The organism is Globicatella sp. HMSC072A10 (genome assembly GCF_001811625.1).
In the GTDB taxonomy this organism is placed as follows: Bacteria; Bacillota; Bacilli; order Lactobacillales; family Aerococcaceae; genus Globicatella; species Globicatella sanguinis.
Genome location: NZ_KV805627.1, coordinates 1 through 57,671 on the forward strand (window position 1 = coordinate 1; position 57,671 = coordinate 57,671).

The 57,671-nt window shown below is 34.1% G+C and carries 43 protein-coding genes (1 of these 43 running past the window's edge); 33 read left to right on the forward strand and 10 right to left on the reverse strand.

The window, feature by feature from the left end:
• Positions 1-427: 427 nt before the first annotated feature.
• From HMPREF2811_RS00990 to HMPREF2811_RS01000, 3 genes are all read right to left on the reverse strand, one after another.
• Positions 428-1,006: a YdcF family protein gene (locus HMPREF2811_RS00990; RefSeq protein WP_071407714.1), complete on the reverse strand. Its 579-nt coding sequence runs from the start codon at positions 1,004-1,006 to the stop codon at positions 428-430.
• 268 nt (positions 1,007-1,274) lie between these two features.
• Complete coding sequence (locus HMPREF2811_RS00995; RefSeq protein ID WP_071407715.1) at positions 1,275-2,027, reverse strand: copper homeostasis protein CutC; 753 nt, start codon at positions 2,025-2,027, stop codon at positions 1,275-1,277.
• Between the two features lie 2 nt (positions 2,028-2,029).
• On the reverse strand, positions 2,030-2,914 hold the full coding sequence (locus HMPREF2811_RS01000) for an ROK family protein (protein WP_071407716.1): 885 nt from the start codon (positions 2,912-2,914) through the stop codon (positions 2,030-2,032).
• 198 nt (positions 2,915-3,112) lie between these two features.
• Here HMPREF2811_RS01000 and HMPREF2811_RS01005 point away from each other — a divergent pair, with 198 nt between their 5' ends.
• On the forward strand, positions 3,113-4,093 hold the full coding sequence (locus tag HMPREF2811_RS01005; RefSeq protein WP_071407717.1) for a glycosylasparaginase: 981 nt from the start codon (positions 3,113-3,115) through the stop codon (positions 4,091-4,093).
• Positions 4,080-5,216 (forward strand): M20/M25/M40 family metallo-hydrolase, encoded by a 1,137-nt coding sequence (locus HMPREF2811_RS01010; RefSeq protein ID WP_210386529.1) that lies wholly within the window; start codon positions 4,080-4,082, stop codon positions 5,214-5,216. The genes HMPREF2811_RS01005 and HMPREF2811_RS01010 overlap by 14 nt, the downstream gene beginning before the upstream one ends.
• Before the next feature lie 53 nt (positions 5,217-5,269).
• Here the strand turns inward: HMPREF2811_RS01010 and HMPREF2811_RS01015 are convergent, their stop codons facing one another.
• Genes HMPREF2811_RS01015 through HMPREF2811_RS01025 form a run of 3 tightly spaced genes read right to left on the reverse strand, consistent with a single transcriptional unit; the run spans position 5,270 to position 8,574 of the window.
• Positions 5,270-7,468 (reverse strand): AraC family transcriptional regulator, encoded by a 2,199-nt coding sequence (locus tag HMPREF2811_RS01015; RefSeq protein WP_071407718.1) that lies wholly within the window; start codon positions 7,466-7,468, stop codon positions 5,270-5,272.
• The gene (locus HMPREF2811_RS01020; protein ID WP_071407719.1) at positions 7,468-8,085 is read right to left on the reverse strand and encodes a DUF624 domain-containing protein; all 618 of its coding nucleotides are present in this window, start codon (positions 8,083-8,085) and stop codon (positions 7,468-7,470) included. Before HMPREF2811_RS01020 ends, HMPREF2811_RS01015 begins: the two co-directional genes overlap by 1 nt.
• 3 nt (positions 8,086-8,088) lie before the next feature.
• Positions 8,089-8,574 carry a hypothetical protein gene (locus HMPREF2811_RS01025; protein ID WP_071407720.1) on the reverse strand — a complete coding sequence of 162 codons (486 nt, stop codon included), beginning with the start codon at positions 8,572-8,574 and terminating at the stop codon, positions 8,089-8,091.
• 151 nt (positions 8,575-8,725) lie between these two features.
• Between HMPREF2811_RS01025 and HMPREF2811_RS01030 the strand changes: the two genes are divergently transcribed.
• From HMPREF2811_RS01030 to anmK, 18 genes are all read left to right on the forward strand, one after another.
• Complete coding sequence (locus HMPREF2811_RS01030; RefSeq protein WP_071407721.1) at positions 8,726-9,667, forward strand: ABC transporter permease; 942 nt, start codon at positions 8,726-8,728, stop codon at positions 9,665-9,667.
• Between the two features lie 30 nt (positions 9,668-9,697).
• Entirely contained in the window at positions 9,698-10,597 is a 900-nt protein-coding gene (locus HMPREF2811_RS01035) for a carbohydrate ABC transporter permease (protein ID WP_066124245.1), read from the forward strand.
• Positions 10,598-10,600: 3 nt separating this feature from the next.
• Positions 10,601-11,605, forward strand: a complete 1,005-nt coding sequence (locus HMPREF2811_RS01040) for a family 20 glycosylhydrolase (RefSeq protein WP_084801801.1) — start codon at positions 10,601-10,603, stop codon at positions 11,603-11,605.
• Positions 11,606-11,691: 86 nt separating this feature from the next.
• The gene (locus HMPREF2811_RS01045; protein WP_071407723.1) at positions 11,692-13,035 is read left to right on the forward strand and encodes an alpha-L-fucosidase; all 1,344 of its coding nucleotides are present in this window, start codon (positions 11,692-11,694) and stop codon (positions 13,033-13,035) included.
• Positions 13,036-13,048: 13 nt separating this feature from the next.
• Positions 13,049-14,650 (forward strand): extracellular solute-binding protein, encoded by a 1,602-nt coding sequence (locus tag HMPREF2811_RS01050; RefSeq protein ID WP_066124225.1) that lies wholly within the window; start codon positions 13,049-13,051, stop codon positions 14,648-14,650.
• Positions 14,651-14,725: 75 nt separating this feature from the next.
• Entirely contained in the window at positions 14,726-17,770 is a 3,045-nt protein-coding gene (locus HMPREF2811_RS01055; protein WP_084801803.1) for an alpha-mannosidase, read from the forward strand.
• 9 nt (positions 17,771-17,779) lie between these two features.
• Complete coding sequence (locus HMPREF2811_RS01060; RefSeq protein WP_071407725.1) at positions 17,780-20,011, forward strand: glycoside hydrolase family 3 N-terminal domain-containing protein; 2,232 nt, start codon at positions 17,780-17,782, stop codon at positions 20,009-20,011.
• A 30-nt stretch (positions 20,012-20,041) separates the two neighbouring features.
• Entirely contained in the window at positions 20,042-21,313 is a 1,272-nt protein-coding gene (locus HMPREF2811_RS01065; RefSeq protein ID WP_071407726.1) for an alpha-L-fucosidase, read from the forward strand.
• A gap of 575 nt (positions 21,314-21,888) precedes the next feature.
• On the forward strand, positions 21,889-23,340 hold the full coding sequence (locus tag HMPREF2811_RS01070; protein ID WP_168164923.1) for a glycoside hydrolase family 1 protein: 1,452 nt from the start codon (positions 21,889-21,891) through the stop codon (positions 23,338-23,340).
• The gene (gene murQ, locus HMPREF2811_RS01075) at positions 23,337-24,245 is read left to right on the forward strand and encodes an N-acetylmuramic acid 6-phosphate etherase (RefSeq protein WP_071407727.1); all 909 of its coding nucleotides are present in this window, start codon (positions 23,337-23,339) and stop codon (positions 24,243-24,245) included. The genes HMPREF2811_RS01070 and murQ overlap by 4 nt, the downstream gene beginning before the upstream one ends.
• 10 nt (positions 24,246-24,255) lie before the next feature.
• Positions 24,256-24,582: a PTS lactose/cellobiose transporter subunit IIA gene (locus tag HMPREF2811_RS01080; RefSeq protein WP_071407728.1), complete on the forward strand. Its 327-nt coding sequence runs from the start codon at positions 24,256-24,258 to the stop codon at positions 24,580-24,582.
• A 4-nt stretch (positions 24,583-24,586) separates the two neighbouring features.
• Positions 24,587-24,937 (forward strand): hypothetical protein, encoded by a 351-nt coding sequence (locus HMPREF2811_RS01085; RefSeq protein ID WP_071407729.1) that lies wholly within the window; start codon positions 24,587-24,589, stop codon positions 24,935-24,937.
• Between the two features lie 18 nt (positions 24,938-24,955).
• Positions 24,956-25,264, forward strand: a complete 309-nt coding sequence (locus HMPREF2811_RS01090; RefSeq protein WP_071407730.1) for a PTS sugar transporter subunit IIB — start codon at positions 24,956-24,958, stop codon at positions 25,262-25,264.
• A 21-nt stretch (positions 25,265-25,285) separates the two neighbouring features.
• Positions 25,286-26,638: a PTS sugar transporter subunit IIC gene (locus tag HMPREF2811_RS01095; protein WP_071407731.1), complete on the forward strand. Its 1,353-nt coding sequence runs from the start codon at positions 25,286-25,288 to the stop codon at positions 26,636-26,638.
• An 18-nt stretch (positions 26,639-26,656) separates the two neighbouring features.
• Positions 26,657-27,754: a DUF871 domain-containing protein gene (locus HMPREF2811_RS01100; protein ID WP_071407732.1), complete on the forward strand. Its 1,098-nt coding sequence runs from the start codon at positions 26,657-26,659 to the stop codon at positions 27,752-27,754.
• Positions 27,751-28,665, forward strand: coding sequence for an N-acetylglucosamine kinase (locus HMPREF2811_RS01105; protein ID WP_071407733.1), 915 nt, complete (start codon positions 27,751-27,753; stop codon positions 28,663-28,665). Before HMPREF2811_RS01100 ends, HMPREF2811_RS01105 begins: the two co-directional genes overlap by 4 nt.
• Before the next feature lie 12 nt (positions 28,666-28,677).
• On the forward strand, positions 28,678-29,520 hold the full coding sequence (locus HMPREF2811_RS01110; protein ID WP_071407734.1) for a MurR/RpiR family transcriptional regulator: 843 nt from the start codon (positions 28,678-28,680) through the stop codon (positions 29,518-29,520).
• A gap of 115 nt (positions 29,521-29,635) precedes the next feature.
• Positions 29,636-30,778, forward strand: coding sequence for an anhydro-N-acetylmuramic acid kinase AnmK (anmK, locus tag HMPREF2811_RS01115; RefSeq protein ID WP_071407735.1), 1,143 nt, complete (start codon positions 29,636-29,638; stop codon positions 30,776-30,778).
• Positions 30,779-31,011: 233 nt separating this feature from the next.
• Here anmK and HMPREF2811_RS01120 read toward each other — a convergent pair whose 3' ends face one another.
• A complete protein-coding gene (locus tag HMPREF2811_RS01120; RefSeq protein WP_071407736.1) occupies positions 31,012-32,481 on the reverse strand; it encodes a nucleotide sugar dehydrogenase in 1,470 nt (489 codons plus the stop codon).
• A 187-nt stretch (positions 32,482-32,668) separates the two neighbouring features.
• Between HMPREF2811_RS01120 and galU the strand changes: the two genes are divergently transcribed.
• Positions 32,669-33,541 carry a UTP--glucose-1-phosphate uridylyltransferase GalU gene (galU, locus tag HMPREF2811_RS01125; RefSeq protein WP_071407737.1) on the forward strand — a complete coding sequence of 291 codons (873 nt, stop codon included), beginning with the start codon at positions 32,669-32,671 and terminating at the stop codon, positions 33,539-33,541.
• A gap of 289 nt (positions 33,542-33,830) precedes the next feature.
• On the opposite strand, the gene HMPREF2811_RS01130 is transcribed toward galU, so the two are convergent.
• Positions 33,831-35,990, reverse strand: coding sequence for a helix-turn-helix transcriptional regulator (locus HMPREF2811_RS01130; RefSeq protein WP_071407738.1), 2,160 nt, complete (start codon positions 35,988-35,990; stop codon positions 33,831-33,833).
• A gap of 164 nt (positions 35,991-36,154) precedes the next feature.
• Here HMPREF2811_RS01130 and HMPREF2811_RS01135 point away from each other — a divergent pair, with 164 nt between their 5' ends.
• From HMPREF2811_RS01135 to HMPREF2811_RS01150, 4 genes are all read left to right on the forward strand, one after another.
• A complete protein-coding gene (locus HMPREF2811_RS01135) occupies positions 36,155-37,495 on the forward strand; it encodes an extracellular solute-binding protein (protein WP_071407739.1) in 1,341 nt (446 codons plus the stop codon).
• A 331-nt stretch (positions 37,496-37,826) separates the two neighbouring features.
• Positions 37,827-38,441, forward strand: a complete 615-nt coding sequence (locus HMPREF2811_RS01140) for a carbohydrate ABC transporter permease (protein WP_246829783.1) — start codon at positions 37,827-37,829, stop codon at positions 38,439-38,441.
• Positions 38,442-38,454: 13 nt separating this feature from the next.
• Positions 38,455-39,279, forward strand: a complete 825-nt coding sequence (locus HMPREF2811_RS01145) for a carbohydrate ABC transporter permease (RefSeq protein ID WP_071407740.1) — start codon at positions 38,455-38,457, stop codon at positions 39,277-39,279.
• Positions 39,280-39,286: 7 nt separating this feature from the next.
• Entirely contained in the window at positions 39,287-42,373 is a 3,087-nt protein-coding gene (locus HMPREF2811_RS01150) for an alpha-mannosidase (protein ID WP_071407741.1), read from the forward strand.
• A gap of 88 nt (positions 42,374-42,461) precedes the next feature.
• Here the strand turns inward: HMPREF2811_RS01150 and HMPREF2811_RS01155 are convergent, their stop codons facing one another.
• Entirely contained in the window at positions 42,462-43,316 is an 855-nt protein-coding gene (locus HMPREF2811_RS01155; protein WP_071407742.1) for an AraC family transcriptional regulator, read from the reverse strand.
• Positions 43,317-43,692: 376 nt separating this feature from the next.
• On the opposite strand from HMPREF2811_RS01155, the gene HMPREF2811_RS01160 reads away from it, so the two are divergent.
• From HMPREF2811_RS01160 to HMPREF2811_RS01190, 7 genes are all read left to right on the forward strand, one after another.
• Complete coding sequence (locus HMPREF2811_RS01160) at positions 43,693-49,443, forward strand: endo-alpha-N-acetylgalactosaminidase family protein (protein ID WP_071407743.1); 5,751 nt, start codon at positions 43,693-43,695, stop codon at positions 49,441-49,443.
• A 237-nt stretch (positions 49,444-49,680) separates the two neighbouring features.
• Positions 49,681-50,994, forward strand: coding sequence for a carbohydrate ABC transporter substrate-binding protein (locus tag HMPREF2811_RS01165; protein ID WP_071407744.1), 1,314 nt, complete (start codon positions 49,681-49,683; stop codon positions 50,992-50,994).
• 73 nt (positions 50,995-51,067) lie between these two features.
• The gene (locus HMPREF2811_RS01170; protein WP_071407745.1) at positions 51,068-51,958 is read left to right on the forward strand and encodes a carbohydrate ABC transporter permease; all 891 of its coding nucleotides are present in this window, start codon (positions 51,068-51,070) and stop codon (positions 51,956-51,958) included.
• A gap of 15 nt (positions 51,959-51,973) precedes the next feature.
• A complete protein-coding gene (locus tag HMPREF2811_RS01175) occupies positions 51,974-52,834 on the forward strand; it encodes a carbohydrate ABC transporter permease (protein WP_246829784.1) in 861 nt (286 codons plus the stop codon).
• A 16-nt stretch (positions 52,835-52,850) separates the two neighbouring features.
• Positions 52,851-55,088, forward strand: a complete 2,238-nt coding sequence (gene gnpA / locus HMPREF2811_RS01180) for a 1,3-beta-galactosyl-N-acetylhexosamine phosphorylase (protein ID WP_071407747.1) — start codon at positions 52,851-52,853, stop codon at positions 55,086-55,088.
• The gene (locus HMPREF2811_RS01185) at positions 55,085-55,267 is read left to right on the forward strand and encodes a DUF6903 family protein (protein WP_071407748.1); all 183 of its coding nucleotides are present in this window, start codon (positions 55,085-55,087) and stop codon (positions 55,265-55,267) included. Before gnpA ends, HMPREF2811_RS01185 begins: the two co-directional genes overlap by 4 nt.
• A gap of 17 nt (positions 55,268-55,284) precedes the next feature.
• Entirely contained in the window at positions 55,285-56,175 is an 891-nt protein-coding gene (locus HMPREF2811_RS01190) for an ROK family protein (protein ID WP_071407749.1), read from the forward strand.
• 282 nt (positions 56,176-56,457) lie between these two features.
• Here the strand turns inward: HMPREF2811_RS01190 and HMPREF2811_RS01195 are convergent, their stop codons facing one another.
• Entirely contained in the window at positions 56,458-57,228 is a 771-nt protein-coding gene (locus HMPREF2811_RS01195) for a DeoR/GlpR family DNA-binding transcription regulator (protein ID WP_071407750.1), read from the reverse strand.
• Positions 57,229-57,391: 163 nt separating this feature from the next.
• Between HMPREF2811_RS01195 and lacD the strand changes: the two genes are divergently transcribed.
• Positions 57,392-57,671 carry the 5' end (the start) of a tagatose-bisphosphate aldolase gene (lacD, locus tag HMPREF2811_RS01200; RefSeq protein WP_071407751.1) on the forward strand. 716 nt of this gene lie beyond the right edge of the window, so the window shows 280 of its 996 coding nt (coding positions 1-280); it begins with the start codon at positions 57,392-57,394; its stop codon lies off the right edge, out of view.

Below are 57,671 nucleotides of genomic sequence, written 5' to 3' on the forward strand. Positions count from 1 at the left end.
TAAGGCGGAAATTCTTTGAAGCCCTGCCAGCTGATTATTCTATGCTTTCAAGACAAGCTGTAGCCAATTCAAAGCACCCCCAGTTTTGACCCCGAATCCGCACATCAAGCCAATTAATCCACGTTTGGAGTCCACCTCGGTCTTTCTTTTAAGTATAGTGATGTTGTTTCATCCATCGCACCGACTTCACTAATACCTTCATAAAAAAATTTAGTAGTTGCGACAGAATATATTTAATGTTATCGATTTTTTCCATAATAATAACCTCCTACTGATAATACGAACATTCGATCATTATCAGTTTAGGAGGTTATTGAACCATATTCTATTCAAACCACAATATTTGGTGGATGATTTTACTTTCCACTAGAAGTTATTAAGACCCAAATCCTCTGGAGAAGTTGTTATTTTACTTAATCCTCTCGTGTTATAAATCAATATAATAATACAACCCAAACCAATAGCCCCAATATTTGTATATTTCGTGTAATGCCCATTTTCTATTATTTTTATTTGTTAAATATGAATTTTTATGATCTGATTGTTTTGGATAGGCAGATATATAAATGAATTTCAAGTCTTTGTTGCCTTTTGCTCTTTCAAAGGCCATTTTGGTTCTTCTGGTATGAAAATCACTGGTTACCACGATAGCAGTTTTCCAACCGTGTTGCTCCATTATTTTGATTGATTCTGTGGCATTGGTCCAAGTAGACGTTGCTAATGGTTCCGCAATTATATTATCAGGATTGACGATATCATCATTGATAGGAGGACGAGCATTTTTTTGATTTTGAGTGATAGGCGAAACAATCACTTTATTAGAGGTACTATAACCTTGTTCTAAAAGTTCTTTTGCCTTGGCCTCACGGTATAATTGTCCACCAGCAACAATAATAACATCTGATTTCTCAGGTGTTTCACCAATATCTAAGGTGAAAAATAAAATAATTGAGGAAATAATCATGGTGATTAAGAACGCTATAAAACTTGCTTTAATTAATTTCATATTGCCTCCATATTTACTTTTCATTTATCTTATAATATTTGATGGATGATTACAAATTTATTATATTTTCATTGATTAGGAGGTTGTTTTTAACCAGTGAACGATATGTTTTTGCACGACTTATTAGTACTAGTAGTTATTTTACAGCTCAGTGGTAGAGTGGTCTCAAACTGTTTGTCTCAATGATTAGTTTGAGGCCCACTGAAGAGTTTGGATCAAGAAGCCGAAGTGACAATCATTCGATTTTCTAGTTCTAATTCATTTCTAACTAGAGTATATTTCCTTCTTTTGTAACAACTCGCACCAATTCTCGTACTTTATCCATTGAGACGACATCATAAGCCAATGCTGAAGGACTTTCGGTATAAGCATAACTCACACCGTGATTTACAGTTGTAGGGTCTAGGCGCCAATCTTTACAAGACGAGTGGATATTGGTAATTCCGGTTGTTTGCATTAACTCTACGGAATTCTTTTCATTGACACCACTGCCCATTAAGAAAGTGACTTGTGCTCCATATTGTGCTTGAATCGAAGCGAGTCGTTCAACTGCTTGTGGCGCTTTTTCTTTTTGCCCACTCGTTAAGATGCGGTCGATATTAAGTTTAATTAAGCCTTCTATACTGGCTTCATACTCATTGACCACATCAATCGCCCGGTGAAAGACCGCTTCTTTTTTATACTGATGAATGAGGCCAATCATCTTTTGAGTGCGCTTTTTATCAATAGTGAGGTCCGAATTTAGAAACCCAAAGGCAATACCGTCAGCGCCATTTTCAAGCAATAATTGACAATCAGCCATCATCACTTCAAATTCTTTCTCGCTGTAACAAAAGCCACCACCACGAGGACGAACCATACAAATTACTTTTAAATCAGTATGACGTTTGGTTAGAGTTAAGCTAGCTAAACTTGGGGTCAGACCACCGAGTGCCAGAGCAGCATTTAACTCAATTTGATTGGCCCCACCTTTATAGGCTGCTAAAGCATCTTCATAACTTCCACAACAGATTTCGAGCATGATTATTCTCCTTTATTCTTTCCATAGATATTTAACCAATGTTTACTGGCACCAATCAAATTAGCATTGTTTCCAAAGTGACAACGCGCTATTTTGGGGATTATGACATTTGAAGGGATTTTATCAATGATTTCTTTTATTTTATTTTCTACTAAAGGAATGAGTGCTGGTTCTTCACTAACGCCACCACCAATTAAAATAACATCGGGATCTAATATATATTGCAAGTTATAACATTGAACGGCTAGTTTTTCAAAAAAGTCTTCGACTACTTTAATGGCTTCTGGATTTCGTTGATGGTATTGTTGGAAGATTTCGATTCCGCTCGTATGGTGATTGAATTGATTGACCATTCCTTGTGTAGAGCCGACAATGCTCCATATTTCCCATTGTTGATTGGACTGTTTAAATAAAGAATAACCAAATTCTCCTGCTAACAAGTGATTTCCTTTATATAATTGATCATTGATTATAACGGCGCCACCGATCGAAGTCCCAATAACAATTGATATGACATTTTGATATCCTTTGGCGGCGCCTACCCAATGTTCAGCTAATATTGAACAATTGCCATCATTTTCTACACTAACTGGTAATTTATATTGATTCATTAATAATTGGGGCATGGTTCTACCGAAAGCTTCTAAAATCGGATTTCCTTCGCCAATGGTTAAGTTTTCTTGACTTGCCAATCCAGTACAGCTAATTGCAATTCCTCTGATAGAATCCTTAGCATATATTTCAAGATGATTGAGTAATCTTGATTCAAAGGTTTCAAGTTCATGCATTAATGTTGGAAAGTGAGTTTGGTGTGACACTTGACCTTGTTCATCGACTAATCCTAATTTTACATTGGTTCCCCCAATATCAATTGCTAGTAATTGCATATTCCCTCTCCTTATAAGTCATTATCTTCATTGTATCAAATCATGATTACAGATAAAATGTTTTATTTCAGATATGATAAGGGAATTATTATGAGCGTGTTTTCCATATTTTTTATAAATCACATATACACACAAAGTGGGTAGTCTGTTAAGATAAAATTGAGAGCATTGAAATTATTTCCAAGGAGGTTATATTAAATGTGGGGAATGATTGGTACATGGCGGATGTCACTTGAAGGAATTGCCAAGGCTAGCTTAGAACTAAATCAAGGAATCTCAAGTGCAGATGCTGTGGAAATCGCAATTAAAAAGGTTGAGGATTTTCCTTTCTTTAAATCAGTAGGTTATGGAGGTTTACCGAATGAATTAATGGAAGTTGAATTGGATGCCGCTTTTATGGATGGTGATAATTTTGATATTGGGGCAGTGGGGGGCATTATGGATTTTGCTAACCCAATCGCGATTGCACGTTCGTTAAGTCAGTACCCTGTAAATAATTTTTTGATTGGTGATGGTGCTGAACGATACGCTAGTCAGATGGGATTCGAAAGAAAAACAATGTTGACTGAAAGAGCTAAAATTCATTATCATAATCGTTTATTTGAGGATAAGCAACAAGAATTAAAGCCTTATATCGGTCATGATACGGTTGGCATTGTCGGTCTTGATCAAGCTGGAAAATTAGTAGCAGGAACGAGCTCAAGTGGTTTATTTATGAAGAAAAAAGGTCGTTTGGGCGATTCACCGATTATTGGTTCGGGGCTTTATGCAGATAGTGAAATTGGTGCTGCAACCGCAACGGGATTAGGAGAAGATTTGATGAAAGGCGTTATTTCATATGAGATTGTAAGGCTTATGGAGTCTGGACTTTCCCCACAAGCAGCCTGCGAAACAGCGGTGAACAATACGATGCAAAAGTTGACTAAAAAACGTCACAAAGTGGGCGATCTATCAGTAGTAGCAATGGATAAATCAGGTAATTGGGGAGCAGCGACTAATATTGACAATTTTTCAATAGTGGTTGCTACGTCAAATTTATCTCCAACAGTTTATTTAGTGAATAAAATAAATGGTGGACATTGTCAAATAGAGCCGGCAAGTGCAGAGTGGTTAGATGAATATATGAAATCACGTACCGCTCCTCTGGAAAGAAAAGGGAAGTTAAATGAATTTAATTGAAGAAAAAATCATTGCGAAATGTAAAGAAATCAGACAAGAGTTAATCACTGCAATTCAACAAATCGTGCAAATACCGAGTATTAAATCCGTACCTTTAGCGGATGCTCCGTATGGTAAATCGATTAAACAAGCGCTAGAACATACACTTTCCTTAGCCGATTCCTTTGGTTTTGAAACTTATAATCTTGAAAATCAAGTGGGATTTGCCCAATGGGGGAATAAGCATGACTATGTTGGAGTGATGGGGCATCTTGATGTAGTAGAAGTAGGGGATGGTTGGTCAGTTCCTCCTTTTAGTGGTGAAATAGTAGAAGATAAAATAATAAGTCGTGGTGTTTTAGATAATAAAGGCCCCCTATACACCAACTTATTCGCTTTGAAAGTAGTCAAAGAAATATGTGAAGAGGAAAATATTGACCTCCCTCTATCGATTCGTATTATTTTCGGCTGTGATGAAGAAAGCGGGTTTCATGATGTTCCCTATTATTTAAAAAATGAACGCCCCCCTAAGTATGGTTATACCCCTGATTGTAAGTACCCACCTGTTTACAGTGAACGCGGTCGATTGAGAGTCAAATTAAGTTCATCAATGAGTGATATGGATGTTTTCTCGAAAGTATTGACAGATTATTTCTTAGCAGCTAATGATTCAGGAGATCGTTTAGGTATCGCAACGGAGCATAAAGATTATGGAAAATTAGAGATAAGGGGATTTCAACTAGCTTCTGAGGATGAACAAGTAAGTTTTACCTTTTCAATTAGTTATCCTCCGACCATTACGTTCGATCAATTGATAAAGAACATTCAACATAAATTATCCAATTACCCGATAATAATCGAAGTCATTACGAATTGGCAACCCGTCGTCTTTGATAAAACTCATCCTCAGATAAAAATAATGTCAGAAAGCTATCAAGAGATCATCGGTATGGATGGAACACCGGTTACAACCACTGGAGGTACCTATGCTAAATTAATCCCGAATATCGTGCCCTTTGGACCTAGTTTTCCTGAACAAAAAGGGATTGCTCATCAACCAAATGAATATTGGGATTTAGAAGATATATTTCTTAACCTTGAAATATATGCGCTAACTATGTATCGTCTCGCACAATTAGGATAAAAATAAACTTTCGACAGGATGGAGTGAATATCATTCTGCCGAAAGTTCTATTTTTATACTTTATTTTTATATTGAGTTCTATATTGTCCAGGTGTGCAACCAAAAAAAGTTCTAAATTGTCTAGTAAAGTTTGAAGCATCTAAGTAACCTGAGTTACGAATGATATCTTTAATAGTTAATTCAGTTGACACCAGCTGTTCTTTCACATAATTGAAACGCAATTGTTGAACATACTTACTGAAAGTAATTCCAACTTTTTCCTTTAATACTTGGTTAATCGCATTAACGGAAACATCTAAATCGTCTGCTAGTTGTTCGATGCTAAAGTCAATATTACGATAATTGGCTAAAATATGAGTAATAACTTCGTTATTTTGATCTTGTTCCTTTTTCTCAAGGATAGCTTGCATTTGCTCACAAATATAATTAGCAAAATATAATAATGGTTGTTTTGCGTTATAGGGATTAAAATTAGCGCCTAATTGATCATAAATCGATTGGGGAATTTTAATCTGGTGTTCTGTGGCATATTTCATTAAGCAATTGACAATTTCGTATAAGAGTGTTTTTGACATTATTTGATTGGTAGTAGGATGCTTGGCGATTTCAATGATTTCTTCTACTGATGTCTGACAAGTACTACTATTTCCATTTTCGATTGAATTTCTTAGTTTAATAAAATTAGTTGAGAAAATGTAATTAGCATCAGTTTCCTCTGTCTGCTCACTGATATTAAAAAATAAAATGGATTCAGATTCGCCAAATTTTGTCGAATCCTTTTCAAGTAAATACAAAGTATCTAAATAGGAAGAGTAGAAATCCTGTATTTGATAACCCGGTCTACCTACTAGTAAAGAAAAGTTTTCTAATTCTTCTTGTAACATATAGTGATATATCGTTTCACTAATGACAGTTGGATTGATATACTTGGCATCATAATGACAAAAGATTAGTTGATATTGCTTGATAAAGCGTTCATTAACGAGAAAAGCTTCAAAGTTTTCTGTTTCAAAAGGAAATATATCATCTAATTGTTCCATTAATTCATTTGAATTGATGATGATAGTAAAATATTTTGATTGATCAAACGTTTTAAGATTCGTCATCATAAATTGTTGATCAGTTTCATTCAAGGTATTCCCTTCTAAAACACTTTTATATAAAGAATTAATATACTGAATTTTTTGTCTTTCTAATTGTAGTGATAATTCATTTTGATTTTCAATCATTAAATCAATATTACTCTGTAAGTGGCGATAGATATTCGTATCATCTGCATGAACATTTACTTCATTGGGTAAGATTGATCGTAGACTATCGGCAATGTTTTTTACTGGACGATATTGTCGGTTAGTAAAGAACCAAGAAATCCATAAACCAACAGAACTCAAAGCAACGATTCCAAAATAAAATAGGAATTTTAAACGATTGAGAGGGGCTTTAAATTTGTTTTTATTGATTAAAGTCACGATTTTAAAAGGAACCCCTATAGTGTCGTAGCTAATAATGTAATCTTTTTCTGCGGTTAGTGTTTTATAATTTTCGTTAGCTTGATGTTGTTTCGCAAGTTGTAAGGTTTCTTCTGTTATATCTTTAGAACTATATAGAAAGTCATTTTTATGATTAAGTAGGACGATATCGTGTTCATATTCTGCCGAAAAATGTTTTACAAAACGTGGTGTATTAATAAAATAGATTACTTTCCCACTTTTATAATTACTCGTTTTTAAATTGGATATAAAAACTAATTGCGGTGTGTTTACTTTTTTGATTAAAAATAAACCATAAGCATCTGAGTTAAGTAAGTGATTAAATTCTTCAAAAGAATCTTGATCAATTCTTAGCTTTTGATTCATTATCGCGTCCGAATCATAGAACCCTTGGGAAGAATAATAATAGTCATCTCCTAAAGGATAGTAGAGTATCATTTCATCGATATTAGAGTTAATATTAGCATATTGCTTTAATAATTCAGAAGTTTCATTTAGTATTGCTCGATTGGTTACATAATAACGAGTGAGCTTTGGATGATTGCTAATATTATTTGTCATGTGATTTAAGCTGATAATGGTATCATAAATATTATTCTCAGTTTTGAGTATGCTGTTTTTTTCATATTGTTCTAATTGTTCTTGTGTATTGACAATAAAGTAATGATGTAAAAGGAGCGATAAACAAAAGAAAGGAATAAAGAAGACAAGAATGTATGGCAATAAAAAATAAAATTTTGATTTAAAATTGCGTTTTAACATTAAGAACCTCCATTCATTTGATTTCGCTCGAGTTTTGTCACAGCTTGGTAACTAAACCAAGCAAATGGAAAAATAATTAGCGGAATCGATGCAAAAAAAGCTAGAAAAGGGAATAGTGCTAAGACAGCTAAGGTTAATGCAGCACCAATAATTCCCGCGATGAATTCAGGAATTGAACACAGTAAAAGGAAAAAACCTTGTTTAAGATGATTTTTTATGGATAAATCATAGCGAATTAGGCTAGCAAAACTGTAAATAAAAATGCCGATTAATAGGAATAAAATAAATAGTAAAAAAAGACTTAACCATGGCCAATGTAACACTTTTAAGGTTAATAGAATTTCATAGCTAATTAATAGGATAAAGACTAATATTATAAATCCAGTTAAATTGGCATATTTAAAATAAGCGTGCCATTTTTGAGAAAATTGAGTTGTTCGGGGATCCTTATCATTATTAAAGGAATCGAAATATAAATCCCAAATAGTTGCTATGGCAGGAAATATGCCTAGTACAACCCCACCTTTTAAAATATGTATTAAGGCTAAAATATGTAATTTCAAAACAGTCAAAATAAAATTACCTAAATTTACTGTCAATGTTGTTAATTTATTCATCGTCTATTCCTTCGCATAATTAAATTTTGTATTTTCCATCATACTTTCCGCTATTAACCACTGATCATTAACTTTGATAAAAGTCATACCAACTGTGGCTTCATGATTGCGATAATCGGCCTCATTGTGATTTTCACTTTGTTGTACGACTCTTAACTTGACTCTTTCAGAGGTTTGATCAATGACTTCGATTGAAATAAGTTCGATGTGTAAATCATATTTTTCAAAGAAAGAGCGTATTTCTTTTTCGGTTTCCTTTCGAGCAGAAGGAATGAGTGTATTTATATAGCGATCGATGTCTTCTTCGTTTGATGCTTCTATATTACTTTTTAGAGTCGCAACGACGCTTTTGAGTGGTGTTTCGTCAACAATGTGTCCGCTTACGGAAAAATCATCTATTATTATCCTATCACTTTTTAAACTTATTAACAAACGTGGTGCGAATAACAATAATAAAAATAGTAAGAAGATAAGTAAATATTTTTTCATGAGCCTCTCCTTTCTGCGATAGCTATATTATAAAGCATTATGAAAATGGTTACAATAAAACCGATAGAATACACATGATCTTAAAAACCACATATTGATAATGTTCTGAAAGCGTTTTATGATGGTGTTATGAGAAGAAAGGGTGAAATTTATGGAACTATCACAACCAATTCGTCGTGTGAATAAAGAAAAAACGATATGGCAAAAAATTTATCACAGTCGTTATTTATACCTCTTTGCATTTCCTGCGTTTCTATATTTTTTAATCTTTGCGTATTTCCCAATGTATGGGGTTATTATCGCTTTTAAAGATTATATGCCTTCATTAGGTATTTTAGGGAGTCCGTGGGTAGGTTTTAAACATTTTCAAAGATTTTTTAATTCATATTATTTTTGGGATTTAATTAAAAATACTGTCGGCATTAATGTTTATTCATTAATTGTTGGGTTTCCATTGCCGATTATTTTGGCGCTAGCACTAAATGAAGTTAAAGATGGCTTTGCTAAAAAGTTTGTCCAAACGGCAACCTATGCACCCAATTTTATTTCTGTTGTGGTTATTTCAGGGATGATTATTTCATTCTTGTCACCTTCAACCGGGATTATTAACCATTTCTTAAGTTTTTTAGGATTTGAACGCACTGCATTTTTACAAGATCCACGATGGTTTAAAACTATTTACGTTTTATCTGGTGTTTGGCAATCAACAGGTTGGGGCTCAGTCATTTACTTTGCTGTATTATCTGGTGTAGATGAACAATTACATGAAGCTGCAACGATTGATGGGGCAACTAGATGGCAACGTAATTGGTACATTAATATTCCAACCATTATTCCAACGATGGTTATTTTGTTAATTATGAATTTCGGTTCTTTAATGGCAATGGGCTTTGAGAAAATTATTTTATTACAAAACCCTTTAAATATGGAATCATCCAATGTTATTGCGACTTTTGTTTACAAGCAAGGTTTACTTGATGCACAATACAGCTTTGCCGCTGCGGTTGGCTTATTTAATGCTCTTATTAATATGATTTTACTGGTCATTGTGAACCAAATTGCTAAAAGAGTTAGTCAAACTTCATTATTCTAGAAAGGAGTGGTTTAATTGTTTGGTAAAAAAATGTTATTTAAAGACCGTGTGTATTTATTTTTTGTTTATCTTTACCTATTAATTGCTTTAATACTGGTCTTATATCCATTAATTTATATATTGAGTGCTTCTGTCAGTAATCCTTATCATGTGAATTCAGGAGAGATGTGGTTATTTCCAAAAGAATTTACTTGGATGGGGTATGAAGCAATTTTTGAAAACAAACAAATTTGGACAGGGTATAAAAACACTATTATTTATACTTTATTAGGAACTGCAATTAACTTAATGGTCACAATTCCTTGTGCTTATGCATTAGCAAGAAAAGATTTTTTCGGACGCAACTTTCTAATGAATTTTATGATAGTTCCGATGTTTATCAGTGGTGGCATGATCCCAACTTATTTATTAATGCGTAATCTAGGTTTGCTAGACACTATTTGGGCGATGGTCTTACCTGGAGCAGCTTCAATGTATAATATTGTTGTGACTCGGACTTTCTTTGAGACAAATGTACCACGTGAATTAGAGGAAGCAGCGATTATCGATGGTTGTAATGATTTAACAATGTTTATCAAAATTATCTTACCATTATCCATGCCGATTATAGCAGTTATGGGATTGTTTTATGGTGTTGGACACTGGAATAGTTTCTTTGGCGCATTAATTTACTTATCAGACAAAGCAAAATATCCATTACAAATGATTTTAAGAGAAATATTAGTGTTACAAGATCTTTCGTCAACTGGTAGTGCCACTTCAAGTATGATGAATTCATCAATGGCAGAGTTAGCTTATTCAAAACAACAGTTAAGTGAAGTCATAAAATACGGCGTTATGATTGTTTCAACATTACCTATTATTATTGTGTATCCATTTTTACAAAAATACTTTGTAAAAGGGGTTATGGTTGGTTCACTGAAAGGATAAGTAATGAGAAAAATTTTAATGGTCGATACTGGACGTAAATATTTTAATTTCAAAGAGATGATTGCGATTCTTGATATTATGGATAAACATCGCTTTGATACGTTACATTGGCATTTTAGTGATAATGAGGGATTCCGTATTGAATGTGACACTTGTTCTGAAATGGTAGCAGAAAATCATTTAACAAAAGAAGAAGTTAAACTGATTATGAGAGAAGCAAAAGCAAAAAAGATTAAAATTTTACCAGAACTTGATAGTCCAGGTCATTTAAAACCATTACTAGAAGTACGACCTGAATTACGTCTTAAAGTAGAAAAAAGTACTCTTAGTATTCCCAATAATGCTCTGGATATTACTAATCCCAAGGCAGTGGAATTGGTGCTTTCATTACTAGCTGAATATATCGATTTATTTACTGAAAGTTCAGGTTTTCATATTGGGGTAGATGAATTTATTGATTTTGATCAAATTGCAAAGTATCCAGATTTATATCAAGGAGCCATCAAAAAGTATGGCACCCAAGCGAGTGGTCTTGAACTTTATATTGAATATATTAATCAGTTAATTGAATTTGTATGCTCAAAAGGATTGCGTCCCCATGTGTGGAGTGATGGACTTTATCGTTTAAATGATTCAGGTTTGGTAGAAGTAGACCATCGCGCTGTTGTTCATTATTGGACACGATGGAACAAGAATATGGCACCTCTTAGTACTTTTATTGAAAAAGGACATCAGTTGGTCAACAGCAATGATAAGTATATGTATTTTGTTTTAGGAGAAAATGCGGGGTATCAATATCCTGTACCTGATAAAATCATCCAAGGATGGCAACCGTTACTGTTTTCAGATGATCAAATATTGCCTGCCGGCCACCAGTCTTTACTAGAAGGAGTTGAGTATTGTATTTGGTGTGATAAACCAGATGCTTTAACTGTGGAGGAAATTTTATTTAGATTGGATCAAAATTTAAAGGCGATGAATACTGTTATCTCTAACTATAAGAAATAATATTTATCTTACATATTCTATTTGTAGATACATATTGAATAATTACTGTAAGCGTTTTATGATAAAGTAGTGTAAGGAGGGTGATTATGTCAGAATTAGTTCGTGGCGATATTGTCGAAGGTAAAGAAACAAAAGAATTAGATATGAGTCAGTTTCCAGAATCAAAATGGTTGCCACAAAAATTAGAATGGTTTCAAGATCAAAAACTAGGTTTCTTGATTCATTGGGGATTATATTCGCAAGCTGGTATTGTTGAATCGTGGCAATTATCAGAAAAAGATGAATGGGCAAGAGAACCTAAAGCTTGGCGTGAGTCGATTGAACAACTAAAGCTAGACTATTGGAATTTAATTGAAGAATTTAATCCTACTGAATTCAATGCTGATGAATGGATGGCTCTTTTAAGTGACTGTGGATTTAAATATGGCATTGTAACGTCCAAACATCATGATGGCTTCAATTTATTTAATACTTTATATAGTGAATTTAAGATTTGTGGCAAACAAAGTCCTTGTAAAGTTGATTTATATCGAGAAATCATGACAGTGATTCGTCGTCATCATATGGCTGCCGGAGTATATTATTCAAAAGCAGACTGGTACAGTCCTTATTATTGGCTAGATGATGAGGAGGTAAAAGGTCGTCATGCTAGTTATGATACTGCTCAATATCCTGAAATTTGGCAAAGATATGTAGATTTTGTTCATCGGCAAATCGAAGAACTAATGACCCACTATGGGAAAATTGATTTACTCTGGCTAGATGCTGGTTGGTGTGGTGAAGGTAAAGAAGATTTACAAATGGATCGATTAGCTGATATAGCTCGTAAACATCAACCCGAGCTCATTATGGTGAATCGAGCAATGGGTGGTCGTCATGAAAACTATGTTACTCCTGAAAGAAAAATTCCTGACTACCACCAAATACCAACGAAACCGTGGGAAAGTAATATTCCTATTGGCAACGACTGGGGCTATGTACCCACAGATGTTATAAAATCAGGTGATGAATTAATTAGTACAATGGTTGAGATTGTAAGTAAGGGAGGAAATGTATTATTTGGAGTTGGTCCAACACCACAAGGAACTTTATTAGAAACGGAGGTTCAATCACTTAAGCGTCTAGGTCTTTGGATGAAAATTTACGGTGAAGGAATTTATGGAACGCGTGCGCTTAATCTGCAACCAAGTGGCCCATATTTTCTTACGCAAAGGAATCATATTATTTATTTATTTATTAAAAAAAGTTTGTGTAATCAGCAAATATCACTCGATACGATCTTAACTAGTGAGATATTGGACTTAGTAGAGGATATAAAAAACGTATCTAATGGTAAAACAATTGAAAGGAAAGATTACCAGATACTAATACCGGACGATGTAGAGCAATTTCCAATTTATGGCTGTAAAATTATATTAAATAAAAAATGAGGAGAGTTATAATATGAAAAAAAGTTTATTTAAAGCAACAGCAGCAGGTTTATTGTTGTCAACACTGATGAATGTCCTACCAGTCAATGCCGATACCTTAACGAAATTTCCTATTTCTGAAGAACCATTGGAAATGAGTTTAATTGCTCCAGGTACAGGATTAGCTGAATGGAAAGACATGCCAACTTTACAAGAATATGAAAAAATGACCAATATAAAATGGGAATATATTACACCTCCAATGGCAGATTTTAGTACACGTCTAAATTTGGCATTTGCCAGTGGTGACCTTCCTGATGTTATTTTTGCAGCAGGTTCGCAAAACTTAACACGTGGTATGGAAGTAGATTATGGTTCTCAAGGAATTTTATTACCATTAGAGGATTTATTAGCAGAAAATGCTCCAAACTTGTCAAAAGTATTAGAAGAAAATCCAGATATTAAAAAATCAATCACAGCTCCGGACGGTCATATTTATAGCTTACCTTATATTAATCATAGTTCAATCAGTATTTGGCCATTAGGTCCAATGTGGTATAACGGTACTTGGTTAGAAGCACTAGGTGTGGAAGAGGTTCCGAAAACAGTTGATGAATTCTATGATTTACTAGTTCGCATGCGTGATGAAGATCCTAATGGTAATGGGCAACAAGATGAAATTCCTTTAACTGATGTTAAACTAGACACGATTCGTTTATATATGATGGCATCATTTGGAATGAAATCATCTTCTATCGAAGAGGTTGATGGTAAAGTAAGATTTGCTCCTTCAACTGAAAATTATCGTGGCTACTTAGAATTTATGAAAAAATTATATTCAGAAAAATTATTAGACCAAGAAACCTTTATTCAATCTAATGAACAAAAGAAAGCTAAAGGACAAAATAATCAAATCGGGGTATTCCAAGACTACTTCTCATACTTTACTTTAGGCGAAAACGAAAAAGAAGCGATGAATGACCCAATGTTCCAAACATTGACCAGTGAATTTTCACCTGAAACGCTAGCCGTTGCTAGTCCGCGATTCTCAACAGGTACATTCGCAGTTACAAATAATGCGAAAGATCCTGCAGCTGCTGTGAGATGGGTTGATTATTTCTATTCAGAAGAGGGATATGAATTCATTAACCAAGGGCCAGAAGGTTTCTTATGGAATAAAGGACAAAATGCCGCAGGGGATGAGATAAAACTCTTTAATGATGAGAATGTCGATGTTGAAAAAGCTGAAGATTACCGTGGAACCATCACGCCAGCTTATGGTATTTTAGTACCGGTTTATGAGACGGACTTAACAGCAATTAAAGTGAATCCTGAAGATCCAGATGTAACGGAATTCACAGAATTCTTACGTGCTGAAACGGAAGAGAAAGTCACACCATATGCTGAAGTTCCATTCCCAATCACTTATTTAACAAAAGATGAACAAGACCAAATTAGTATGAATGCTACTGATATCTCAACTTATGTAACGGAAATGGAAGCTAAATTCATTACTGGAACGGTTGAGTTGAATGATGACACTTGGGCAGATTACTTAAAAACCTTAGAAAACATGGGAATTGAAGACTATGTGAAAGTTTACCAAGGTGCTTATGACCGTTGGGCAAATTCATAAAAGTCGATAATAAATAATTAATAGCCTCTGGTTTCTTATTCCAGAGGCTATTGTTTTAACCATATGGAGGAATTTATGTTTGAATTTGAGTATATACGAAAACAATATTATAAATTAGCTAATTTTATCAAAAAAGAAGAATATCCAATTCATGATGTTCGATTAGTTAATGGTGATTTGAATGAAGATTATGTTTTAGGAACTTATTTTGGACAAAAAAATTGTTATTATACGTTGTTATCTGAAATTAAGATTCCGCAATTAGATATTGGCGAAACATTCTGGATTGAAGCATACTCCTCTCTAACAGAATGGGATAATAGTACTAATCCACAGTTGAAATTGTATTTAAATGAAGAGCTAGTTCAAGGATTAGATGTTAACCATCGTCATACTGTCGTTCCAGAAAAGTTTTGGGGACAAAAGGTCTCATTGCGATTAGAAATCTTTAGTGGACGAGAAAAAAAGCAATTCCCAATGTATATAAAAGCGTATAAAATTGATCAAGCTACTTATAATACTTATTGGGACTTAAGAGTGGCGGTTGAAGCTTGGCAAGCTATTGAAGAAGATTCTTATAAATTGATTTATCAAGATACATTATTGAAATGTACTAAGCTATTGGATTTTCGCCAAGTTTATTCTGACGATTACTACCAGCGTTTAGACACCATTCAGTCTATTTTACAATTGAATTTATATCAAAAATTCAAAGAATTGTCACCAGTAGACGTCTATGCAATCGGTCATACTCATATTGATTTGGCATGGTTATGGACTTTTCAGCAGGCCATTGAAAAGGGTGAACGTAGTTTTTCAACGATTTTAAAATTTATGGAAGATTATCCTAATTTTACTTTTATTCAAAGCCAACCACAATTGTATCAAGATATTAAAGAACAGTATCCAGAATTATATCAATTGATCCAAACCAAAATTAAAGAGGGAAGATGGATACCCGAAGGGGCGATGTGGGTTGAAAGTGATCCTAATTTAATTTCTGGTGAGTCAATGGTTCGACAATTTTTATATGGAAAACAGTATTTTAAAAATGAATTTGGGATTGAAAGTAAAATCTGTTGGTTACCAGATGTATTTGGTTATTCACCAGCACTGCCACAAATTATGGCTAAAACCAATACTCCATATTTTATGACCACCAAATTATCGTGGAATCAAATGAATCAAATACCAAATGATTCTTTCACTTGGAAAGGATTAGATGGAAGTGAAGTGTTAGTTCATTTTATACCGACAGTGAGTGTCGGTTATAGTCCTACACCATTTTATACCACCTATAATGGCATGTTAGATCCGTTAACCTTAAAGAAAAGTTGGGATCGTTATATCAATAAAGATAAAAATAACTTTATTATGAATGCCTATGGATATGGTGATGGTGGGGGAGGGCCGACGATCGAAATGTTGGAAACGGCTCAAAGATTAGAAAATGGATTACCAGGAATACCAAAAGTGAAGAATAGTAACGCACTTGATTTTTTTGAAAATTTGGAAAAATCAAGTGAGAAACAAAACTTTAATACATGGGTGGGGGAACTTTACTTTGAATATCACCGTGGTACTTATACATCAATCGGTAAAATAAAGCGTCAAAATCGTTTTGCGGAATTTTACTTACAAAATATTGAAAAACTGTATACTCTTTATAATTGGGAAAACTATCCAAAGTCAGCATTAGAAAATTTATGGAAAATCGTTTTAAAGCATCAATTTCATGATGTCTTACCGGGGAGTTCCATTCAAGAAGTTTATGATGAAGCGGATTCTACTTTCGAAAAATTATTTATGTCATTTGAACACTTATTCAACAATCTATTTCACTCTCCTGAGGAAAAGCATGATTTAATAATCTTTAATCCTAATGGGATTTCACAAAACGGCTATATTCAATTAAAAGAGTCAACAGGAAGTCTACTTCTAAATGGCCAAAAAGTGTTAGAAAGTCAACAATTGACAAATCAAGAACGCTTATATTATTTACCTAACTTGAAACCATTATCCACTGTAAAAGTAGGCTTGGAAGAAACGAAATCGGCAGAAGCGGATTCAAATTTTAAATATAATGACAAAACCCGTCAATTAGAGACTCCTTATTATTTTGTTGAATTTGATAAAGATTACCAAATTATTAGTTTATATGATAAAGAAGCGCAGCGTATGGTGAATGTCAATCAAGGATTATTAAATGAGTTAGTGGTGTATGAGGATATCCCGATGGATTATGATGCATGGGATATTGATATCTATTATCCTTATAAACGTTGGACCATTCGTCATTTAAACAGCGTAAAAGTAAAAGAAAACGGATCCTTGATATTTAGTCTCCTTATTGAACGATACTATCAACATTCTACTATCCAACAGGAAATAATTTTTCATGCATATTCAAGAAGAATTGATTTTAAAACAGAGGTAGATTGGCAAGAAAACCAACAGCTCTTAAGGGCTGAATTTAATGTGGAAATACACGCATATGAAAGTATTCACGACATTCAATTTGGAAATATTAAGCGTCCAGTGCATCGAAATACTAGTTGGGATATTGCCAAATTTGAAACATGTGCTCACAAGTGGATTGATTTATCGGAAGAAGATTATGGTTGTGCGCTAATGTCAGATTGTAAATATGGTTACAATACTGAGTATCAAAAATTAGGAATATCTTTAATTAAGTCACCTATTGATCCCTATCCAAAAGCAGATATTGGTAATCATCAATTTTCTTATAGTTTGTATCCGCATCAAGGTGATTGGAAGAATTCGGATGTTGTAGCAGAAAGTTATCAATTAAATAATCCATTGGTGGCTTTACCGGTCGCTGAAGATCAGCAGATAATGTCACCTCCAATTGAATTTGAGAATGATGCGATAATAATGGATACTTTAAAACAATCAGAAGATGGCAAAGGAATTATTGTAAGACTTTTTGACTTTAAAGGACGTCGGAGCAAAGTGAATGCTAGGGTTATCTCTTCATATACTAAAGTTTATGAATGTAACTTACTTGAAGAAATTGAAACGGAATTAAGGATTGATTCAAACAATCAATTTATATGTGAAGTGAAGCCCTATGAAATTAAAACAATTAAATTAATGTAAGGTGGTCATATGATAAATCGATTATTAAAAGAAATGACACTTCGCGAAAAAGTAGGACAACTGAATCAAAAATTATATGGATGGGATGTCTTCGAAAAAAATAAAGGGAAAGTGATTCTAACCGAAACGTTTAAAAAAGAAGTAGAACGATGGGATGGCTTAGGTTTTATTTATGGTGTCTTTCGCGCAGATCCATGGTCAATGATGGATTTTAATCATGGACTGACGAAAGAAGAATCATGGTCTTTAAGTCATAATATTCAAAACTATTTGAAAGAAAATACCCGTTTAGGAATTCCAGTACTGTTAAGTGAAGAGTGTCCGCATGGACATCAAGGACTCTACTCAACAAGTTTTCCAGTCAATTACAGTGTTGGGGCCAGTTGGAATCCCACACTCTATCAAAAAGCACAAGCAATCGTGGCTAACGAAATACGTATGACCGGTGCACATATTGGCTTAATATCTACTCTAGATGTATCTAGAGATCCTCGTTGGGGCAGAACTGAAGAATGCTTTTCTGAAGATGCTTATTTAACAGGTCGTTTTACAAAAGCAGCTTTAAGAGGACTTCAAGGGGATATTTCTGACCGATTGGGACCAGATAAGGTATTGGCTACCTTGAAACATTTTGCGGGACAAGGCGCGACTTATGGTGGTCATAATGCGGGACCAACGGGTATTGGGGAGCGTGAATTATATGAGATTCATTTATTACCCATGAAATATGCTATTGAAGAAAATGTTCGACTCACGATGGCTGCCTATAATGATATTGATGGCATCCCGTGTCATGGTAATGAGAAGTTATTAAATTTAATGCTTCGAGATAGATTAGGTTATGAAGGAGCTGTAATGTCCGATGGTGTTGCATTAGAACGGCTAGTTTCGCTCGTGGATGGCAATCGTGAATTAGCAGCTGCTTGGGCTCTAAAAAGTGGGGTAGACATTAGTCTCTGGGATAATGTTTTCACCTATTTAGAAGGTGCAATTGAAAAGAAATATCTTGAGATGGAGAGTTTAGATCAAGCGGTTCTAAGAGTTTTAAAATTAAAAGAAAAATTAGGATTATTTGAACCCCCAGCTACGAAAATCAAAGGATATGATTTTCGAGAAACCAGCCTAATCAATAAACAACTAGCACAAGAATCAATGGTATTACTAAAGAATGACAATAATATTTTGCCGATTGATGTTAATAAAATAAAAAAAATAGCGGTTATTGGTCCTAACGCTGATGCACCTTATAATCAGTTAGGGGACTATACACCCTATAAAGAAGATGAAACTGTGTCTACTGTTTTACAAGGGATTAACGAATATCTTAAAGACTCCCCTGTTGAAATATTATATGCTAAAGGTAGTATGATATCCTATGGTAATACTGAGCTGTTAGAACAGGCCAAAAAAATTGCTGCACAGGCTGATTTTGTTATTCTTGCTTTGGGAGGAGCCAGTGCGCGTGATTTTTCAACTCAATTTGATGAAAATGGTGCTGCCTTAAGTGGCTCTAGTGAAATGACGAGTGGCGAAAATATTGACTTAGCTGATATTGAATTACCACCGTGCCAAAAAGAATTAGTTAATGAAATCTATAAAATTAACAAAAATATAATTGTTGCCTTAATTCAAGGACGACCTCATATTATTAATGAAGTTGAGTCGAAAATCAAAGGACTCTTTAATCTAGGATACCCTGGTGAAATGGGAGGGATAGCTTTTGCTGAACTGTTATTTGGTAAAGTATCTCCAAGTGGTAAATTAGCGATGAGTATACCATTATCAAATGGTTCTTTACCCGTTTATTATAACTATAAAGATAACCATCACAAGTATGCTTATATTGATCAAGAAGAACGTTATGCATATCCGTTTGGTTATGGCTTAACTTACTCAAAATTTGAACTTCGTGAAGTTAGAGTTAGCGATAAAATCAATGAGGAAAAGTATCAAGTAGAAATAACAGGACAACTTGCCAATATCGGTGAAATCGATGCTCACGAAGTCGTTCAGGTATATATTCGAGCTCATCATTTAAAAGTCATACCACGAGTCAAGGAACTAAAAGGGTTTAAGAAAATATTTGTTCCAAAAGGAAAACAAGTTTCGTTTTCCATTATATTAAGCGAAATGGAGTTAAGTGGATTGGATGAAAATCTTGAAGAACGTTGTTACTCTAAAGTAAAAGTAATAGTTGAGTGTCAAGAGACTATAATTGAAAAGAATATAAAGTTTAATTAATGCCAAAACTAGGAGGTGACGAATAACCCTATGGGAAAGAAAATTGAGGATCTAATAAAAGTTGTACCTACAGAGCGACAATTAAAGTGGCAACAATTAGAATTTATTGGTTTTATTCATTTTGGAATCAATACGTTTTATAATGCTGAATGGGGACAGGGCAATGAAGATATTAGTTGTTTTAATCCCAAGAGATTAGATGCTGAACAATGGGTTCGCACTTTAAAGGCTGCTGAAATGAAAGGTGTCATATTAACTTGTAAACATCATGATGGATTTTGTTTGTGGCCCAGCCAGTATACTTCACATACTATCGCCAATACTCCCTATAAAGATGGCAAAGGAGATATTGTAAAAGAAGTAGCGGCTGCTTGTAAAAAATATGATATGAAATTTGGAGTTTATCTTTCACCTTGGGATTTGACTGAATCAAGCTATGGTACAGGAAAAGAGTACAATGAATTTTTTGTTAATCAACTTACCGAGTTATTGACGCAATACGGTGACATATTTGAAGTTTGGTTTGATGGAGCGAATGGTGAAGGACCCAATGGAAAAACGCAAGAATATGATTGGTTAGGTTATTATCAAATTATTCGCCAATTACAACCCAATGCAGTAATTGCGATTATGGGACCAGATGTTCGATGGATAGGAAATGAAGCAGGCGTCGTAAGAAATAATGAGTGGAGTGTGGTACCAGAAGCGTATTCAGATCCATCCTATACCGCTAGACACTCCCAACAAGCGGATGATAAGGAGTTTGCTCAAACCTATCGACATGAAGATGCAGATTTAGGTAGTCGTTCTGTCATCATGAATTATCCAGGTAAATTAATCTGGTATCCAGCTGAAACAGATACCTCGATAAGACCAGGATGGTTCTATCATCCTGATCAAAACTCACAAGTAAAAAGTAGTGAAGAACTATTTAACTTATATAAAAAGTCAGTTGGCGGTAATAGTGTCTTATTATTAAATGTCCCCCCTAACAAAGAAGGATTGATTTCTGAAGTAGATGAACGCGAATTAAAATCTCTAGGTGAAAAAATAAGAGATTTGAATTGCGTTGATGATACCATAGCGTATGACATAATGTATGGAAAAGATATTTTATTAAATGGGTATCAATCAATTGAAAATATTGCTGCAAATGTAATTGTTGTTAGCTTTCAAAAACCAGAAGTGATTAGATATCTTATTATCCAAGAGGATATCACCAAAGGACAAAGAGTTGAAAAAGTAACAATCGAAATTTTTGATGAGCAAGGTAATCGTAAAGTTCAGATTTTGGTACGATAGGTTATAAGAAGATAATTGAATTTGAAGGTATCAATAAAGCGAAAAAAGTAAGAATGATTATTAATAAATTTAGAGGAACAAAAGTATTATTGAATAATATTAAGTTGAAATTTGAGAGTCTGAAAAAATAATAAATTGTTCAGATTATTGAGTAGAACTAAAAATATAAAAAATATTATAAGATTAAATCCTAGCAATTAAGAACAATAATTTGGAACCGCAATTTTTAGTGGGGAAAATTGATAAATATTGTTGGAGCTTAATTAAAAATAATCTATTTTATCAAAAATACTTGGTAGAGGACTTTTCTTTGAGCTAAATGTTTTTTATTCCCATACTTTTGAGAAGTTGTTATTCTAAATAAAATGTAAGAAATAGAAGTTGAACATTTTTGTTCACTTCTTTTTTTTCACTTTATTTTCTATTGATTTATTAAGCAAGGGATTGCATGCAAACACAATAAAAAAGAAATTTTGTTTCTTTTTATATAATATTTTTAAGAAACAATGTTGCATTCCAGAATTATTTGTATTAAACTATGTAATGAAAGGACTTACAACGAGGAGGTTTAGAAATTGTTCTCTAAAACGAAAAAGCCAATTCTGTGGGGTGGCGCTACCTCAGCGAGTCAATACGAAGGGAGTTGGGATGTCGGTGGCAAAGGAATCGATACACAAGACTGCCGGCCGTATATCCCCCGAACTGATAATGCAACCATGAGTACACGCTTAATTAAACAAGCAACGGTTGATGAAGCCAAACAATCCTCTTCAACCCAATTTTATCCATTTCGTCAAGGATCGAAAGGATATGAGCATTGTATTGAAGACTTGGAACTGTTGAAAGAATTAGGGATAGAGATTTATCGTTTCTCGATTTCTTGGGCACGTTTATTTCCAACTGGAGAAGAATTAGAGCCTATTGAAGCTGGTTTAGATTATTATGACAAAATTTTTGATTTCCTAAAGGCAAATGATATAAAAGTATTTTTGACTTTGTATCATTATGCGATGCCGCTTCATTTAGTAGAAAAATATGGTGGTTGGAAAAATCGTCAAGTAATAGATCATTATCTTCGATTTGCGAAAGTTGTTTTAGAACGATGGGGCGATAAAATTGATTATTGCTTACCATTTAATGAAATTAATACAGGATATTTTTCTCCTTATAATGGCATTGGTTTAATTCAAAAGGATGAGGGAGGATATGATGAGCAAGATATTTATCAAGCACTCCATCATCAATTTGTAGCAAATGCTAAAGTGATTGAATTTGCAAAGAAGCATGGACAGGTTAAATTTGGCTCAATGATTGCTTTTTTCAATTATTATCCCTTAACTGCTAAGCCTGAAGATAATCTCAAATTAGTTCAAGATGAACAACGATATCAGTGGTATTTCTCGGATGTGATGGTAAATGGGCATTACCCTTACTATATGAATCAATATTTTAAAGATAATGACCTTAACATCGTCATTACAGAAGAAGATAAAAATATACTTAAAAACAACACGGTTGATTTTGTGTCTATCTCCTATTATCAGTCTTCGGTTATTTCTACTGAGGAGTCTGAGAAAACAGCTGGTAATTTGGTCGTTTCTACAAAGAATCCTTATCTAAAGGCGACGGATTGGGGATGGCAAATCGATCCGGTCGGTATTCGAATTGCGCTTAATAAGATTTATGATCGGTATCAATTACCCATCATTATTTCTGAAAATGGTATTGGCGCACATGAAGTATTGAATTCAGACAATACGGTTAATGACCAGCACCGAATTGAATATTTAGAACAACATTTTAATCAAATATTGTTAGCTCAAAACGACGGTGTTGAGATTGAAGTTTATCTGTTGTGGGGTGTCATTGACATCGTGTCAGCAGGGTCATGTGAGATGGCGAAACGATATGGTGTTGTTTATGTAGATGCGGACAACGAAGGTCAAGGAAGTTATCGTCGATATAAAAAGCAAAGTTTTGCTTGGTATCAAAACTTTATTAATAAACAGCAAAGGAGATCATTATGAATTTTAGTGAAATTGAAAAATTAAACACTGAGAAAAATAATTCAAATACACGCGATATTGATATTCTCTCGACTAAACAAATATTAACAAAGATTAATGAAGAAGATCAAAAAGTTCCAGGCATAGTTGCTAGTCAAATTGATGCGATAACTCAGTTGGTTGATGAACTTTATTTGAAAGTTCATCAAGGAGGACGCTTAATTTATATTGGCGCAGGAACGTCTGGCCGTTTAGGAGTATTAGATGCATCTGAATGCCCACCAACATTTGGTGTGGATAAAGATATGGTACAAGGTTTAATAGCTGGCGGTAAAGAAGCGATGTTCATCGCTCAAGAAGGTGCGGAAGACTCAGAAACGGATGCCGTGGAAGATTTAAAAGCTATCGGATTAAATGAACTTGATTTCGTAGTGGGTATTGCTGCAAGTGGACGGACACCTTATGTGATAGCTGCTTTAAGATATGCAAACTCTCTTGGAGCTGGTACTGGATCCATCGCTTGTGTAAAGAATAGTCAAATAGGTGAAGTGGCTATGTTTCCAATTGAGGTAGTAACGGAAGCTGAAGCTATCACGGGTTCTACACGAATGAAAGCTGGGACGGCTCAAAAACTCGTTTTAAATATGATTTCAACAACATTAATGATAAAACTTGGTAAAACTTATCAAAATTATATGGTCGATTTACAACCAACTAATAGTAAATTAGAAAAACGTGCGGTAAGAATGATCGCAGAGCTTTTATCATTAGAAACGGATCACGCCTATGATTTATATATTAAATCAGGAAAGCATGTGAAATTAGCGTTAGTCATGCATTTAGCTGGTCTTAACTTAGAGGAAGCTCAAGCAACACTAGATGCTAATCAAGGCCATATTCGTTTAGCAATTAATAACTTAGCTTAGGAGGTAAACAATGGAAGGTTTAGAATTATCAATATTTAATATTATTTCAAATGGTGGCAATGCCAAGGGGTTAGTTTATGAAGCGATGGAAGCTGCAGAAAAAGGAGACTTTGAACAAGCAGATAACTTAATGAAAGAAGCAGATGAGTTTTTAACGGTGGCTCATCAAACGCAAACCGAATTATTACAAGGTGAAGCGAACGGAGATAAACATGACATTTCATTATTAATGGTTCATGCACAAGACCATCTGATGACTTCAATAGAAGTTCGTAATTTAGCCGATTTGGTTATTCGTATGAACAAGCGTCTTCATGATTTAGAAATTCAGGATTAGTAAAATGAAATCTCAACCAGAAAACAAACCCAAAAATAGTAACTCCAGTCCATTAAGAATGGAGAAAAATAATAAAATACCTAGTTTTGGTTATAAGAGTTCTATTTTTATGTTAGGGATGTTGATTCTAATTTGGCTAGGGGTTCCTTACTTAGTTCAGTTACTCCATTTGAATTTACAGTGGGGGACGATCTTAATAGGAGGTGTATTATCAGGATTTACCATTGGCTTTACACAATTTTTTATTGAAACAAAGAAAGGAATGACCCAAGCTTTTTGGATTGTTTCAATATTATGGTCATTATTTATTGGTTTATTTATTTTGATGTTTGTCTCAATGGGTGTGTTATTTTAAGAAAGAGAGGAAAAAAAGATGAAAGCATTATTAGTATGTTCAGGTGGAATGTCATCGGCTATTTGTGCCAAAGCGTTACAAGACGCAGCAACTGCCAATGGGCAAGATATTCAAGTTACAGAATGTGGGACTCAAGCGTTTGAAGAAGAGGTGAAAAAAGGTTATGAAATTGCCTTAGTAGCACCTCAAATTCGTCATCGTTTTAGTACATTAGAATCATTAGCAAAAGCAGCGGGGGTACCCATTATTTTGATCAAACCTCAAGGTTATACACCTTTAGGTGGCAAGATTTTATTGCAACAAGTCAATGAAGAATTAAAAAAATAAAAAGAAGTGAGGACATCAATTATGTTTGATAAAATTTCTCAATTTATGGATGAAAAGCTGTCTACGCCAATGGCGAGATTAGCTGAACAACGACACTTAAGAGCGATTCGTGATGGGATTATTGCTACTTTACCTTTAATTATTGTGGCATCTATGTTCTTAGTGTTAGCCTTTTTACCAAATTCATTACCACAAGATTGGGGTATTACCCAATTTCTATCGGCGAATGCAGGGAAAATATTATTACCACATCGCGTATCGATGTATATTATGACATTATATGCAGTATTTGGTATCGGCCATTCTTTAGCTGGTTCGTATAAATTAGATCCCTTATCTGGGGGGATTTTGGCTGAATTAGCATTCTTATTAACCATTACTCCGAAAATGGCACCTGTTGCTTCAGAAGGGGTATTGAAGTTAGCAGAATCAAATGCGGAATTACAAGACTATATCAATGCAGTTCCAGGTGGATTTAACTTACCAATGGCTAACTTAGGTTCAGCAGGTATGTTTGTGGGTATTTTATCTGCTTTCTTTGCCGTAGAGGTTTATCGCTTTACACAAAAATCTGGCTTTAAGATTTCAATGCCACCACAAGTACCGGCTTCGGTAGCACGTTCTTTTGAAGCTTTGACACCAACTGTCATTATTTTATTAGTATTATCAACGGTCACTTACTTTATTGGCTTCGATTTACACCAAATCGTTGGAAAATTAGTGGAACCATTAATTAAAGCGACAGATAGCTTACCATCTGCTTTAATAATTGTTCTATTAGCACAATTCTTCTGGTCATTTGGTATTCATGGATGGTCAATTGTAGGTTCATTAGCTCGACCTTTATGGTTAGTATTAATTGATCAAAATACCTTAGCATTTTCAAATAACGAAGCTGTAGTGAATACTGCTGCTGAACCATTCTATCAATGGTTCGTTATGGTTGGTGGTTCAGGTGCAACTTTAGGTTTAGCTATTTTATTTGCATTCTTTGCTAAATCAGCTTATGGTAAATCTTTAGGTAAAACGGCATTCATTCCATCTATCTTTAACATTAATGAACCAATGATCTTTGGAGCGCCATTAGTATTGAATCCGATGCTAATTATTCCATTTATCTTAGTACCCGTGCTTAATACGTTAATTGCTTGGGGAGCATTTTCTATGGGCTTAGTTAACCGCGTTGTGGCAACTGCTCCATGGACTTTACCTGGACCTATTGGCGCTTTCTTAGCAACTGGTTCTGATATTCGTGCTGCTTTATTAAGTATTTTCTTAATCGTATTGTCAGTCGCAATCTACTACCCATTCTTTAAAATGTATGATAATAAATTATTAGCTGAAGAAACTGAAGGAACAGACACTTTAAATTAGTATTTTAGGAGGCAAAACATGAGACAATTAGGAATTTCGATTTATCCTGATAAATCGAGTGTTAATGACATTAAGGATTATATTGAGAAAGCAGCCAAGGCAGGATTTTCAAGAATATTCTCTTGTTTACTTTCTGTGAATAAATCGAAAGCAGAGATTGTGGAAGAATTTAAAACAATTAATCAGTTTGCTAAATCAAAAGGTTTTAATGTGATTGTCGATGTGGCGCCTCGAATTTTTGAAGCTTTAGATATTTCATATCAGGACCTATCATTCTTTAAAGAAATTGGTGCTGACGGATTGCGACTTGATGTTGGCTTTACCGGAGCAGAAGAAACCATGATGACTTATAATGAGTTTGGATTAACCATCGAAGTAAATATGAGTAATGATGTGAGTACGATTGATACGATTATGGATTATCAACCTAATCGTTACTTATTACAAGGGTGCCATAACTTTTATCCTCATGGGTATTCTGGGTTAGGTGTAAAATTCTTCAAAGATTGTAGTGCACGTTTTAGAAACCATGGTTTAAAAACTGCAGCATTTGTGACTAGTCAAAATACCAACACCTTTGGTCCATGGCCGGTCACACAAGGATTACCAACTTTAGAAATTCATCGTCAGCTGCCATTAAAATCACAAATTAAACATTTTATCGCGATGAATGTAGTCGATGATATTATCATTTCAAATTGTTATCCTTCTGATGAAGAATTAGCTTCTGTAGCAGATTTAGATTTGAATTTAGTTACGTTTGATGTCGAATTAATTGACGATTTATCTGAAGTTGAAAAAAGTATCATCTTTGATGAACTTCATTTTAATAGAGGGGATACTTCTGATTATTATTTACGTTCGACACAAAGCAGAGTTAAATATAAAGGGCATCAATTTGATTTGCATCATGCACCTGATATTATAAAAAAAGGTGATATCATCATTGAAAGTAGTTTATACGGCCATTATGCTGGTGAATTACAAATTGCATTAAAAGATATGAAAAATTCTGGTTTTTCAAATGTTGTGGGACATGTAGTGGCTGACGAACAATTTATTTTAGATGAAATCAAACCATGGCAAAAATTTAAATTTAGAAAGGCAGTCAAATGAGATATTTTTTAGGAGTCGACGGTGGCGGCACTAAAACAAAATTTGAATGTTATGATGAAAGTGGGGCTTTGGTATCAGAGATATCAAAGCCTACTTGTCATTTACTTCAAGTTTCGCGAGATGATGCCGTTGAAGTATTACAATCAGGATTGTTAGCCATTAAAGAAGCAATTCAATTTCAACAAAAACAGGATGAACTGTATATAGGTCTAGGGCTAGCAGGTTATGGACTAGATCAACATTTACGCCAACAAATCGAAAGTGTTTGTCAAGAGGCCTTTGCAAACGAACAGTACCTTTTAAGAAGTGATGCTGAGATTGCCTTAATTGGGGCATTAAAAGGGAATGATGGTATTTTAATCATTGCTGGCACAGGTTCGATAGCATTTGCAAAGATTGGAGATCAGATTGAGCGTTGTGGTGGATGGGGCTATCAATTAGGTGATGAAGGATCTGGATACTGGATCGGTCGTCAATTATTAACTGAATTTACCAAACAATCTGATGGCCGTCATTTGAAGACCGATTTATATTCAATGATACGTGAGCATTTATCATTGGATCAAGATGGCGAACTCATTCAATGGGTTGCTTCAAGAGAAAATCAGCGCACAGCTATTGCGCAATTAAGTCGAATAGGACACGAGCTACTGATGAGTGGTGACATAGCCGTTCGTAATATTTATAATAAAGCAGCTCAAGAATTAGCTGGTTTAGTAAATAAGTTTAAAGAGGAATATGATGAGATGTCCATTTCGGTATCTTATATTGGTGGAATCTTAGAGTACAGTGAGCCTTTTCGGACCATGCTAAAAAGTCAGTTGGATTCTAAATATGCCTTAATGGAACCTTATTATTCACCAGCCAAAGGAGCAAGTATATTAGCACAAGAATTATTAGAAAAGAAATGAAGGTGAGAAAGTATGCCTTGTTTATCCAAAATATCTAATATTTATCCAACCTTAACAGAAACAGAAAAACGAATTGCTGACTTTATCTCATCGAATGTTTCCGTAACATTAGCAGAATCAATTCATGTTTTAGCTGAAAAAACCGAGACAAGTCCAGCGACGTGGGTGCGTTTTTCAAAAAAATTAGGTTACAGCGGCCTCACAGCGATGAAAGTAGATTTATCAAAGGATGAATTGAATCTAACAAAGTCGTGGACGGGTGTTATTAATGAAGAAGATAGTTTTGAAGAAATTTTTAATAAAAGTAAAAAAAGTTTGGTCAATGAGCTAAACGATACTTTGGAAATAGTAAGCTTCGATTCCATTATTCAAGCAATCAATATCCTAAAGAAAGCCAGACGCATTTATTTATTTGGCGTTGGTGGTAGTGGTGTTGCTTGTTATGATTTAGTTTTTAAATTGGTACGTATAGATTTGAATGCAATTTATCAACAAGAAGCTCATTTATTAATGTCTCAAATGGCTCATCTAGGGCCAGAAGATGCTGTTATTTTAATTTCATATTCTGGACAAACAAAAATGGTCAATAAAGTGGCAGAAGTCGCAAAGCAAAAGGGTGCAACGATTATTTCCATTACTCAATTTAATCCTAATACACCATTAGCTAAATTATCTGATATTCCACTCTATATTCCTATCGTTGAAAATCCGTTACGGATAGGGGCGATTGCATCAAGAAATTCAACCCTAGTTGTTACTGATTTTTTATATTTAGGGTTAGCGAAAAATAATTTTGAAAAGACAAAAGAAGATTTAATTAAGACAAGAAAATTTGTTGAAGATGTAACTGAATAGAGATATTAAGTTATGGTCGATGTTGAAAGAATATTAAAGTGATAGATAGTAAAGTTAAACCGTCATTTATATTTTTTGATTATCATATGGATGTAAGATAGATAGGAGGCAATAGATGTTAGCAGTAGGATTAATGTCCGGTACCTCATTAGATGGAATAGATGCTGTACTTTGTAAAATAAAGGGTGTTGGGATCAATACTAAGATTGAACAACTGGAATTTATTGAGATGCCAATGCCTGTGAAAATTAAAAAGAAAATTCAGTTAGCCTGTTTAAATCAGATGACAACCCGAGACATTTGCAGTTTAAATTTTGAATTAGGTGCATTATTTGCCGATGCAGTTAAAAAGGTCTGTGCTAAAGCAGGTATTGAGACGCAAGCATTAGACTACATCGCCTCACATGGACAGACAATCTATCATATCCCTAAAGAAAATGAAGACCTGTGTCGTAGCTCTTTACAGATTGGAGAACCAGCAGTGATTGCTTACGAATGCCAATGTCCTGTTGTATCGAACTTTCGGACTATGGATATAGCAGCTGGTGGACAAGGTGCACCATTAGTTCCTTATAGTGAATGGGTCTTATATAGTGATCAGTTTTACCACCGAGTCCTTCAAAATATTGGTGGCATAGGTAATTTAACCTATCTACCTGCTCATGGGAGTTTTACCGATGTAATGGCGTTCGATACTGGTCCTGGCAACATGATGATTGATTACGCATGCCAGCAATTGTTTAACCTTCAATATGATGAGGGAGGGCAAATAGCTGCTCAGGGTCAGTTAATTGATCAAATGGTTGAAGAACTTAAAGCTCATTCGTATTTAACAATGCCTTTACCCAAAACAACTGGACGTGAAATGTTTGGCAATGATTTTACCCAAGAGTTATTAGATAAATATCGAGAATATAATCCAACGGATATTATCCATACTCTCACTTGGTTTACTGCTTATTCAATTAGTTCGGCTTATAAAAGCTTCTTAATTGAAAAAGGTCTGGTCATTGATCAGGTCATCATTGGCGGGGGAGGAGCTTATAATCAATTGATGATTCAGATGATTAGAGAACAATTATCGGATTTCAACATCGAAGTCATGACCCAAGAAGAGCTAGGATATTCTAGTGCGGCCAAGGAAGCAATCGCTTTTGTGATTATGGGGAATGAAACAATCAATCGACGCCCGTCTAATGTTCCATCAGCAACTGGAGCAAAGCAATCTGTTATCTTAGGAAATGTGACATATTATTAGAAATAAATCTTACAATTCTATAAAAATATTCACTCATAATCAGAGTTTTGATTCTGTGGTGTTTTGGCATTTAATGAAAGTTAATTGGAAAACTGAGATATGTTTGTCTTTTGGTAATGAAAAGCCTGCTGATTTTTGAAAGATCAGCAGGCTAAAATATTGATAAGAGTCACAAAGCAGAATTATGTTTAGAAAATATTTTTAGCGACTAGTTACAATGAATAAATCTTATATTAATCTCTCATAAAGATATCACGTGTAAATACTTTATCTTTTACATCATCTAATTGGCTATCATAACGGTTCACGATAATCGCTTGAGATAATTGTTTGAATTCATCTAAGTCGCCGATTACTTCACTACCAAAGAAAGTAGTGCCTGCTTCTAGGGTTGGTTCATAAATGACCACTTTAGCACCTTTTGCTTTGATTCGTTTCATAACGCCTTGAATTGCTGATTGACGGAAGTTATCAGAATTACTCTTCATCGTTAAGCGGTAAACGCCAATAACGGTTTCTTTTTCTCTCGTCTCATCCCATGTGCCATCATAATGATGCGCTCCACTTAATTCTAATACTCGATCAGCAATATAATCCTTACGAGTACGGTTAGATTCTACAATCGCTGTAATCATATTTTGTGGAACATCATCAAAGTTAGCTAATAACTGTTTCGTATCTTTCGGTAAGCAATATCCACCATAACCAAATGAAGGGTTATTATAGTGGGTGCCAATACGTGGATCTAAACCAACACCATCGATAATGTCCTTAGTATTTAACCCTTTAGTCTCAGCGTAAGTATCTAGTTCATTGAAATAGGAAACACGTAAGGCTAAGTAGGTATTTGCGAATAATTTAACCGCTTCTGCTTCTGTGAATCCCATAAATAAGGTAGGGACATCGTCGATCAATGCACCAGCTTGTAATAATTCCGCAAAGATTTCTGCTTTTTCACGCGATTCTTCATCACAAGAAACGATAATACGTGAAGGATATAAGTTATCATATAATGCTTTTGATTCACGTAAGAACTCTGGACTGAATAAAATGTTTTGCGTATTGTATTTTTTACGAACAGATTCAGTATATCCAACTGGAATGGTTGACTTAATAATCATCATAGCATTAGGATTAGCTTTTAATACTAACTCAATCACAGTCTCAACCGCTGAAGTATCAAAGAAATTCAATTTACTATCATAATTAGTTGGGGCAGCAATAATGACATAATCCGCCTCAGCATAAGCTTTTTCGCCATCTAAAGTAGCAGTTAAATTTAACTCTTTTTCTGCTAAATATTGTTCGATATAGTCATCTTGAATAGGTGATTTTTTATTATTAATCATGTCTACTTTTTCATGAACGATGTCAACTGCTGTTACTTGATTGTGTTGCGCTAATAAGACTGCTAAAGATAATCCAACATAACCTGTCCCAGCAACCGCAATTTTATATGATTTTGGTGTTGCTTTTTTCGTTTCAGCTTTTTCTTCTACGAATAATTCAGTCAAGTCAAAATCTAATGCTTCTGCTAAGCTTTCTAATTGATTGATCATCGGTAAGTAGTCTAAGTTTTCAATACGTCCGATTAAAGAACGGTTGATGCCGGTCAATTCTGATAATTGGGCTTGCGTTAAATCTTTCGCTTTACGTTTGTTCGTAACAGTTTCAGCTAATAATTGAACTGATAATTTTTTCATAATGGACTCCTTTGTTATTTAAAGTAACATTTTTATTTAGTAACAAGCAAAATTATACCGTTAATCGTGTCGAAAAGCAAATTTTTATTAGATATTGATATTTTAAATAACAAAAAACTAGCGTAATGCGTTAAATTAGTGTACAATGAAGTCAAACATTAAATATTGAATAGAAAGAGGTATATATATGTCTAAAGTTAGAAAAGCTGTGATTCCAGCAGCAGGACTTGGAACACGCTTTTTACCAGCAACCAAAGCAATTGCTAAGGAAATGATTCCAATTGTTGATAAACCATCGATTCAATTTATTGTAGAAGAAGCATTAGCTTCAGGAATTGAAGAGATTTTAATCGTAACTGGAAGAAGTAAACGTGCGATTGAAGACCACTTTGACTCTAACATTGAGTTAGAATCTAACCTTGAAATGAAAGGTAAACAAGAGTTATTAGATATCGTCCGTGAAACAACTGGTATTAGAATGTTCTTTGTGCGCCAACCATATCCAAAAGGATTAGGTGATGCGGTATTACAAGCTAAAAGCTTTATTGGTGACGAACCCTTTGTGGTAATGTTAGGTGACGACATTATGCGTGACGAAGTGCCTCTAACTAAACAATTAATCGATGCTTATGAACAAAATCATGCCTCAAACATTGCAGTCATGAAAATGCCGATGGAAGACATTAGTAAATATGGTGTTATCGACATCGAAAGCCAATTAGAAGAAGGCTTATATAATGTTAAGAAATTCGTTGAAAAACCAAAAATGGAAGACGCACCAAGTGATTTAGCGATTATTGGTCGTTACTTATTAACACCAGAAATTTTTGATTTATTAGAAAAACAAGAGGCCGGTGCGGGTGGCGAAGTTCAATTAACCGATGCGATTGATACCTTAAATAAAACCCAACGCGTCTTTGCTAAAGAATTTAATGGCCAACGTTTTGACGTCGGAAACAAATTAGAATTCATGAAGTCAAGTATCTTAGTGGGCTTAGAACACCAAGAAATTGGCGACGAACTAAAAGACTTCGTTAAGAAGATTGCAGAAACATTATAATTAGCAGTTAAATAAAATGAATCGGCGGGCTGAGGCTCGCCGTTTTTTTTATATGAAGGCTGTTTCTATATACGAAGCTGTTTTTATATACGAACGCCGGTTTTTATATACGAACGACGTTGGTGAATTGTTAAGGTAGAAAAGTTTAGAAAGCCATACTTGAAAATAAGTTTTGTCTCATTCCCCTTCGCCTAACAGCGTATCAATGAAGAAAACCGGCAGCAATGCCGGTTTTATTGATCAAATTATAAAGAATCGAACAGATTTTGTTTGATTCATGATATAAATGCTATATAGTTTTTCCATACAATTTTGAATATTCTTTAGGTGTGACTCCAATTTCTTTCTTAAAAACTCGAATAAAAGAATTGACATTTGAATAACCAATCTTTTCTGCTACCTCATTCACTCTGCAATCAGGTTCAATGAGTAATTCTTTAGCTTTTTCAAGTTTTATTTTAGTAATGTACGACTTAAATCTTATGTTTGAATTTTGTTTAAGTAATCTACTTATGTGTTGTTCAGAAAGATTAAAATTTTCGGCGACTTGATTTAAAGTAAGATCAGATAATGCATTTTCATCGATGTATTTAATTATATTGAGTGTAGTAGTGTCTGTTGTTACTTCAATAGTATTAAATATTGTATTGAATAATTCATAAAAAATACCTGAAAAACCATCATATAAAAGATTCGTATCATTTGAATTAATTAGTTTAAAAGATGCTTTGTGTTTATTAGCAAAATACTCAAAATCATATCCCTCTGAATCTAATATTCTAGTTATGGTATTTAATAAAATGTATTTAAATTCATTTAAAAGGATTGAATTAGTTGGTTTTTTTCTTTTTAAATGAGTATTTAATAGATTAAAAATGATTGATTCAGCTAATTCTCTATCATTTAATTCAATAGATTGATGTAGCAATTTTTCATCATCAAATTTGAAGTAGAGATTGCCATGCTGTTCTTCAAATAATTTATTGTGAATAGTTTCGTATTCCTCCAAATAAATTTGACGAAGCAATTCAATAGCCTCAATTGAACGGCTACTTATTGGTGTTAATTTGTTAAATACATCATTTGGAGTTTGATTTGTAAGTATGGGTATTTCATTATTATCTTTAATTGTTGAAATTAATAAATACAATTTTTCTTCAATGGGGACGACTATGGCATCTAGATTAGTCTGATTCTTAAATGCTGAAGTTAGTACTTTGCTAACAATTTGCATAATTTCACGTGATGTCCAATTGTTTTCCATGAAGTAATCAATTTGATAAAAAGTGATAAATAAATCTTTGCTAAAGGAATTTAAAGATAAATCATTTAATTTTGTTTGGAGCATTTCTGTACTAAGATTTTTATCATGTAATAGCTGAGAGAAAAATTCTAAACGTCGAAAATAATAAGTTTCTTCTTCAATTTGGTTGAGTTTAGTTGTATTTAGTTTTAGTTCGGTAAATCTTGATTTAATAAAGTCTAATTCGTTAGTAGTATCACTATAGATATCGGGAGAATTATGATCACCTATAAAATTAGATAAATTTTTTATAGGAGAATAAAATCGATTGGAACTGTAAACAGCAATAGCGATGCTTGTCAATATTAATATACTGAATCCGCCTATTAATTCTTTTGAGTAGTTTTCCATGATTCGATTAAATACAGAAACTTCTTGAGATATTATGATTGATAAATCTTCAAAAATTGTAGAATTTAATGAATAGGTCCTAATTGAACCTAAATCTAAAACATGTATTTGTTGGTCTTCAGGATTAGTTTGTTTTTTATAAGCAGAAATAATATTCTTAGGGATATTACCGATGAAATGATTATTCAGTTTTACAGCAGATACAGTATTTTGGTGAAGAATTGTATGTAAGTCAATCATTATTAATCCAATATATTTAATTTGATTAAGAGAATATCCTCTGATAATAATGGATTTGTCTTCTTCGTTATTTAATATTGTTGTATCTCCGATATCTATTTCAGTAATTGTATTTTTTAAAATACTGGGCGAAATAGACATATGTAAACTTAAATCATCAAGTGTAAAATAACCATCGTTAGTGACTGCTAAACCATCATTTATTTTAGTAAAACCCATCAATAGTTCATTCTGATTGTAATATGTCAGGTTTGATGTTATCTCGTTCAATATTGGTAAAAAGTAATGATATGAAGTATTCTCATTTCTAATATATTGATAAATGCTATTTGATTTAGCAATGAAGTTTAAAGTGCTAAGGCTAGACTTTATTTCATTATCTAAATCCTTAACGGTTTTTTCAATTTCCTTGTGTGCATTAATTTTAATAATTTCATTGGTGTTAGAGTAGAGTATTGCGGAAGTACTAATAATTAGAATTAATGTATAGAGTATGGCAATTAATGACACAATTAGTAAATTTTGTTTAAAAATACTTGATTTTAGTTTTTTCATATGTGCCTCCAAATCAACTGGGTCTAATAAGATACGCATTAACTATCTTTATATACAAAATATAACATACTTGAGATATAATGTGTAGAAAACGCTTTTATGTCGATTGAAATATTACCATTTTTGTTAGAAAATGTAGATAAATTAATTAAGGAGGAATTCTTATGGTAAAACGTGTCTTTAAGTTTATTGGATTAGGTGCTCTTATGTTATCGTCTTTAGGTGTGAACTTGCCAGTAAATGCTCAAGAGAAAACAGAAATTGAGATTACTTGGCGCGGTACTGGTGATGTGGATAATGTTAGAAAGTATTTACAATCATTTGAAGAATATTATGAAGCAGAGAATGAAGATGTTGATATTGTTTTAAGCCCTGTTATGGCTAGTGAAAGTGATTATTTCTCTAAATTAGCATTAATGATGCAATCAGAGGAAACAGCTCCTGATATTGTTTTTGAAGATACATTTATTTTAAATGCTGATGCAAATGCTGGATATTTATTAAATCTTGATGATTATGTGAATGGATGGGAAGACTGGAATAATTATACTGAAGCTTTAAAAAGCGGTACTATGGGGGAAGATGGTAGTACTTATGCAATTCCTGCAACGACAGATTCACGTGGGTTGTGGTATAACCGTGAAGTATTTAAACAAGCAGGATTACCAGAAGATTGGCAACCAAAAAATTGGGAAGAAATTATCCAAGCAGCGGAGGCTATTAAGGAAAAATTACCAGATGCTGTACCATTTTCAATGAATGTGGCAAAAGTTAATGGTGAAGCAGTTTCGATGCAGACATTTGAAATGTTGTTATATGCAACTGGAGAAACACTTTACAATGACGAAGGAAAATGGAATGTCAATGGTGAAGGATTACTTGAATCGTTCAAGTTTATTGACGATATTATGAATCAAAATCAAGTAGGACCTTCCTTGTCAATTGCTTTAAATACTTCATATGGTTCTACTATTATGCAAGACTACTTACCAAATGGAAAAGCAGGAATTTCATTAGATGGTAGTTGGAATATTGGAAACTATACAAAAGGAAATGTTGCAGAATTAGAAGATCCAGAAGCAACTTTAGGTTTCGCGTTATTCCCAACTAACGACGGTCAAGAACCAGGATTTGCTACAATGGCAGGTGGATGGTCACTAGCAATTCCAGCTAAATCAAATAATCATGATTTAACTTGGGAGGTATTAAAAGCAATGGGGTCTAAAGAATGGCAAACAAAACGGGCAATTGTTGAAGGGACGTTAACTGTTCGTGATGATTCTGCTCAAGATGAAGAGTATTTACAAAAGCCATTTATTGATGTGATTACCAAGGCATTAGAAAATGCACACTTTAGACCAAAAAATGATCTTTATCCTAATGTTTCAATTGTAATTCAAGAAACAGTTGAAGCAGTTGCTACAGGTGCATTAACACCTGAACAAGCAGCGGAACAATACAAAGCTTCTGTAACGGAAATCGTCGGAGAAGAAAACACATACTAATCTAAGTAAGGGCAATTTTTCAGATTGCCCTTTTGCATAAAGAGGTGATCTATTTGCAAAATTCAATTTATAAAAAGAAATGGACTGATACAAAAAAGACATTAGTATTTTTATCACCATCATTAATTATTTTGACAATTTTCTTTATTATTCCGATGTTGTTAACAATATATTTTTCATTTACTAACTTAGCTTTAACTGGTGCACAAGCAAGTCATTTAAATTTATCGGATTTGATAATTTTACGAAAATGTTTAAAGATCCTACTTTATTAAATAGTATATATAAAACAGTAATATTTGTGTTCTTTTCAGCCATTTTGGGACAATGTTTGCTCGGTTTTATTATTGCTTTTTTATTGAAGGGTAAAAAAACATGGGTTAAGCGATTTGTTGGAATTAGTGTTATTGCAGCATGGGTTACACCAGAAATAGTAGTAGCTTTTTGTTGGGTAGTATTTCTAGGTGACCAGGGGACATTAAATACAATAATCTCATACTTTTCGGATGTTAGACCCATTGCGTTTTTATTTCAATATCCGATGATTTGTGTAGTTGTGGCAAATATTTGGCGTGGAACTGCTTTTTCAATGATGGCCTTTCAAACAGCTCTAGATGATATTCCGGTATCGATAGAAGAAGCAGCAACATTAGATGGTGCTACTCGTTGGCAAACAGTTTGGAAAATTACGGTTCCGATCTTAAAAGGAACATTTACTACAAATTTAATGTTAGTCACACTTCAAACATTAGGAGTATTTACTCTGATTTATACCATGACAGGTGGAGGACCTGGGACAACAACCACGACTTTACCAGTCTATATGTATAAACAAGCGTTTGTTAGTTATCAGTTGGGTTATGGTACAGCTATCTCATTAATTATTTTAACAATTGGAGCAATTTTTAGTTTGTTATATATGAAAGTATTAAAGGTAAAAATATAGGAGGGATATAAAAATGAAAATTAATCGTGTTGAAAATTGGCTACATCACATCATTTTAATCATAATAGCTTTCCTATTTATTTTACCATTACTTTGGATGTTTATAGCCTCAATAGATCCAAATGCAATTCAAAGTGTAAAAATTCCAGAAAATTTCTCATTGCAAAATTATTTTGAAGTATTAAGTGATAAAACGGTTCAAAGATCCTATTTCATAGGATTTATTCTTTCACTAGGACAATCAGTAATTGTAGTAATACTAAGTGTTTTAGCGGCATATCCATTATCTCGATATCGTACAAAACATAAAAAAAGTTTTATGTATACAATATTATTTTTAACTTCATTACCAATGTCAGCTGTAATTGTTCCTGTCTTCCAAATGTTTTTAGCGTTTAAATTTATTGATAAAATTTGGGCTGTAATGCTGTTTTTAGTAGGGACATCCTTACCGTATGCAATTTGGATGATGAAAAACTTCATGGATTCCGTACCGATAGAACTTGAAGAGTCCGCATGGATTGATGGAGCAACTGTTTTTGAAGGCTTAAAACAAGTGGTTTCTCCATTAATGATTCCAGGTATTTTTACTGTTCTGATTTTCACTTATACCGGTAGTTGGGGAAATTTCTTTGTACCATATATTTTAATTCAATCACCTGAAAAAATGCCGGCATCAGTAACGATTTTCCAATTTTTCGGTAATTATGGATTAGTAGATTATGGAAGATTAGCGGCTTTTTCAGTAGTGTATAGTCTTCCAGTCGTCATATTATATTCTATATCACAAAAATTTATGTCTAAAGGTTTTAGCTTCGGTGGAGCTTCGAAAGGATAGAGGTCTTATGTTTTTTGAAATTGAAAAATTAATAAAGCAAATAGAGTGGTTAAGATTATTAAGATATGTAAATAGAGTCTCACTTCCTCCTTTCAAATGTATTATGGATGAATCAAAAGAGGAAAAATATCCTTATGAATTTGAAAGCGATGAGCTAGTTCAAAAAGGATCAGTAATTATTGACCGTGATAGTTATTATTGGTTACAATCAAATGTTGAAATTCCAGATATAAAAGGGAAAAAATTATTGTTCTTATTTGATTTAGGAAAATATGTGGATGGAAATACTTCTGGGTTTGAAGCTTTACTATTCATTAATGGTGAATTATATCAAGCTGTTGACGGAAATCATAAAGAAGTATTTATTGACGAAAAATATTCTGGACAAACAGTAGAGGTAAGTTTGAAGTTATGGACGGGTCTAGAAGGTGGAGGACCACATAAAGAAATTACACATCATATCCAGTATATGGACATGACCTATTTAGATGAAAACTTAGATTATTTATATTATTTAAGTAATACGATTATTAAAACTGTTCAAATTTTGAATGAAAATGATTCAACTCGAGTGTTTTTATTGAAACAGTTAAATCAAGCTTTTAACCAAATAGATTGGAATGCAGTGAAATATTACCATAATTATGAAACAGCTCATAAAGCTTTGATTTTATTAGAAGATGCAGTTAGTCAAATGCCAAAAAACACTGATATAAAAGTTACAGCGATAGGTCATACTCATATAGATGTAGCATGGTTATGGCGGTTAAAACATACACGTGAAAAAGCAGCTCGTTCATTTACCACAGTATTAAGGTTAATGGAACAATATCCAGAATATGTCTTTTTACAAACACAACCCCAAGTTTATGAATATATTAAAGAAGATTACCCTGAATTATATGAAAAAATCAAAGAAAAAATAGATTCAGGAAAATGGGAAATTGATGGTGCTATGTGGCTAGAATCAGATGCTAATCTTCCATCAGGCGAGTCGTTAGTTCGCCAAATTCTGCAAGGTAAGAAATTTATGAAAGAAGAATTTAATAGAGTACCTGAGTATTTATGGCTACCTGATGTGTTTGGATACTCTTGGGCTATTCCACAAATCCTGAAAAAATCTGGTATCGATATGTTTATGACTACTAAGATTAGTTGGAATCAATTTAATCGAATGCCACATGACACATTTATGTGGAAAGGTATCGATGGTAGTGAGGTTCTTACACATTTTATAACCACTCCTGATCCTAAAAATGAAGAAGGACCATTTTTTTATACATACAATGGAGTTATTGAACCATATACTGTAAAAGGTATCTACGATGGTTATCGAGATAAAAATATTAATAGTAATTTACTATTAGCTTATGGATATGGTGATGGTGGTGGTGGTGTTACACGTGATATGCTAGAATCAATTCGTACCATTAATAAAATTCCTGGTTTACCATCTATTGAAACAGGACGAGCTAATGAATATTTTAATGAGTTAAAAGAAACTTTCAAAAATACGAAAGAGTACGTTCACAAATGGGATGGAGAATTATATCTTGAATATCATCGTGGTACCTATACTTCCCAAGCTAGAAATAAGAAATGGAATCGTAAATTAGAGCTTAAATTGAAACTAGCTGAATTGAAAGCAACTTTCGATATGCTTAATAATAACAGAGAATATCCATATAATGAATTTACTCAAAGTTGGAAAACTCTATTAAGAAATCAATTTCATGATATTATTCCCGGTAGTTCAATAACTGAAGTCTATGAAGATTCAGAATTAGAGTATAGCGAAATTGACAAGCAATTAGATTTAATCTTAAACACATCTGAAGAAGGTCAATTTGTTATAATTAATGATTCCAACTGGGAGAGAACTAATGTTGTTGTTAATCTTTCAGATATAGGAAAAAAGGTTTCAGCTATCGTTGTGGATGGAAATAAAATACCTACATATTCTGAAGAAGATAAAATATTTGCTGTTATTCCAAGAGTTAAAGCTTTGTCAGTGAATAAAGTTGAGCTAATTGATGGTGACTTAGAAATGGCTGTAAGTAATGAAAACGAGATAACATTTGAAAATTCTAGACTTGAGACACCATTCTATACCATTCGTATTTCGGAAGAAGGATGGATTAGTTCTATTTATGATAAAGAAAATGATAGAGAAGTTATTTCGGACAATAAATATGGTAACCAATTAGTTCTTTATGAAGACATGCCATTAAATTGGGATGCATGGGATATCGATATTTTCCATAAAGACAAATTTAAAGTACTTGAAGCAAAAGATGTTTCTCTTTCATCAATGACACCTAATTTATCGAAACTGAAATTTGAATATGAATTTGGTAACAGTAAGATTACTCAATATATGATTGTTTATAATAATAATCGAAGAATTGATTTTGAAACAGTTGCAGATTGGCATGAAAAACAAACTTTACTACGAACAAAATTTGAATTAGATATTCGTACAACCTTCGCGAAATATGATATACAATATGGTCATGTTATGCGACCAAATCATTGGAACACAAGTTGGGATTGGGCAAGGTTTGAGTCGGTTGGACATCAATGGGCAGACTTATCCCAACAGGATTATGGTGTAGCGCTACTAAATGATAGTAAGTATGGTTATAGCATAAAAGAAAATGTGATGCAATTGTCATTATTAAAAGGTGCGATATATCCGGATCCATTTGCTGATGAAGGAGTCCATGAATTTACTTATAGTTTATTACCACACCAAAATAGTTTAGTGGAAAGCGATACTATTGAACAAGCTTATGATTTAAATGCCCCTCTTAAAGTGGTTAATATGGACATAAAAGAGAATATAACTCAATTATTTGAAGTAGAAAGTTCAGGACGAGTTGTAGTAGATGCTATTAAATTATCAGAAGAAAAAGATGGTATAATCTTACGCTTCCATGAAGCTAATGGTGCAAATCAAACAGTGGATATAAAACCATTATTTGATTATGTTAATTGTATTGAAACAAACCTAGTAGAAGAGGAAATTGGTGAAATGGATACAAGTGTCAAGTTAACACCTTTTGAAGTTAAAACTATGAAATTCGTTCTCTAAAATTTGTAAAACACCTAAATAAATCAACGTAATTTTGGCTTAGGTGAACAGAAGAAAACCGGCAGCAATGCCGGTTTTTTGTTATCAACTATCCTATTGATAACGCTGGACTTTGGTTTTGATGTTGTTTTCGATATTGCAATGGTGAGACGTGGTAGCGCTCTTTGAATTTATTAGAAAAGTAATTACTGGAATAAAAGCCGACCATTTCAGCTATTTGTATAATCGAATGATTAGTCGTTTCTAAAAGATTTAACGCATGTTTAAACCGTAAATCTTGCAAGTAATTGATTGGTGAAATGCCTAATTCTTCTTTGAACAGGTGAGATAAGTGATATTTTGAAATATGGGATCGACTTTCAAGTGTATCAAGGGTGATTTTTTTTGAGTAATTATTGTCAATATAATTTTTAGCTAATGTGACACTTGGACTTAATAGATTTTTATGATGATTTTCCAAATCGGTATTGGCTTCATTGATGATTGAAAAGATGACGGCATTGACTAAATGCTCAATAATTTGATTTGTATATTGTTGATGCTTAGCACTTTCTTTAATGATTTGTGAGAACAGGGCTCTAAAAGCAAAGGAATCATTATTGAAGATGATTAAGTCATTTTCGCGCATTTGATTAGGAAAGATTATCTCTGGTCCTTTAAAGCCAATGACTACATATTTCATTGGTTTCTCAATAGAAGAGTGTTCCGTATGTTCGATAAAAGGGTTTATAATGACAAGACTATTTTTTTGAACAGGTTGCGTTCCGAAATTAGTTTGCATATGTCCCTCACCATCAAGAATGAAAATTATTTCAGTAAAATCATGGTAGTGCATCACACTATGCCAGTTAGCATCATAACTAGCTTGATTAACAGACCTGATGTCAAAATATGGCAGAGTACTTGGATCTATTTGTCTTTTAACATTGAAATTATAATACATATTGGACCTCCTAGTCGTTTCATCATCATTATTATTTACCAAAAAATATCATTATACAATGTAAGCGTATACTATTTAACAAGAAAATGCAACGTTAACACAAGATATCATATTTTTTCTGTTTTTGTAAACGTTATACTTGGAGCAAGGAGTGGAAAAAGTAGTGTGATTTGAAAAGAGCGGATAACTTTTTTTGTTTAAATATTTTGCTATCTAATAAAAAAGCTCCGTTAACTATTAATGAAAGGGTGAAAAATGAAAACAAGTTAGTTAGAATAATCAATTATTAATCTGTATTTGTAGTGTTAATCTATTTTCTAAGTCCTATATATTTTTCTTAATGAAATACATCTATAAAAAATTTGGGAGGAACAGCATGCGTAATAATAATAAATTTATGTTTGAAAAGCAACAACGGTTCTCTATACGTAAACTTAGTGTGGGTACTTGTTCTGTAATGATTGGCGCATTTTTATTTGCAGGGCAACCGGTTAGTGCACAGACTGAATTGGATTCCAATGACACACTAGAAAATCCAATTGAAAATACTGCGGTATTAGAAGAACCTACCAATAATAGTATATCTGAAGATACTTCAATCCTTAATGAAGTAAGTTTTGATGAAAAAGAGGTGGTTGAAATTAATTTAGGTGAAGAAACTAATCGCGCGATGATGAATGATGAAACCATTGTTCCGGAAACCGATATAGAAACAGCGGATGTCAATGAATCGGGTATGGATGAAGGGATTAACATGAATGAAGCTGCTGAAGAAGTCATGGATAATAATACCGAAGTTAATACACCTATTGTGGAAGAATCAATTCTTGAAAGCATAGTATCTAGCGAAACGAACCGCGATGAGACAGTTGAAGATGAGTTAAGTTTGGAATCTGCAAATGCCATTGAATCGAATGCAGAAGCAACAATAGTTGATGAAACTCAAAATAAGAAAACTACCCAAGCTGAAATTAATTCAGAACCTATTGTACAAAATCAAACATCAAATAAAAATGAAGCTGCAACTGAGAACGATCAAGTTCAAACAGAGTGGCAATCAACTTCTAAAATTGAGGGACCTATTTCAATCGAAGAGATAGAAGGTGTGCGCTATAATCGTTTATCAGTAACAGATGAACATGACAATGCCAATAATATCGCTGTTTTTGAGAAAGAGGGGCTAAAAGTAGACGACTCTGGTAATTCTACTCTTACACTAGATTTTGTCGACCGTTCAGAATCCTTAGAAGGCCGTTTCGGTGTTATGCTCAACTATAATGACCCAAACAAATATATTTTTGTAGGTTATGATCGTGGTGGATGGTTCTGGGAATACAAATCAGATGCGGGTTCGGCTTATACAACAGGGCCACGCAGTATCGAGGCGCCAACTAAAGATGTGTTATCTAAATTAATGATTTCTTTGAAATCCGATGGACAACTGAATGCTACAGTAAATGATCAGCAGGCTTTTGATACCGTGAATATTCCTTCAGAAGTATTAAAGGAGGTTCGTGTTTCAAATCGAATTGGATTAAGATTGGGACAGTATGCGGGTCAAAAAACAGTGATTGATGTTAAAATGGATAATCAAGAAAATGTAGAACCAGAAGCCCCAACCGATACGGTGGATGATACTATTGTGGAAGCGGAGCCTGAAGAACGTTTTGATGTGATTCAATCTGATCAAGTCATTGCTAAATTCGACAAGCTTTTTCCTCGTATCAAGTCTTATGAGTATGCTGGAGAGTACATTCACGGGCAAGTGGTAAGCAGTGAGACAGTAAAAGTCAATGATATTGAGGTAAAACCTGAGGTCTCTTATGAAAAAATTAATGAATCAACGGTTCTGTATCATTTGAAACTTAAGAATACTGAAAGATTCATTGATGCTGATATTGATTTACAAATCAAAACAGTGAATAATCAAGTTCATTTCGATGTACTTAAAATCCAAAATAACAATAATATTGCTCATGGAGAGCTAATTGATAACCCTAATAAATTAATTAAAACATTTGAAATACCGGGTGCACATTTTGTAGCGGTTAGTTCCGATCAAACTGGAGCACAATTCTCCGGGTCAACATTATCAACCAATACCAAAATAAATGGTGATATCCATGCCGACGTGACTCGTACGATGTCAGATTTGGATAAAGGGTTGATGTATGGTTTTGTCTCAACAGATAAAGTAGCAGTTGGTGTTTGGTCTAATTCACAATATTCAACGAATTTAACGTCTTATGACCGTTTACGGGCAAATAAATTTTCTGCCAATGGAGAAAACTATGTAGGAATTAAAAGTTCCCCTTTTATTTATGAAGGCGAACATCAAAATAAAGTATTCGATGCGCGTACACTTATTTTGCCATCTGCCAAAATAGTTTTTACTCAAGATATTAATGAGGATGAAAAAGTGGATTGGCAAGATGGCGCGATTGCTTATCGTGAGATAATGAATAATCCAATGGGCTGGGAATATGTTCCAGAATTAGTGGCCTATCGTATCGCAATGAATTTTGGTTCTCAAGCACAGAATCCATTTTTAATGACGCTTGATGGTATTAAAAAGATTAATTTACATACGGATGGTTTGGGTCAATCGATTTTACTAAAAGGTTATGGATCTGAAGGTCATGACTCTGGTCACTTAAATTACGCTGATATTGGGCAACGGATTGGTGGCACGAAGGACTTCAAAACTTTATTAGCGTTATCTAAAGAATATGGAGCTCGTTTGGGAATTCATGTTAATGCATCTGAAACTTATCCAGAGTCTAAATATTTTACAGAAGATCGTCTGCGTCAAAAGGATGGTTCATATGCTTATGGTTGGAATTGGTTAGATCAAGGGATTAATATTGATGCACGTTTCGACTTAGCTAATGGTCGCTTTGATCGCTTTGTCGACTTAAAAAATGAAATCGGTGATAACTTGGATTTCGTCTATGTTGATGTCTGGGGAAATGGTCAATCAGGTGATAATGGCGCTTGGATGACGCATATATTAGCTAATGAACTCAATGAACTCGGTTGGCGTGCAACCTTCGAGTGGGGTTATGCTGGTGAGTATGATTCTACTTTCCAACATTGGGCTGCGGATTTAACTTATGGTGGTTCAACACTTAAAGGTATAAACTCTAACATTGCGCGATTTATTCGGAATCATCAGAAAGATTCTTGGGTTGGACAGTATCCTAAATATGGTGGTTCAGCAGTATCACCGCTTTTATTCGGTTATGATATGAAAGACTTCGAAGGATGGCAAGGACGTTCTGATTATGCTGGCTACATTGATAATTTATTTAAAGTGAATGTCCCAACTAAATTTATTCAGCATTTTGAAGTGACGAATTGGGAAGACGGAGAAGAAGTGACGATGTCAGACGAGGGAAGTAACTATCGTTTTGTTCCTGAAATTAGAATTAAATTGAAAGATAGTGAAGGTCGTCAGCTTGAAATTACACGTAAATCGAATGATCCAACTTCACCAGATTATAATTATCGAACGATAAAATTAGATGGCAAAACGGTTTATGAAAATGATAAGTACTTAATTCCTTGGAATTGGACGGCAATGGGGGATAACCTTGGTCAAGCAGAAAGTAAGTTGTATCATTATACTACGACTGCTGGTCAATCCACATGGGAGTTACCAACAGATTGGAACACCGAAACCGTTTATCTTTACCGTCTAACAGACTTAGGTCGTGTAGAAGAAAAAGCGATCAAAGTTGTAGATGGGACGATTACGCTCGAAACAGAAGCTAGTACCCCTTATGTGATTTATCAAGCACCCCAAGCAAATAAGGAAATGACTTGGTCTGAAGGAATGCATCTTAACGATACTGGCTTTAATTCTGGAAGTTTAGACCATTGGGATAAGTCGGGACCAAGTGAAGCCGCAACGATTGTACGCTCACAAGGAGATAATCCAATGTTGTCTATCGCAGATAATATTGAGCAAGTAGTATTATCGCAAAGACTCACTGACTTGAAGCCCAATACACAATATGCAGCCTATGTAGGAGTGGATAATCGTTCCAATAGTAAGGCGATTATTAAGGTTCATAATGGCGACAAAAGCGTGAGCAATTATACAGAGCAATCGATTGCTTATAATTATGTTCAAGCCAATAGTCATAACACCTTAAAACAAAATGCTACCGTGGATGATACATCCAATTTCCAAAATATGTATGTGTTCTTTACGACTGGAGATGATGTTTCTAATGTAACATTGACATTAATTAAAGAAGCTGGAGAAGGCACAACCTACTTTGATGATCTCCGTATCTTTGAGAATAAATCGACCATGTTTGAAGGAAATCATGATAATGGTGAAGGAGTATTTTTCCAAGATTTTGAAAATGTTGGTCAAGGTATCTTCCCATTTGTTATTGGAGGCGTTGAGGGTGTTCAAGACAATCGTACGCATTTATCAGAAAAAAATGAACCTTATACACAACGAGGTTGGAACAATAAGCGAATCGATGATGTTATTGATGGTAATTGGAGTTTAAAAACGAATGGTTTAGATGGTAGAAATAATTTATTGTATCAAACTATACCACAAAACTTTAGATTTGAAGCTGGAAAAACTTATCGTGTAAGTTTCGATTATGAGTCAGGTTCTGATAATAGTTATGCCTTTGTTGTTGGCTCAGGAAGATATAGTGCCCCAGAACATTTGACTTCTTATCTCCTAAATAATACTTGGAAGGATTCAGATAAGGCGAAAAGAGTCAATTATTTAGTAACAGGTGATGAAACAGGGCAAACTTGGGTAGGAATATTCTCAACGACTCAAGCGAGAGATAGTCATGGAACTTCAGGTAACCAATCTAACTTTGAAGGATATGGAGACTTTATAATGGATAACTTGTTAATTGAAGAGGTGGAAGTAACGCCAGAATTGATTATTGAACAAGGATTATCCTATCTTATTCCAGTAGAAGATGGCATTTATGATGAAGCAACATTGAGAGCTTATAAGGACGCTATAAGAAAAATAGTCGATGCCGATGCATCAGAATTGACGGTTGATCAGGCTAATAATTTAGTCGATCGTGCTCTTGAAAAGAAATTTGCCTTGAAAGAGAAAAAAGATCAAATTATGTGGGACGATGTGGCTTCTTCAACGGCTAATGAACAGGATGAAGACCAAGCAATTAGTAAAGCACTCGATAAAAATGAAAATTCTTTATGGCACAGTGAATGGAGTGGAGGCGGTGTTGGTCAACCAGCAACCCTCAATCTGAAAGAAGCAATTGGCATTACTCATTTTGATTATATCCCCCGTTCTAGTGGTGTTAACGGACGTGTAAAAGCAGGAAAATTAGAAATCATCGATGATAATAACCAAAGTTTTATTTTTGATTTTTCAGATTGGGAAAATAATAGTGAAACTAAAACGATTGATTTTGGCAAGACTTTAAATGCTGTTAAAATTATATTTACCGCAACTTCTACGTATGGTAATAGTGAAGGAGAGGTTGATAAGTATGTTTCAGCGGCAGAATTAAGATTTAGAACGATTCTTGATTTAGAGGATGAATTAGACCTCGATCCATATGAAAAAGCATTAGAATCAGCCAAAAATCGTCAAGCCTCTGCAGAAGAGATTAAAGAAATTTCGGATCGCTTTGACCGTTATCAAGAATTAAATATCATGACTCCAACCGCTCAAGAGGAACTAGTAGAGGCGCTCAATGCTTTAGAAGGAGAAGTACCTTCAGATAATGAAGAAACACCAGTTGAAGAAGAGACACCTGGTGCGGACGAAGAGACTCCGAGTGAAGAAGAAACACCTTCTGAAGATGAAGAGGATCCAAGTGAAGAAGAAACACCTTCTGACGACGGAGATACTCCTGCCGAAGAGGAAGATGAAGAAGAAGCACCTGAGAAAGACGATGACTTGACGAAAGATAACGACAACGATAAAGATAAGGACGTTAATCAAGATAAATCAAGTCCGGTCGTTAGAGATGTAGTAGCTGTAACTAAAGAAAGCACCTTACCTGAAACGGGAGAAGCTAAACCATATGCGATCTTTGGTGCTGCTGCCACTGCCATTTTAATAAGTTTAGGATTGATTTCACCTGATAGAAAAGAAGAAAATTAATGAGTCTAAGTCAACTATTTGAGTCGGCATCAGCATATAAATCATAATTTATCGGATTAGGGGAGAGCTGTAAGTAATGAAAAATCAAGAAAATTTCATCTTATGGCTTATTCCCCTATTTTAATTTATTTAAACATTTTAACAACATAATGCAACGTTATCGCAAGATATTACATTTATTATCGACATGAAAGCGTTATACTAAAGGTGTAATAAAAAAAGAAAGGAAGATTTCACATGAAAAAAGCCCTAATGTCATTAGCTGCTTCAGTTATCGCCTTGTCAAGTTTATCAGTTTCAAATATTTCAGCAGAGGAAAAAACAGTCATTGATTTTGCAGCTGTTGAGACGGCATATGGAACCGATGTTTGGAATGAAATAATGGATGCGTACAAAGAAGTTAATCCAAATGTTGAGTTCGAATTTATGCAAGAAAAAGAAATTGAAGATGCTCTGTCACCAAGATTACAATCAGGTGATTTTCCAGATGTTGTCATGTTAGCTTTAAGTCGTCAAAAAGCTTTACCAGAAGCTTTAATTAAGGATCATGCTTTAGCTGAGCTTACCGATATTAAAGAAATGACCGTCCCTGGTGAAGAAGCAACGGTTGCTGATAAGTTATTAGATGGCTTTACTGCCTCTTCGTCTACTAATCCTTATGGGGATGATAAAACTTATTTGATGCCAATGTTCTATAGTCCAACAGGCTTATTCTATAATAAAGCATTATTTGAAGAAAAAGGTTGGGAAGTGCCTCAAACTTGGGATGAAATGTGGGATTTAGGTGAGAAAGCTAAAGCTGAAAATATCGCCTTATTTACTTATCCTACGGCTTCATATTTAGATACTTTCTTCTCATCCGTAATTCTTGGAGCTGGAGGACAAGAATTATTTGACTCTGCTATGAAATATGATAAAGCGGTCTGGGAAGGTGAAGAATTAACCAATATCTTCGAAGTATTAGGTAAATTAGCTGAAAACACTGAACCGACTACTGTCGCAAATGCGAATGCGGATGGCTTTACGCGTAATCAACAACTGGTTTTAGATAATAAAGCATTATTTATGCCAAATGGTACTTGGGTTGTGGGTGAAATGTCAGAAGCACCGAGAGCGGAAGGTTTTGAATGGGCGATGGCGCCTATTCCAACTACAAGTGAAGACAGTGAGCGTTATGCTTATACCTTCTTAGAACATATTTGGGTTCCAGAAGCAGCCGAAAATAAAGATGCAGCCAAAGAATTTATTGCTTTCTTATATTCTGATAAAGCAGCAGAAATTTTTGCGAAACATGGAGCGGTTCAACCAATTAAAGGTATCAATGAAAAATTACCTGAAGATCAACAAGTTTTCTATAATATTTATGAAGACGGCACCTTACCTGGTATGGGTGGATTTGTGTCAGTTGAATCAATTGAAGGGGTTGACTTAGGTGGCACCTTATATGGCAGCTTCGACTCAGTTGTATCAGGCGATTTATCAGTAGCAGATTGGCAAAAGAGTGTCGTTGAAATGATGGAAAAATTCGAAGCAGTATTGCCTGCTGAGTAGTTTAGTTTTTAGAAATGTCTACTTGTGGGTGGACATTTCTTATTTTTTATTAGTGTGAAAAGAGAGTGATGAAATGGATACGAAAAAATCAAGAACACGATTTGCTTGGATATGTGTACTTCCTGCGACTATTTTGTTCTTTGTCTTTATGCTTTATCCTACAATTGAAGTTTTTAGAATGTCTTTATACAAATGGAGTGGGTACACTGCGAATAAAACATTTGTCGGTTTAAATAACTTTAAAATATTGATGTCTGATATGAAGTTTATTCATGCTTTTCAAAATACTATTTTAGCAATTGTGATCGTGACGATTGTGACTTTAGCGATTTCAATATTTTTTGCGGCAGTTCTATCAAGAGAGAAAATTGTGGGACAAAATTTCTTCAGAATCATTTTTTATATTCCCAATATTTTATCAATTGTCGTTATTGCGGGGATTTTCTCAGCAATCTATAATCCGACCCAAGGATTATTAAATTCTATTTTAAATTTATTCCGAGGAAATGAAACGCCAATTTTATGGCTAGGTGATAAACATTTAGTGAATTATGCGATTATCGGAGCCCTCATTTGGCAAGCGATTGGTTATTACATGGTAATGTATATGGCGGGAATGGCTAATATACCAGATAGTTTTTATGAAGCAGCAGATTTAGATGGGGCAGGCAAGTTTAAACAGTTTTTTGCGATTACGTTACCTTTAGTGTGGAATAATATTCGTACAACTTTAGCCTTTTTCATCATTAGTACGATTAATTTAAGTTTCTTATTGGTTCAAACGATGACTTCTGGCGGACCTAATGGAGCGAGTGAAGTAGTCCTTTCTTATATGTTTAATCAAGCATATACCAATGGTGTAAGAGGATATGGAATGGCTATCGGGGTAATTATTTTTATTTTCTCATTCTTATTATCTGCCATCATTAGTGTGATTACTAAGCGAGATATTTTAGAGTATTAGAAAGGAGGCATATACGTGAATCAATCAAGTAATAAATTATATAAGATTTTTATTTATTTTGTTCTGATAATGTTAGCAATTTCGATTATCGTTCCAGTTGGTTGGGTATTTTTAGCCTCTTTAAAGCAAAATAGTGAGTTTTATCATTCACCTTGGAATTTGCCACAAGGTTTTTATTTCCAAAACTTTATCGATGCTTGGAATCGTGCCAGTATGGGAGATAATTTATGGAATTCAGTGATCGTGACGGCGATGGCATTAATCATATTACTGGTAACGGCTTTACCATCTGCCTATGTGCTAGCACGATTTAATTTTCCAGGTAAAAGAGTTTTACAACAATTGTTTAAAGGTGGCCTCTTTATTAATGTGAACTATATTGTCGTGCCAATTTTCTTAATGTTAGTGGATTTGCAAAAAATAGAGATTATCCCGATGTTATTAAATAATCGTTTTATTTTGGCTTTAGTATATGCGTCAACGGCCTTACCTTTTACCATTCATTTATTGTCGAGTTATTTTATTTCGTTGCCTAGTACCTTTGAAGAAGCAGCTTCGATTGATGGAGCGAGTCATTTTACGACCATGCTTAAAATTATGATTCCGATGGCGAAACCAAGTATTATTACGGTTATTTTATTCAATTTTTTAAGTTTTTGGAATGAATACATTATTTCATTTACTTTGATGACGAAACAAGAGTTAAAAACATTGCCAGTTGGTTTAATGAATTTAATGGCTGCTCAAAATGCTGCTCAACAATATGGTCAGTTATACGCTGGGATGGTATTGGTGATGTTACCAACATTAATATTGTATATTTTTGTACAGAAACAGCTGACAGAAGGAATGACTGCTGGCGGTTCTAAAGAATAATTGAAGGAGTATGAAAATGGCGAAATCAAAAGGAAGAGTTACTTTACCAAGTGAGAATAATTTTTTAGAAGAGACAAAAGAGTTAATGGCACGTTGGGGTGCGGATGCGATTCGCGATTCGGATGGGACTAAATTGTCCGATGATATTAAATCATTGGATGCTAAAATCTATACGACCTATTTTGTAGCTAGAAATCATAATGATTTCATTAAGGATCATATGGAGGAATGTCAACAATTATATTTGATGTCACAATTTAACTTAGCTACCGAGACCTCATTAACCATTAGTTTGATGGATGGTTATTATCGTGAACAATTAACACCTAATTTTGATAATGATCCAAAAGAATGGTGGGAAGTAATTGACCGTACGACCAATCAAGTGGTACCGATTGAGGATTGGTGCGTGAATCAACAAGATGAGACCGTAGAGATTAACAATACCATTCCATTTCATGAATATACCGTTTCTTTTCTAGCATATAAGATTTGGGATCCTACTCATATGTATAATCATATGACTAATAATTGGGGCGACGAGGTTCCTCATGATATTCCGTTTAATGTTACAGGGCTACATTCTAATCAATATATGTCAGATTATTTAGAAAAATGGTGTCAGAAAAATCCGCAAACGGATGTGGTTCGCTTTACAACATTCTTTTATCATTTCACTTTAATTTTTAATGATTTAGCAAAAGAAAAATTTGTGGATTGGTTTGGCTATGGTGCTTCGATTTCTACTGAAGCTTTGGAATTATTTGCTAAAGAGAAAGGCTATCGTCTACGTCCTGAACATATTGTTGATCAAGGATATTATAATACAACGCATCGCAATCCAAGTAAAGAATATTTAGATTATATTGATTTTACAAGTCGATATGTGGCGCAACAAGCGAAGAAATTAGTCGATATTGTTCATTCTCATGGGAAAGAAGCGATGATGTTCCTAGGAGATAATTGGATTGGTACCGAGCCTTATGGCAAATATTTTAAAGAGATTGGATTAGATGCAGTAGTAGGTTCCGTTGGGGGTGGCGCAAGTTTGCGTCTGATTTCTGATATTCCTCATGTTAACTATACAGAAGGACGCTTTTTACCTTACTTTTTCCCTGATGTTTTTAAAGAAGGCAATGATCCCACAATCGAAGCTAATCAAAATTGGTTGACAGCGAGAAGAGCTATTATGAGAAAACCAGTCGATCGTATCGGATATGGTGGCTATTTAAGCTTAGCTTATCATTTCCCTAAATTTGTTGATTATATTGAACAAATAACCGATGAATTTCGTGAGATTTACGATATCGTAAAAGATACCAAACCTTATAGCGCCCTTAAAGTAGGGGTTTTAAATGCTTGGGGCAAATTACGGACTTGGCAAAGTCATATGGTGGCTCACGAATTACCTTATAAGCAAACTTATTCATACATGGGAATTATGGAAGTTTTAAGTGGGGCGGCCGTAGATGTTGAATTTATTAGCTTTGATGATGTGATGGAACACGGTGTCCCAGAAGATATTGATGTTTTAATTAATGCTGGCGATGCTGGAACCTCGTTTAGTGGTGGCAGTTTTTGGGCAAATGAAAAATTAGTGACGGCTATCCGTCGATTTGTATATCAAGGTGGAGGTTTCATTGGTGTTGGGGAACCAACGGCTTACCAACATGGTGGACGCTATTTCCAATTAGGTGACATTTTAGGGGTTGAACGTGAAATAGGCTATAGTTTGTCAGTCGATAAATATTTTACTCAACAAGTTGACACCCATTTTATTACCGAAGACATCAAGGATGTTAACAAAGTGAATTTTGGTGAAAGTATTAAAAATGTCTATGCCCTCTATAAAGATACCGAAGTGATTGAATTCAGTTCTGGTCAGTCAGATAATGAGGCGAATGGTGTCGTTTTACCAGCAAACGCAGAAGGGAAAGAATTTGGAGAAGTCCATCTAGCGGCCCACAATTATGGACAAGGTCGCGGCGTTTATATTGCTGGCTTACCTTATAGTGTTGAAAATGCCAGAATATTGATGCGTGCTTTATATTTTGCAGCGAATAAAGAAGCTGAATTTAATAAATGGAACAGTACTAACTTGAATATTGAAGTGCATGCTTATCCAGAGAAAAAGAAATATGCAGTGATAAATAATACCAATTATCCGCAAACAACTATCGTTTATCTTGATAATAATGAATCCATTGAGATGCATTTGGATCCGAGTGAAATACGTTGGGGGGATATAAAATGAAGGCTAATATAAGAACGATTATTCGCTTTATTGTCTTTTTTATCTGCTTATTTATTATCATTTATTTTCAAAGAACAACAGGCATTAAGCAACTTATCTATATGTTAATGGGCTTAGCGGGTATCCTGATTGTTATTTTTGATTATAATTACGAATTTAACCATCCGAAAAGAGAGTAGAAGAAGAGGGATAAGTGATGAAAAAAGCTATTGGAATTGATATTGGTGGCACCAAAACGGCTATTGCCATTATTAATCAAGATGGAACAATCGCAAAACGCTATGATTATCCAACAGAAACAAATGATAGTGAAAAATTATTTGAATTAATCGTCAATGGAATCGCTCGCTTGCTAGTCGAGACGAAGACGGCCATGACTGATTATTGCGGAATTGGCTTAGGAATGCCTGGAAAAGTGGATGAGATCAATGGCATTGCAATTTATCAAAATAACATTTTATGGCACAATTTTCCAATTGTGGAGCGCTTAAGTACCGTTTATCCACAAACGAAAATAAAAATTGACAATGATGTTAAAGTAGCGGCATACGCCGAGTATCGTTTATTACAACTCGAAGCAAACGATATGTTTACCTATTTAACGATTTCGACGGGTATCGCCTGCACTAACATCATTAATGAGATGATACTAAGAGGTAGTGGCTTTTCAGGAGAAGTAGGCTTTTTACAAATAAAGACACCAAGAGGTACTAGACCGCTAGAATCTATCGCGTCTGGCCCGGCAATTGCTGACTATGGTCAATTGTTATACTCGAATAAAGACATCACTACAGCGGATGTGTTTCACTTATGGGAACAAGGTGATGAACAAGCGACTACGATTATTCATGAAAGTATGGATGCGATTGTAAAGACATTATATGCGATTATTTGTCTACTCGATCCAAAATATATTGTACTTGGTGGCAGTGTTGCACTAAAAAATCCTCATTACATTCATGCTGTTAAGCAAAAATTAGCACCGTATCTTCATCCAGAACAAGAACATATTTTACAAAATATTACACTATCAAAACTGGATGGACATAATGGTTTAATAGGAGCAGGGCTATTAGTCATTCCTTAATATTTTATAGTCATTGAACGACAAGAAAAGACCTTAGATAGACCATTGTAATCAATTGGTCTACCCAAGGTCTTTTATTAATTGTGTGCTAGGAAGGGCGAATAGGCGTGTGTGCGATGCAGTGGCGTAACTCGTGTGCTTCGACAGCGATTAAAGAGTGTGCTTGCGGGCTTGTTTTTAATCTTATTAATCAATAGACATTAGCCGGTGTGCTAATGAGGTTGCATTCATTACTTAAAGTGAGATTACAAATAATCTATTCTAAATCTACCATTTAAATCCTTATTTAGTAATAATTTTACAATAATTAAGATAGTGTTCTAATGTTTCTAATGGAATCTCATTATCAGTCAAAATAAAATCCAAATCTTGTGTTTGATAAAATTGATAGAAATCTTTTTTATCAAATTTACTTGAATCAACCGCTAAATATTTTAATTTAGCATTTTCGAAAATGATTTTTTGAGTTAGACCTTCTTCGGCAACAGCATCATAAATATTATTATTCAAAATGCCATTGGCTGATATGAATGCTTTTTGTACATGGAAGTTTTCTGCTACTTGATCGGAAATCGTGCCATGAAACGAGGCTGAAACATCGCGATAAACACCACCGATCAAAATCGTTTCGTATCGTTTATCTAATTTGAATTTTTCAAATACTAACATTGAATTCGTCACAACTTGAATGTTCGGCACGGTTAAATAATCATAAACCATTTCAATAGTGGTTCCTGAACCTAGAAAAACGGTATCACCTTCATTAATTTCTTTGGCGATTAGTTGTGCAACATGTTTTTTCTGAGGTCGATTGATTGTTCGCTTACGGATATGGCTAAATTCTTTTTTAGGGTTAGTCGCCTCTACATCTGTATTAATGCTTTTGGCTCCTCCGTGAATTCGAATCAATAAACCTTTTTTTTCCATTTCTTTTAGATCTCTGCGAATCGTCATTTCAGTCACATTTGATAAATTTAAAATATCCGCATTTGAAATGACACTATTGTTTTTTAGTAATTCTTCAATCAAGCGCTGGCGTTCTTCTTTTAGCATAAGTGACTCCTTTCTGAACATGTTTGAATATGTTCGCTTTACCTTTACAATATAATATTATGTTCGTTATTTGTCAATGTAATGTTGACTTTTGTTCGTTGTTGCGTTATATTGTTAGTAAAATGACACAAAATGTTTCTTTTTAGAAGGGTGGAGGACAAAAATGCACATTATTTCAAAAAGCAAATTCGAAAAGTTAGAAAAACTTTCTACCAATGACCATGTTATCTCAGCTTTAGCCATTGACCAGCGAGGTTCAATTCGAAAGATGATTGAATCAAAGGGAGCTGTTGAAGATATTCAAGCAGCAGTTGAAGCATTTAAAATCTCAATTTCAGAAGTTTTAACCCCTTATGCGTCATCAATATTATTAGATCCTGAATATGGTTTGCCCGCTACAAAAGTAAGAGATGCGAAAGCAGGATTATTATTAGCTTATGAAG

Bases quoted from the DNA above. Each gene is read 5' to 3' on its own strand.
- HMPREF2811_RS00990 (WP_071407714.1), bottom strand. From the start codon at position 1,006: ATGAAATTAATTAAAGCAAGTTTTATAGCGTTCTTAATCACCATGATT.
- HMPREF2811_RS00995 (WP_071407715.1), bottom strand. From the start codon at position 2,027: ATGCTCGAAATCTGTTGTGGAAGTTATGAAGATGCTTTAGCAGCCTAT.
- HMPREF2811_RS01000 (WP_071407716.1), bottom strand. From the start codon at position 2,914: ATGCAATTACTAGCAATTGATATTGGGGGAACCAATGTAAAATTAGGA.
- HMPREF2811_RS01005 (WP_071407717.1), top strand. From the start codon at position 3,113: ATGTGGGGAATGATTGGTACATGGCGGATGTCACTTGAAGGAATTGCC.
- HMPREF2811_RS01010 (WP_210386529.1), top strand. From the start codon at position 4,080: ATGAATTTAATTGAAGAAAAAATCATTGCGAAATGTAAAGAAATCAGA.
- HMPREF2811_RS01015 (WP_071407718.1), bottom strand. From the start codon at position 7,468: ATGTTAAAACGCAATTTTAAATCAAAATTTTATTTTTTATTGCCATAC.
- HMPREF2811_RS01020 (WP_071407719.1), bottom strand. From the start codon at position 8,085: ATGAATAAATTAACAACATTGACAGTAAATTTAGGTAATTTTATTTTG.
- HMPREF2811_RS01025 (WP_071407720.1), bottom strand. From the start codon at position 8,574: ATGAAAAAATATTTACTTATCTTCTTACTATTTTTATTATTGTTATTC.
- HMPREF2811_RS01030 (WP_071407721.1), top strand. From the start codon at position 8,726: ATGGAACTATCACAACCAATTCGTCGTGTGAATAAAGAAAAAACGATA.
- HMPREF2811_RS01035 (WP_066124245.1), top strand. From the start codon at position 9,698: ATGTTATTTAAAGACCGTGTGTATTTATTTTTTGTTTATCTTTACCTA.
- HMPREF2811_RS01040 (WP_084801801.1), top strand. From the start codon at position 10,601: ATGAGAAAAATTTTAATGGTCGATACTGGACGTAAATATTTTAATTTC.
- HMPREF2811_RS01045 (WP_071407723.1), top strand. From the start codon at position 11,692: ATGTCAGAATTAGTTCGTGGCGATATTGTCGAAGGTAAAGAAACAAAA.
- HMPREF2811_RS01050 (WP_066124225.1), top strand. From the start codon at position 13,049: ATGAAAAAAAGTTTATTTAAAGCAACAGCAGCAGGTTTATTGTTGTCA.
- HMPREF2811_RS01055 (WP_084801803.1), top strand. From the start codon at position 14,726: ATGTTTGAATTTGAGTATATACGAAAACAATATTATAAATTAGCTAAT.
- HMPREF2811_RS01060 (WP_071407725.1), top strand. From the start codon at position 17,780: ATGATAAATCGATTATTAAAAGAAATGACACTTCGCGAAAAAGTAGGA.
- HMPREF2811_RS01065 (WP_071407726.1), top strand. From the start codon at position 20,042: ATGGGAAAGAAAATTGAGGATCTAATAAAAGTTGTACCTACAGAGCGA.
- murQ (WP_071407727.1), top strand. From the start codon at position 23,337: ATGAATTTTAGTGAAATTGAAAAATTAAACACTGAGAAAAATAATTCA.
- HMPREF2811_RS01080 (WP_071407728.1), top strand. From the start codon at position 24,256: ATGGAAGGTTTAGAATTATCAATATTTAATATTATTTCAAATGGTGGC.
- HMPREF2811_RS01085 (WP_071407729.1), top strand. From the start codon at position 24,587: ATGAAATCTCAACCAGAAAACAAACCCAAAAATAGTAACTCCAGTCCA.
- HMPREF2811_RS01090 (WP_071407730.1), top strand. From the start codon at position 24,956: ATGAAAGCATTATTAGTATGTTCAGGTGGAATGTCATCGGCTATTTGT.
- HMPREF2811_RS01095 (WP_071407731.1), top strand. From the start codon at position 25,286: ATGTTTGATAAAATTTCTCAATTTATGGATGAAAAGCTGTCTACGCCA.
- HMPREF2811_RS01100 (WP_071407732.1), top strand. From the start codon at position 26,657: ATGAGACAATTAGGAATTTCGATTTATCCTGATAAATCGAGTGTTAAT.
- HMPREF2811_RS01105 (WP_071407733.1), top strand. From the start codon at position 27,751: ATGAGATATTTTTTAGGAGTCGACGGTGGCGGCACTAAAACAAAATTT.
- HMPREF2811_RS01110 (WP_071407734.1), top strand. From the start codon at position 28,678: ATGCCTTGTTTATCCAAAATATCTAATATTTATCCAACCTTAACAGAA.
- anmK (WP_071407735.1), top strand. From the start codon at position 29,636: ATGTTAGCAGTAGGATTAATGTCCGGTACCTCATTAGATGGAATAGAT.
- HMPREF2811_RS01120 (WP_071407736.1), bottom strand. From the start codon at position 32,481: ATGAAAAAATTATCAGTTCAATTATTAGCTGAAACTGTTACGAACAAA.
- galU (WP_071407737.1), top strand. From the start codon at position 32,669: ATGTCTAAAGTTAGAAAAGCTGTGATTCCAGCAGCAGGACTTGGAACA.
- HMPREF2811_RS01130 (WP_071407738.1), bottom strand. From the start codon at position 35,990: ATGAAAAAACTAAAATCAAGTATTTTTAAACAAAATTTACTAATTGTG.
- HMPREF2811_RS01135 (WP_071407739.1), top strand. From the start codon at position 36,155: ATGGTAAAACGTGTCTTTAAGTTTATTGGATTAGGTGCTCTTATGTTA.
- HMPREF2811_RS01145 (WP_071407740.1), top strand. From the start codon at position 38,455: ATGAAAATTAATCGTGTTGAAAATTGGCTACATCACATCATTTTAATC.
- HMPREF2811_RS01150 (WP_071407741.1), top strand. From the start codon at position 39,287: ATGTTTTTTGAAATTGAAAAATTAATAAAGCAAATAGAGTGGTTAAGA.
- HMPREF2811_RS01155 (WP_071407742.1), bottom strand. From the start codon at position 43,316: ATGTATTATAATTTCAATGTTAAAAGACAAATAGATCCAAGTACTCTG.
- HMPREF2811_RS01160 (WP_071407743.1), top strand. From the start codon at position 43,693: ATGCGTAATAATAATAAATTTATGTTTGAAAAGCAACAACGGTTCTCT.
- HMPREF2811_RS01165 (WP_071407744.1), top strand. From the start codon at position 49,681: ATGAAAAAAGCCCTAATGTCATTAGCTGCTTCAGTTATCGCCTTGTCA.
- HMPREF2811_RS01170 (WP_071407745.1), top strand. From the start codon at position 51,068: ATGGATACGAAAAAATCAAGAACACGATTTGCTTGGATATGTGTACTT.
- gnpA (WP_071407747.1), top strand. From the start codon at position 52,851: ATGGCGAAATCAAAAGGAAGAGTTACTTTACCAAGTGAGAATAATTTT.
- HMPREF2811_RS01185 (WP_071407748.1), top strand. From the start codon at position 55,085: ATGAAGGCTAATATAAGAACGATTATTCGCTTTATTGTCTTTTTTATC.
- HMPREF2811_RS01190 (WP_071407749.1), top strand. From the start codon at position 55,285: ATGAAAAAAGCTATTGGAATTGATATTGGTGGCACCAAAACGGCTATT.
- HMPREF2811_RS01195 (WP_071407750.1), bottom strand. From the start codon at position 57,228: ATGCTAAAAGAAGAACGCCAGCGCTTGATTGAAGAATTACTAAAAAAC.